Raw genomic sequence first — 57,671 nt, forward strand, 5'->3', positions numbered from 1 at the left:
GCGCGATGGTCGGCAGCATGCGTATGGACATGAGGGAGAGCACAAGCGTCTTCTTGCCCTTGACCGGTAGACGCGCCAAGGCATACGCGGCAAGGGTGCCCGTCACGAGGCATATCGCTGTCACGGAACTCGCGACGATCATGCTGTTCCGTATGGCATAAACGAACCTCTCGCCGACCTCGCTCGACAGATCGAACATGACTTTGAAGTTCGCGAAGGTCGGACGGCGAGGGAACCAATGCGTCGCGCGGTCGGAAATGAGCTCGTTGTATGGGGTGATGCTTGAGATGGCAAGCCACGCGACCGGGGCAAGGGTCCATACGACTATGGCGATGACCGCGACGTAAAGCGTGATTCGCCGCGCCCACAGCAGCGTCTTCCTTCTTCGCCCAGGAACGTTCACGTCGATCCCTCCGGGTTACGCCTATCTCTTCCAACTTCCAGACCGGCAATGTCAATATTCGGCACGGCCCTCTTCGACTGCGTCAGTATCCCTCCTCGGTGTAAAACAGCCTGATGTACACAAGCGCGAGCCCCAGGATGAACAGGGCCACGAGGAACGAGAGCGCCGCACCGCTCCCGAAGTGCAGGAACTTCATGCCGACCTCGTACGTGAGCACGCCCAGCACCCTGATGGAATACTGCATGATAATGTAGATGATGTCGAACACGCGGAAAAGCTCCATGGTGCGCAGGACCAGCACGACGAGGAGCACCGGCTTGAGCAGCGGCAGCGTTATTCGAGTCAGCTTGCGCCAGAAACCCGCGCCGTCCACTGTGGCTGCCTCGTAGAGGCTTTCCGGGATAGTCTGCAGCCCAGCCAGCACGAGCAGGACCACGAGTGGCGTCACCTTCCACGTGTCCGCGATGATGATTATGTTGAGCGCCCGGGTGACCCCCATCCATTTCAGGAAAGGACCTAGCACCGGGACGCTTTCAAATGGCACGTCGAACCCCAACCAGACCTGGTCATATGTTGGTGGAAACACGTGGAGGACCTTCATGAGCCCGTTCAGTGCCCCAAACTTCGAGCCCGCGAATATCCACTCCCACATCCGGGCGTTCACCACCGTGGGCAGGGCCCACGGGAGGAGAATGATGGCTCGCACAAAGGATCTGCCCACAAACTTCGCGTTGAGCACCAGCGCCATGGCGATGCCGAGCACGAGTTCAACAAGGAGTGACACGACGGTGAAGTACACCGTCACTCGCACCGCCGGCCAGAAAAGGTCGGACTGGGCGAAGTAGTATACATAGTTGGCAAGCCCTACGAACCTCGTGTTTATGCCGCCAACCATCGGCTCTGCCTCGTGGAAGCTGAGGTAGAACGCGAAGAGCAGGGGGCCTATCACTACCGCAAGTATGAGGACGACGCTAGGGCTAAGAAGCCACCACGCGAGCCTTCGCCCTTCTGGATCGCGCTTTCGTGGTTTTCGTGAGATCATTCCTTCTACCCCCGTTACCCCGCGGAGCCCCCACAGGTCTGGCCTGATGACAAGCCGAAAGCCTGCAGGCTCCACCGGCCTTCCTCCCCCGGCTCGAGCACGGTGAGGCGTGCCGCCCGCATTGGGGGCGGCATCCGGGTACGTGCTGCCCCCAATGCCTCAATCTCCACGTGTGAACCGGGACGGGGTGAGGCGTCCCGACGCCCCCACCCCGTCCGCGTCGCGTTCCTCCGCCCACACGTTACTTCCTGGCCAGCACCGCCTTGATCTCCTCCGCCGCCTTGTCCAGCGCGGCCTTGGGCTCCATCTTCATCTGGAGTGCCTCGTGAATGTACCTCTGCAGGATGGACGACACCTCGGGGTACGGGGGCACCTTGGGCCTGTGGTGAACCGCAGAGATCTCCTCGCTCTTGATGGCCATCGTTTTGTCCATCATGTTTGCGTAGGCGCTCTTCTGCACCGACGTCCACACTGGCATCTCCTGCAGATACGACCTCTGCACAAGCGGGCTCGTTATGAACCTCACGTACTTCCAGGCGAGGTCCTTCTTGCGGGAGTTCGCCATTATCGCAGCACCTTGGAAGCCGCTTACAGATGCGGTCTTGGTCTTGTCCGCCACCGCCTTGGCCACGGGGATGAGCCCCATCTGACCGGCGCCGACGACCTTGGAGACCGCCGGGTCGTTCATCAGGGCATACTGGAACGTCCAGTTCGTGGTGAAGGCGGCGTTGCCGGAGATGAAGTCATCCTTCGCAGCGGTCTCGTCGTTGGTCAGGCACTTCGGGTTGGCGAGGCCTTCCTTCAAGAGGCTCACCATGAACTCGAGCGCCTTGACGCCCGGGCCCTCGTTGAAGATGGGATTGCCGTTCGCGTCGAACGTATCACCGCCGAACGCGCCGGTGAGCCAGACGTACTCGCAGACCAGCCCCTCTTTCTGGTTCCACGAGTCGGTCCACGGGTACTTGACGATGTTCTTGGCCTTCATGACCCTCATCTGTTCGACCATTTCCTCGAGGGTCTTTGGCGGGCCGCTGAACCCCGCCTTCTTAATCATGTCAGCGTTATAGAAAAACAGTTGGAAATTCGCAAGGAAGGGCATCGCCCACGTCTTCCCGTCGAACACGAAGGCGTCCATGATAGCCGGAGCTATGTCCTTCCGCATCTCCGGAGTGATCTTGTCATCGAGGGGTATCACCATCTTCTTTGAAGCGAACTCAGCGGTCCAGATAAGGTCGAGGAGTATGACGTCGTATGTCGCAACGGGTGCCACGGCGGAGGCCACGATCTTCTCGTGCTGTTCGTCGTACTTGACGAAGGTGATGTTCACCTTGGTGTCCGTGAGGAACTCGAAGAGGTCTGCCATATCGCGGATATCATCGGGTTGGTAACCGGCTTGGGCCATGTAGATGACGTTGAGCGTCTCGGCCGCCGACGCTCCGAGGCCGCAGCTAGCAACGAGCGCGAGCACGCATAACGCTAGCAGGATGACCTTTCGCACCTTGGAAACCTCCTTCCGAATTCGCATGGCACTCTCGCCTATAAGGACTCGTCCATCACACCTCGCCACATCCGCTCCTGCCTCCGAGGCCCTTCGGACCCCGGACCGGGCTGAGAGCTCCCCTGCTCACCGCCTCGCGGGGCCCTGCGCCCGCCAAGCGCCAGGCCAGCACTCCCTCACCCCCCATGCCTTTCCGTTTCATGGCCCAAGCCCGCCGTCAGCCGGGTGCGCGTTTCACTGGGTCTGCTTCGCCCCTCGCAGCCCCCGCCGCCCGCCGGCCCGGCGTCCGCTGGTTGGTTCGCCCACACGTCGAGAGAATGTCCTGCGATGGACCTTACTTCGTTGTGTGCCTGAACAAACATCCCACGTCCGGCCCCTTCGCTCACCACGACCCGTCCCGTCTCCGCCCAAGAGCATGCTGAGGCCGCGACGCTGGGAAACACACCGTTTAGGCAAGCGCGCCTCGGCCGTGTCGCCAGACGCCCCTTATCGCCGCCCCGCCCGCCACGCGGCGGTCGTGCGAGTGTCGACACGAGCTCGGCATGTCCACGGAAGGAAAAGAAGACCTGCCGTGCCGCACTTGGCCATCGGCCTGAGCTATCTTTAGAGTCTGGTTAAACTAACCTCGGGATCCATTCGACGCCTCCCCGAAATCTCCTTCCACGAGCGAAAAAAACAGCCCCGCGTTTTCGCGGAGCCGTCCGGGAGAAGGCTATCGCAGTGTCTTTCGGTAACCGGGGTCACGCACCCTGACCGCTCCCGCTGCCCGTCGCAGCGGGGACGACGGGGGCGGGAGGCTCAAGCGCATAGCCGATGAGCATATCCACGAGGTCAGGGAACTCGATGCCCGCAGCCCTGGCAGCATCGGGCAAGAGGCTCGTCTCGGTCATACCGGGGATCGTGTTCACCTCAAGGATGTAAGGCACGCCGCCCGGCCCGACGATGAAGTCAGCCCGAGACATGCCGCGGCACCTCAGGGCCTTGTGGGCAGTGACAGCAGCCTGCTGCGCAGCTTTGTACGTGGCCTCGGGCACGCGGGCCGGGATGATGTGCTCGCTCATTCCTTTGGTATACTTGGCCTTGTAGTCGTAGAGGCCTGTGGAGGACACTATCTCGATCACGGGAAGTGCGCGCGGCTCAAGGTTCCCGATGACGCCCACTGTGATCTCCGTTCCGGCAACATACTCCTCCACGAGCGCCTCTTCATCGTAACAGAAGGCGTGCTTCAGCGCGTCTGTAAGCCCGTCGGGTTCTTTGACGAGCGTTAACCCAATGGTAGACCCCCCACCGTTCGGTTTGACGATGGCCGGAAACCCCAGCATTTCCTGGACGCGCCGGGTGACCTCGTCGCGGTCGGTCGAGTCGAGATCTCGCCTCGTCACAGTAATGGCCCGGGGGCATGTGAGCCCTTCCAGGCGGAAGAGCTTCTTTGACATCGCCTTGTCCATGGCAAGCGCGCTCGCGAGGACACCTGATCCCACGTAGGGAATGCCTAGAATCTCGAGAAGCCCCTGCAGGCAACCGTCCTCGCCGTACCTGCCGTGCAGCGCGATGAAGACCACGTCCGGCCTCTCCCTGAGGAGGGCGGGCACAAGCGAATCATCCAGGTCAAGGGTGATGACATCGTGGCCTTTCGCCTTCAGCGCGATCCCCACCTGCTGCCCGGTGCGCAGCGATATCTCTCTCTCTGCCGATCTTCCACCGAGTATCAGAGCGACTCTCTTCTTCATGGCCGTGCCGTGGGCCGCGACAGGGCGCGCCCCTCTCCTTTCCACAAGCTGTCCCGCGCCGCCGTGGGCCTCGCTCGCGCGTGCGCTTCGCGCGGCCAGAAGGCGGCACGTATGCTACAATCCGTATATGAGCGGCGCCATCACTCGCACCGCTATGAACGACAACAATGACACATACAGGACCGCGGTCGCCGCCACCACGCCTACCGCGATCGAGATGACCTCGCGTGGCAGTGCCTGGGACCTCTTGGCGTAAATCACCCACGCCATTTCAAGGATGATCACGAGGGACAGGAGGGCGGCGCATCTCAACATCCAGGCAAGACCCACGGTCATACCCCCGGTCGGGAAGCGAGTCTTCTATATACTATGCCGCCCGCCGGGAAAATGCGAAAGGCTCCCTCCGATGCCCCACGTCTTCAGTTCGTCGATGAGATCGTGCTTCGTAAGGTCCAGATGGATCGGGGTGATGGAGACAAGGTTGTTTCTCACCGCGACGGCGTCAGTGTCCTCGTCTTCGTCGCAATCTATGACATCCCCCGCCATCCAATAATACGTGCGTCCTCTCGGGTCCACCCGTCGATCGAACACATCCCTCCACTTCCGCGTCCCGAGCCTCGTGATGGCGACGCCGGCGATGTCATCCTGGTCGACCGAGGGGACATTGATGTTCAGGAGCGTGCCGGGTGGAAGGCCCTTTTCGAGCACTTTCGAAACCATCCTCGCCCCGAACCTAGCGGCGTATTCGTACTGGCAGTTCTCGAAGGCCGCCACAGAAAGCGCCATTGAGGGAAGCCCGCATATGGCTCCCTCCACCGCGGCGGAGACCGTGCCGGAATACAGCACGTCAGTGCCCAGATTAGGGCCGCGATTGATCCCCGACACGACCACGTCCGGCCGCCTCTCAAGCAATGCCTGGACCGCCAGCTTGACACAATCCGATGGCGTTCCGTCCACCGCCCAGGCCTCGGCAGCCACACCTGGAATGGCGACTTTCTCGACGCGGAGCGGGCGGAGCACGGTGATGGCGTGACCGGTGGCGCTTCTCTCCCTGTCCGGAGCGACGATCACAACCTCCCCGACCGTGGAGAGTTCGGAGGCAAGGATGCGGATACCGTCCGCGAGGATCCCGTCGTCGTTGGTCACAAGAATTCTCACCGCCGCACCATCACTCCTCATATCCGACCCGGTACACCCCCTCCACCCCTGCTATCTCATCGAGGAGCCTGTCCTTATGCACCGAGAAAGGCACCTCGAGCGCCAGGTGAAGGGATGCCTCGTGCCCAGCTTCCAGCGTCTCCATCTCCACGTCCTTGATGCTCACCCCGTACTTGCCGAGCACGGTAGCGATGGCTCCGAGCTGCCCCGGCCTGTCCTGCATCTGCACGAAGAGAGTATCCCGCTTCGTGTAGATGAACCTGCGTTCGAAGCGATCCAAAGCGATGAGCACCACCACGACTATGCCCGTGGTCAACGCGCCCGCGAGATAGAAGCCGGTTCCAACCGCAAGCCCGATTCCCGCCACCACCCATAGGCTGGCCGCCGTGGTCAGCCCTTTAATGTTCGCGCCCTCTCTGAGGATGGTTCCAGCACCGAGAAACCCTATACCGCTCACGACCTGAGCCGCGATGCGGCCTGGATCGTACTGAATCACCCGTATGAAACCGGCGAACGCGTACTGGGAGATCATCATTATAAGTGCGGATCCCACGCACACGAGGATGTGCGTTCTGAATCCCGCGGGGCGCTTGTGGCTCTCGCGCTCTAAGCCAATGAGGCCGCCAAAGAGCACCGCAAGCAAAAGGCGTAGCACCATTTCGGCCTGGGTAATCACACACTGCCACCTCCTCGCGCAGCCCGTCCCCGACTTCGAGGTACGCCTCCGGCAACGCAGGACGCGCCTAACTCATGTCGCGCGACGCGGCTTCCTGTATGCCGGTTGCATTGAATTATAGCACACGCTCCCATCGCCGGAAAGAGAGGAGAACAACAAGAAGCGGCGGTGCGCCCCGGCCCTAAAGACCGCCGGACGAACTCACCCGCCGCAGCGATCGCCCGTCAACTCGTCATCGCGTCCCCGTTCGACGCCGAACCTCAACCACTCGCCCTTTGGGAACTCTGCTGGCGCTCGTTCAGCACGCGCATCGCCACCGTGTGCACCACGCCCCTCAAGTGCTCGAGCGCCTCCAGCACGGGACCTACCGCATCCTCCCCGCAGAGCTCCTTTAGCGCCTGAAGCGCGTAGAACCGGAGATCCTCGTTCTCCAAGCACACTCGCACCAAGGGCTCAACCGCCCTCCTGTCGCCCAGGGACCGCAAAGCCTGAATGGCGCCGTAGCGGACATCCGTGGACTCATCAGCGAGAGCGGCGATGAGATGCTCGAGAGCTCTGAGGTCCCCTGCCTTGCGCAACGCCTCGACCGCCTCATACCTGACCTGGGGATCAGCATCGCTGAGCAAACCCGCGAGGCGAGGCACCGCTCTCTTGTATTTGAGTTCCCCGAGGAGCTTTGCCGCCCGTCGACGCACGTTTCGGTCAGGATTCTCAAGAGCGCCCATCACCGCTCGCGCCACGTCGTTCTTGGGAAACTTCATTATGGCGTGGGTGATGCTGTACGCGACATACGGGTTCTCTTCTCGAAGGGCCTTCACGAGCGGCAAAAGCGCCCTCGATTCCGCGATGGACCCCAAGGCTTCGGCGGCCCAGCTCCGCACGGAATCGTCGGGATCCTCCAAGGCGTATATGAGGACATCGACCGCGCGAGGCTCGGGCAGCTTGCTCAGGCCGTAGGCGGCGCGCCTGCGGGCGAACACATCACCCTCTCGAAGCGCTGCTATGAGGACATCAACGATCTGGCGCCGGACAGCCGCAACCTCGGCCCTGGTCTGTTCGCGTCCCTCGCCGTCGAGCTTGTCTAGGTCTTCTTCGAGGCGAGTCAGCTGGTGGATGAGGACGTCGATCCTATCGGTTTTCTCAGACATTCGGATCACCCCCGCACCCCACCGGAGGACCCGACCAGGCCCCTTCGTCACACCCGCTGGGCTGGCCTTCCAGCTTGGGCACCTGGCGCCCTGCCTCGAAAAGCGACGAGGGCTCACAGGGCCGTGCCCGGTGCCGAGCCACCAAAAGCGTCACTCAGCGAGACTAGAACGCCTCACCGTCGCATCGCAACGGAAATGGGCGCATCGGGAGGCGCGTTACTCTTTCGACGCTCCTTCGGTGATTCCTCCCGAGCTGACGAAACTTAGGTCACGGTGCCTTCATGCCGCAATGTGGGCACGTCTCAGCGTCGAGGGGCATTGTGTCATGGCACCTCAGACATTCTTTCTTCACGGGTTTCCCGCAATGAGGGCAGAAAGCCAGGTTGTGAATGTACCTACGCTTGCAATGCGGGCATACCAGGAGGGTCCCGCGCGGCCTCAAGAGCAGATACGCGCAGAATACGATCAAAACGCCGACATACCCCACCATCAGCGCGCTTACCACGATCCCTGCGGCCCAAAGCAACGGATTGGCATCTCGTCCGCGCGCGTCCCGGAAAGTCCACCACGCCATCACTCCACCCACTGCAAGGGTGGCGAGGATGACGGTCCAGTTCACACCAGGTTTCATGTGTCCTCGCGCCGACCCGCCGCGACCCCTTCAGCGCTGCGAGGGCCGGCCTCCCCTCCCCCCGGTATGTAGGTAAACCGCCACAAGCTCGCGCTACTTCGCAGCGCCGAGGTCCGGTCTCAGGCTATCGGCGTTGCGCTCCAGGGACGGCACGCTCGCGGCGCGCCTCGTTCGAATTCGGCGCGCGAGATAGCCACATTCCGGGCGCCCCGTCGCGCAAGCACCGGCAGCCGTCGCGCCGTGAAATAAGGAGACGAAAGCTTATGGCGCCAAACTTAGATGCGCGGATCCCTTGAGAAAAACGACAGAGTCTCAGCCTGTGGGTCGCGGGTCATAAGGTCGGTCACCGCCTGCATGGGATCCAATTCCGAGAACAAGATCTCGTGCAGTTTCTCCGCCACCGGCATGTCCACTCCCATGCGGTGGGCGAGCATCACCGCGGCCCTCGTCGTTGGAACGCCTTCCACCACCATCTTCGTGGAGGCGAGCACCTCGTCGGCCTTGCGGCCTCGACCGATCTCGATCCCCGCTCGCCGGTTGCGCGAGTGCATGCTCATGCACGTAACCACGAGATCGCCCATTCCGGAGAGCCCGGCAAACGTGAGCGGGTTCGCCCCGAGCACTATGCCCAGCCGCGCGATCTCCGCGAGGCCTCGTGTCATCAAAGCGGCCCTCGTGTTGTCTCCGAACCCGAGCCCTTCCGCGATCCCAGTGGCGAGCGCAACCACGTTTTTCAACGCGCCCCCCAATTCCACGCCGATGACATCGTGGCTCGTATACACCCGCATGGTCGGGCACATGAGAGCCTCCTGCGCCAGCTTCGCCACCCTGCCGTCAAATGATGCGGCGACGATGGCGGTCGGCACCTCCCGCGCCACCTCTTCAGCGTGGCTCGGGCCGGAGATCACCCCGATGTTGTCGTGGAGTTCCGGCGGAAGCTCCTCAGCTATCACCTGGGACAGCCGGAGCAACGAGCCCTCTTCTATCCCCTTCCCCGCGTGTATCACGGCGTGCTCTCGCCCGAGATAGGGCCTGGCAGCCCGTATGACCCCTCGCATGTACTGGGAAGGCACGGGCACGAAGAGCAGCGTGTTGCAGCCGACCACTTCACCCAGGTCGGTCGTGGCGCGGACGCCCCGGGGAATCTTGACCCCGGGCAAGAACGTCTCGTTCGTACGAGAATTCGAGATCTCCTGCGCCACTTCCTCTTCATGTGCCCAAAGGTCGACTTCGAATCCGTTGCGCGCGAGGAGCATCGAGAGGGCTGTGCCCCAGCCCCCCGCGCCGATCACGCCTGCGTGCCTCGCCAAAGTCACGCTCACCTTCCTCCATTACAGCCGCTTCCCGCGGCCTCCCGCACCCGCACGCTATGGGCTGACACGAGCGCGCTCAATCCGCAGGCTCTCCAAGCTTCCGCTCTTCGCCCGCAATGAGCCGCTTGATGTTGGAGCTGTGCTTTATCAGCGCGATCCCACCCACGGCAGCCACGAGCAAAACGTATTCTCCGGGCATCCCCAGGATGTACGCTGCAAGCGGCGCGAGAGCCGAGATCACCACGGACCCAAGCGAGACGTAGCGCGTGAGCGCGACCAAGATCCCCCAGATGGGCGCGAGAACCAGCGCGACCCCAGGCATGCTGGCGATGACTATGCCGCTGCCGACTCCCATGCCCTTGCCTCCACCGAAGCGAAGGAAGACTGACCATGCACCGCCCACAGCCGCCGCGATGCCGCACGCCGCCGCGCCTACCGTTCCCGCGGCCCCCTGGCCCAGGTACACGCTGAGCGCCCCTTTCCCCACGTCCCCAGCAAGCACGATGAGCGCTGGCCCCGGACCGAGGACCCGCAGCACGTTCGTGGCGCCAATGTTCCCGCTACCGCGCCGTCTCACGTCCACGCCCTTCCAGTACCTCCCGACGAGGTACCCGAAGGGAATAGACCCAAGGAAGTAACTTAGGATAACCAACAGAACAAGTCTTTCCCAAGCCACGGCTTCTCCCCCGATCTCTTGTCTCCTGCTATCCTCTCCGGCGGAACTTGAGCCTCAGCGGGGTCCCTTCGAAATCGAACGCCTCGCGCAGCCTGTTCTCAAGGTAACGCTTGTACGAGAAATGAACCAGGCCTGGATCGTTCACGAAGAAGGAAAACGCAGGAGGCCGTACCCCGATCTGCGTGCAGTAGAAGATCTTGAGTTGACGCCCCCTGTCGTGCGGCGGTTCAACCCTCATCTGGGCTTCCTCAATCACCTCATTCAGCACCGACGTCGCCACGCGGCGCGCGTGGTTATCCGCGACCCTCGTGACGGTTTCCATGAGCTTCGGGAGCCCGGCGCCATTCAAGGCGGACACGAACACCCGCGGCGCGTACGAAAGGAACATCAGATCGGCTTGGATGGCGTTCTCCAGCCTTGTCCGGGTCTCCTCCTTCTCACCGACCAGGTCCCACTTATTCAGCACAACTACACAGGCGCGCCCGGCCTCGTCGGCGTACCCCGCTATCCTCACATCCTGCGCAGCGATGCCTTCAACCGAATCCAGCACGACGAGCGCCACATCGCACCTCTCCACAGCCTTTGCCGCCCGCAGCGCACCGTAGTACTCCACTGCGCTTCTGACCTTTGCCCTCCTACGCATGCCGGCTGTATCAATGATGACGAACCTTCGGCCCCGCCACGTGAAAGGCGTGTCGATCGCGTCTCTTGTCGTTCCAGGCTCCGGACTCACAATGGATCTTTCCTGTCCGAGGACGGCGTTGACAAGAGAGGATTTCCCAACGTTTGGCCGCCCCACCACCGCAATCTTAACAGCCTCGCCGGCCTCCAGTTCATCGTCCGCAGTCAAAGGCGAACGCTCCGGCAGGCGCGCGACGATGGCGTCGAGGAGATCGCCTATCCCAGTGCCATGCACCGAAGACACAGGGAGCGGGTCCCCAAGCCCCAAGGCGTAGAACTCCACGTAGTCGCTGCGCCTCGCGCCCTCGGCCTTGCTGGCCACGAGCATCACCGGACGGCCGGACCGCCTCAGCATGTCGGCTACGTCGCGATCCTGCGGCAGGAGGCCGGACTTTGTGTCCACGACGAACACGACGAGATCGGCCTCTTCCACCGCCAGCTTCGCCTGGGCGGTGGTCATCTCCTGGATGGGATCGCCGCGCCGCGCGATCTCTATGCCCCCGGTGTCCACAAGGACAAACTTGCGGCCGCCCCACTCCACGTCCGCGTAGATGCGATCCCTCGTCACTCCGGGGGTCTCCTCCACGATGGCGTGCTGTGTCCCGACCATCCTGTTGAAGAGCGCGGATTTGCCCACATTCGGCCTGCCCACGATGGCGACTACCGGAGCTGCCACGCGCAGCCACCTCTCTTCAGCGCACGTGCCGCGAAGGAAGCCGGGGTCGGGTCGACCACGTCCACCGGGACTCCGCAAACGCGCTCGAGCTCGCTTACGGTCATGTCATCGAGGAACCTGGGCGCGTCAGCCTTCAGAGAGACGCTGGGTATGACAATGGCGTCGCACCCTCCCCGGCCGATCGCGGCGGCGAACGTCCTCGCAATATCTTGCCCGGTAAGGAGGCCCGCAACGCTTATGCGCGGCCCGAAGAACCTGTTCTTCACCAGGAGCGCGCGACACGAAAGACCTTTCACGCTCTCGAGAAACCTGCACGCCTCGTCTATCACCGGGTACGCAGCTTCCCCCGTGATGGCGACGAGCCTCACGGGGATCTTGGTGCAGCGCGGCAGGTTTGCCGCTCGTCGCATCTCGTCGAGCTCGTCGACGAAATCCCGCAGGAGTCCGACCCCGTTTTCGATCTGTGGAAACCCTTCGTATGCCTCGCGGCTCGGGACCGTCTTTCCCGCCAGCACGTAGAACTCGTCCGAGGCGAAAACAAACCTGGATGAGAACCGCTCGAGGAAGTCCTCCTGCCACTTCTCAACAGAGGCCACCACCCGCGCCGCTGCCTCTTGGCTGACAGGGGCGAGTGGGAAAAGCCCCCGCCTGTGCCTGGTAAGGCCGACCGGGACCACCGCGCAGGATTTGACCCCTGGGTAGAGCGACGAAATGTCACGGACGGTTCTCTCAAGTTCATCGCCGTCATTAATCCCCGGGCAGAGCACGACCTGGGTATGAACGACGATACCCGCAGCCACGAGCCTTGCGAGACCGTCCATCACATCACATGGACCCCTCCTGCCGAGGAGCCGCCCGCGAGTGACAGGGTCTGTCGAGTGCACCGACACGTACAGCGGAGAGAGCCTCATCGTCGCCACACGGTCGTAGTCATCCTCCGTGAGATTCGTGAGAGTGATGTAGCTCCCGGTCAGAAAGGAGAGCCTGAAATCGTCGTCTTTAACCCGGAGTGTCCTGCGGACTCTGCGTGGAAGCTGGTCCACAAAGCAGAACACACACCGGTTGCGACATCTCCTCACCCCGTCGAAGATCGCCTCGCCGAACTCCAGGCCACATGGCTCGTCATAGTCTTTGGTGACTTCCACCACGAGCGTGTCCCCGTCGGGTTTCTCGACCACGAGGGAAAGCTCCTCCTCGGCGCACAGGAATCGATACTCGAGAATGTCCCGCACCGGTCTGCCATTGATGGCTACTAGCCTGTCCCCCGGCGCGATGCCGGCCTCCTCGGCTATGCTCCCTGCATCCACCCGACGCACGATAGCGCCGCGGATCGAACGCCCTGAAGTGCTGCTCGTGTGCCCTTCACCTGCCCTCCCGTCCGACCTGAGATGCCCTCTCTTCATAAGAAGTCAGGCGCTCGGCGTGTCCCGCAAGAACGAGCTACAAGAAGAGGAGGGACGTATGCCCTCCTCGCACAGCGCGTTCAACGAGTCACAGCGAGCGCAAGACAGCCTCGCTCCTGCGAATCAGTAGATGATGTCGTAGAGAGCATCCTGTAGAGCTTTGTCGTTGATCTTGATCTGCGCCGCGTCTCTGAGCTCGCTCATTACAGTGGACGTGGGCTTGGCCTTGTCACGCTTGAGCTGCTTTACGATCTTGTCGCGCACCTCTTCAAGAGGGGGAATACGCTCGGGCTTTCGGTCCTCGACCCTTATGATGTGATACCCGAACGAAGACTTCACAGGGCCACTGGTCTCGCCGACCTTCAGAGCAAAGGCAGCCTTCTCGAAAGCAGGATCCATAGCCCCCTTCTGGAAGTAGCCGAGATCTCCGCCTTTGTCTTTCGTCGCCGTATCCTCGGACTTCGTCTTGGCGAGTTCGGCGAAATCCGCGCCGTTGGCGAGCTCCTTCTGTATCTCCTTCGCCGTGTTCTCGTCCTTGACCAAAATGTGGCGCGCCCTTATTTGATCGGACTCCTTGAAGTCGTCCTTGTGCTCGTCATAGTACTTCTTGATCTCGTCGTCGGTCACAGTCACGTCTTTCGAGGCGATCGCCTCGAGCAACAGGCTCGTCCGGATTTGGCTCCGGAGATCGTCAAGCGTCATTCCATACTGTGAAAGAGCCTGCTCCAGGTTCGCGTCGGAGCCGAACTGCGTCTTGAGATTGTCGATCTCGGCGGCCACGTCTTCGTCGGTCACCTGGATGCCGTACTTGGCGGCTCCCTGCTTGATCAGCTCCTCACGAATCATGTTGGCCAAGAGCTGCCTGCCGGATTGCTTTTCAAGTGCGGAATAGAATTGCTTCCATGTGATCGAAGTGGAGTTGACCTTGGCGACAGCCCTTAAATCAGAGTACGTCCACGCGGCACCGATACCTATGAGGGCAAGGATCACTACGGCTATGACTATGGTTAGCGACCTTTTGCTCTTCACGCCGGGTTCCTCTCCTTTCGAATCGCGCCCGCAGCGGGCATCAGAAGGACGAAACCAGTGTACCACACCCCATTTGGGGTGTCAACTCCGACAGGCTCCCGCCGGAGCGCCGCCGCTCTCGAGACGCTGCTTGACCCCTTTCACTAGGTTCACGAACCTGGGGTACGAACGCCTCATCCCCCACACCGTGAGCGGGCGCCCGAGGCCGATGAGCCCCACAGCCCTTGAGAGGAACCCCCCGATCTTCGTAACAAGCCCGACCTCCGGCAAGGTGTCGACCAGCATGTAGTCGTTGGACGAGAGCCCGCAGATCCGAAAGATGCTCTCGACCGCGCGCTTGACCACCCCCTTCGCGGCGCCCATCCCGATGATGTAGACCTCTCTTCCCGCTTCGTCGGTACCCATGAAGAAGCAAGTTCCGATCTGAGCGGGGCTCGTCTTGTCATAGTGAGGAAGCCTTAGGATCTCTTGCGGCTCGGGTATTCTATCAGAAGGCAGCCATCCCAGGTGAATGGCTGCCGCTACAACCGACGAATGTGAACTTCCGTAGCAGTGGTAAATCACCTTCATTCGGGGGCATCCTCCGTCCATACCACAAGCCCGGCTACGCCGCCCCGCCACGGCCCATGCTCCTAATGCTTGACCACGATGAGTGTCCCACCGCCCAGATCGTGCACCACGCCGTCGAGGATCTTGGCAAGGTACACCGCCATCCTGTGCAGGTCATCCTCGCTGTCCGCAAAGAATATGGGAGCTCCGCCCCCTACCCTGTCACGCTTTGTCGTGACGATCGCGGCGATCGTTTGTTCCAATGTTACGTCCACGGGTCCTTCCCCACCCCCGCATCCCGTGTCCCCTCACACCCCACGATACTCGCGCTCACTCTCGTGACGCCGTCGGGCGCGTGTGATGTCCCCGCCCGCATGGCCGGCCCGGGACGCGCGAGCCCCGTTTGTTGCTCGCGCCGGACGCAGGGACAGGGACGCCTGCGCACCGCTAACGCCATCCCGCCCGCCTCACCCGTCAGCCGTGGCCCGAGGTCGCAGCAACCTAGCATATGCATGCCTCCGCCACCAGCCGGGGTTTCGCCCTGCCTTGGCCAAGCCCCGGTTAGTCCGCGGCCATGCGGCCCGCGCGGGTCGCGAGGGGTTTTCGCACCGACGTCTCGATGACGGGCACTCTCCTCACGACCTCCAGAAGCGCCTCTACATCCCTCTCAATGGGCACGATAACCATGCCCGCCCTCCCGGTCTTCACGTCTAGGCGCATGAGCGGGGTGAAGTCTCGTTCGCTCACGTCAAGCCTGGCGCCCATTATGCTCGCCACATCGTGCACGATAGCCTGCCTCTGGCCGACGTTCGCCAGCGTTGCCCTGGCATTGTCGTCTTTCGGTTCCACGACCACCCCGATTCCCTCGGTCTTGATGACCGAACGCGACTCCGCCAGGCCGATGTTCGCGAGCACTATTCCATCCACCGAGAGCAGCGGCCCGTCAAACTGGATGCGGCCCTCCCTCACGATGGCAATGTCGCCGACGACCCGCCGTCCGAAGACGCCAGCGATGACAGCGGCCGTGAGGAGCCCGCATGCGGCGCCCACAGTGACGGCCATCGCCTGCGAGACGGGGACCACGTACGATACCAGGCTGGCCACGAGAGCCGCGGCCATGGCAAGGTAGTTCCTGGCCTCGAACACGCGCGCTATACCTTCGATGTACGCCGATCCCCTCGGCACGAGCTCCGTATCCTCGAGTTTCTCGAGGCTTCGCCTCTCCATGTCCCGCACTTCACGGAATTGCTGACCCGCCAGGGCGAGGATGCTCGCTGCCATGAAGTTGCGCGTCACGATCGCGGGAACCGCGAGAGCTCCCAGGCTCGCCGCTATCACTCCCAGACCCAGATGAACAACGTATGCGTGGGGGTAACTCGGGTACTGCCTGTAGTCAGAGCGGAGCATAATGAGGCGGCTGAACGTGCCGACCGCCACTGCGGCGGCGATGCGCAGGAAATGCCCCTCAGCCACGAACGATCACTGCTTCCTCCTGCGCCGCAGGCCCAGGAGATTCAGAAGCCCGCGAGCTCCGATCCCGGCGAGCCTCGACCGGATCTTGCGCCAGTTATCCGAGTTCCCGATGAGGTACGCTCCCCCTGCGACCGCCACGATACCCACCAGCCACGCCACAGCACGCCCGACCCCGCCCCTAGCCACGCCCACCCCGGGAGCCGCAGCGCTGAGCACCGGAGCTACTGAGGACGCGAAGAGATCCACAGCCCGCTCGGCCTCGTCGAGGCGGTTGGTGTGCGCGCCGACCTCCAGGAGCACGGACCGCCCGAGCATGTCCTGATTGTAGTCACCCTGCGCCCACAGGATCCCCTTGATTAGGCCCGGTGCCTGGCGGTCAGTAGCAGCCTTCAGTTGCTTCGCGAATTGAATGTTCTGTCCCCTCGTCTGGTTCTGCTGTCCCACTACCACTGTGATCTTGGTTACGTCCTCGCCGGCCACCGTCGCCCTGTACGCCTGTGGCGGCACGGCGTCCCTGTGAATGTCGAAGGCCGCTATCGGGTTCTGCCGTATGAGCTGAGCCATGGTCCGCCGCGACCTCGCGTACGCGGCCCCGTCGTGCGGGTTGTGGTTGGCCGTGGACCTCACTACGCGAAAGCCCTGTTTCTTGAGGGCGCTCTCAAACGCGGCCGCCACGCTGTACACGTCCCCCCAGTCCTTGGTGGGTGTGCCGCTGGTAGGCTCGTATGACTCGTCGCTGTGCGTGTTATAGAGCACGACCGTCCTGCCCCTGCCCGTCGCGCCCTGTCCCAGGAACACGCCGCGCAGCGCGGACACTGCCGCTGAGAACACTCTGTCCAGAGTACCTCCCAACGACCGTCCCGCTGCGTCCCGAGGCTCCTCCTCAGGTCCCATAACGCCTATGAACACCGCATGGGCTCCATCGCCTTCCACGTAGCTGACCTCGTAAGCGCGATTATCCTCGGCGATGAAGATGTCGCCAGGGGACACCATGATCGCGGTCATGAAGATCTCGCGCTTGTCCTCGTCGAAGACTGTGTAGTATCCTTCGCCCCGCTCCTCTTGGGCGGACACGGGACGCGAAGCGCCCCCAACCGCGACCGCCAGCGCCACCGCCAGCGCCACCACGACCCTCGCCAGGCCTCGCGTGGGAACCCGTCGCACAACGTGCGCCGGAGCGCTCGACGCCTCCCGAGCCGTCGGCTCCGGCGCGACGCGAACCCGCCGGCGGCGACGCCCGGCGTCAGATCGGCTCGCATCAGGCCCCGTCATTGCCATCCCTCCTTGCGCCCTCACCTTGCGCGGGCCTGCCTTCGCCCTCTGGGCCGCTCGCGCCGGAGCCCTTGTCCCTGACAGGCGAGTCCACTCTCACGTCACGCTGGATATTCGGGACTGGGCCACCCTGTGCGCGTTCCATGACCTCGCCAAATACCTCCGCGAGGCCCACCGCGATGACCGCCGCTATCACCACTGCGTCAAAGATCCCGGCTCCTCCCACGTGGACCGTGGCCGGTATGTGCCTGACCGTCACCTCCACGAGATGCGCCACATCAAGAAGGACTACGCCCAAGACCGCCCCAGCGAACGCCGCACGCCTGGACCTTCCGGCAAGATAGGCGATAACCCCAGCCACGAGCCCGAAAGCGTACAAGGGATCGAGGATGACACGGCCTTCTTCAAAGGTAAACAACTTGGTGAGCGCGAAGAGCGCGATCCCGGTTATGATGGCCCCGAGAACCCCTCGCCCCCTCTCCAGGGGCGTGTCTGCGCGAGCGAGGACGTATATCCCGAGAACGACAGGCACAACGGCCCCTCCGAGGTTGATGCTCACCGACTGGACCCCGCGATACACGGGGATGTCGACGAAGCTTCCCACGAGCATCAGGCCGAGCGCCACAAGCGCCTGTCTGTCGGTGAGATGCATCCTGTCCAGCACTCGGTGCGTCAGCCCGAGGAAAACCAGGATGCTCACGCCGAGCAAGAGAACAAGCCCAACGGTCATGCTCCCTCTTTGCCTCCCTTCCCAGTGCGGAAAGCTCAGCCGTGCGCGTATAGCACGATGCTGCCACACTCTGGAAGGTAGGGTACCCTGAAACGACAGGGCTTATGCGCACGTGAAAAGGCCGGCAGCCCTGGCCTCAAGCCAGCCGCCGGCCTCACAGGCTCTCGTGAGGAGCCCTAAGTGGGGGTGCAAAAGTGCTGCCGACTTTTGGGGGGTTGCCGGTGCTTGCACGACGGGGCGTGGAGAATTCGGCTGTCTTAAGTGCTGAATTCGAACGAGGCGCGCCGCAAGCGCGCCGTCCCCGAGTGCAACACCGGCAACCCGGCAACTACTGGAAGTGGGGCAAGGATTAACGCATCCTCACTCGGCGAATCTTTCGCACCGGGTCGAGCCGGGCTATTCCTCCCTTGAGTTCTTCAGCAGATCCCCGAAGACGTCCCCAAGGGTGGGCCCAGCCTCGTCCTCTTTGTCGGCGTATTTCTTGAACGCCTGCTTGTCCCCTTCAGCCTGAGCCTCTTTCAAGCTCAACCCTATGCGATGGTCCCGTGGCCGCACGCTTATGACCTTCACCGACACCTCGTCTCCAGGCTTGACGACCTCATCAGGTCGAGACACGCGCCTGTCCGCGAGCTGCGATATATGGATGAGCCCTTCTATCCCTGGCTCGAGCCCCACAAACGCGCCGAAGTCTGCAAGCTTCGTGACCTTGCCCGTGACTATGCTTCCAACCGGGTAGCGGGACGTCACGTCCTCCCAGGGGTCGGGTAGGGTCTGCTTGAGCCCGAGGGAGATCCTCTCCCGCTCCCGGTCCACCGAGAGCACCTTCACTTTGATGTGGTCGCCCTCTTTCACGACGTCGTGGGGATCGGTGGTCCGCGTCCACGCCATGTCGGAGACGTGCAACAGCCCCTCCACGCCTTCCCCGATGTCCACGAAGGCACCGAAGTTTACGACCCGCTTCACGACGCCGTCAACTACCTCGCCCTCCTGGAGTGATTCGAGCACCCTCGCCTTTGCCTCGGCCGCCTCTTGTTCCTGAACTAGGCGCGCCGAGAGGACGACGTTCCTCTTGGTCCGGTCTGCTTCAAGGACCTTCATGCGGAGGGTTTGCCCTACAAGAGGTGACAGGTCAGCCATGGGACGACGGCTCGCGTGAGAAGCAGGCACAAATCCTCGCAGACCCACGTCCACGACCACTCCGCCCTTGACGACATCGGTGACCTCGCCCTCGATGGTCTCACCGGTTTCGAGCGCCCTTTGAACCCTTTCCCAGGCGCGCTCCGTGTCGGCCTTTCTCTTGGAAAGCCGCGGCCTGCCCTCTTTGTCCTCGAGCCTTTCCACGAGGACCTCGATCTCCTGTCCCTCCCGCACGACGTCGAGGCACGATTGCACCGGCCTTCTGGAGATCTCGGACCTCGGCACGACGCCCTCGGACTTGAGGCCGATATTCACAAGGACCTCGTCCGGGTGCACGGCGACAACCGTTCCCTTGACGATGTCTCCCTCGGATATCTCCTCACCAGCGGGCAGCTCTTCAGATTCCGCCTGGGCCGCCCCACCGGTCCCCTCGGACCTTGCCTCGGCAGGCGCTCCGGCTTCGGCCTCACCCTCTGCCCCGGCTGGAGCACCGGCATCGGGCTCCGGCCCGCGGCCTGGCTCATCTCCGCTCGCCCCCGCCGAATCCTGGGGCTCGTTTGGTTTCTCAGTGGCCCCGGCTTCCTCCAGGTGGGCCTCCACCCCCACGCAGGGAGCTGCCGCAGCGTCGCCGCCGCCAGCAACCGAGCCTTCCTCGTCCCCTTGTGCGACCGTTGGTTCCTGCTTTTCGTCCATCCTGTCTTCGCCCAGCACGCTCATCCTCTCCATGACCTCCTCGATAACCCAATTCGGCGTCGATGCCCCCGCCGCAATCCCCACCGACTTCACGCCGGAAAGATCCAGAGAGTCGAGATCGGATGCGGTTTCGACCCTGTACACTCTCGCTCCCTCGGCCTCACAGATCTCGGCGAGTCTCCGCGTGTTTGCGCTGGCCCGCCCGCCCACCACGATCATGGCATCCACTGACCGTGCAAGCTCGCGCGCTGCCTGTTGCCTCTCCTCCGTTGCATTGCAGATTGTATTGTAGGCCACAAGTTCCTTCGCCCGCAGAGCTAGGGCGGCAAGCACCTGGCAAAACGCTTCAACAGTCTGGGTGGTCTGGCAAACGACACCGACCCTGGGCCTCACGAGGCCGGAAAGGACATCCTCGGCCGACCTCACGACGCGGGCCTCGCCATCGGCACATCCGACGAGCCCGACAACCTCGGAATGTCCCGGGTCTCCAACGATGAATACCTGATAACCCTCACGTTTAAGATCCGCAACCAGCCTCTGAGTCCTGCTGACGTTGGGGCACGTCGCGTGAACCACGTCGAGCCCCCGCTTTTCGGCCTCTTTCAACAGATCCGGCGGCAGCCCGTGAGAGGGCACGATGAGCGTGCCGTGTCCTATCTCCCCGAGCCCCGCGACAGGAGTAACGCCCTTTTCCTTCAACCTTTCGACGACTTGCGGGTTGTGGACGAGAGGCCCGAGTGTGAAGGCCGGCCCCCGCGAGCCCGCCTCCTCGGCGATCTCTATGGCGCGGCGGACCCCGTAACAGAAGCCAGTCCGCTCGCTCAGGATGACGTCAAACCCTCTTTTTCCTTGCACTTATTATCTCCCGATGCCCAACGAAGATTATCTCGTTGCCCGAGCGCCGCCTGCGATGAGCTCCGCTATGTGCTGCATCATGACGCTCTTCAGGTCGACCGCGCCTCGTTCCCCCTCCCGCGCCTGGCCTTGTGACGGGGAGGAAGGGTATATCGGCCTCCCTATCCTGACGGAGATCCTCCCTGGCTTCGGGACCACCGCGCCTTTGCGGAGGATCCTGTCGGTACCCACTATCCCCACAGGCACGATCGGTGCGCCCGTCTTCTCGGCGAGAACCACCGCGCCCGAATACGGTGCCTGCAGCTGACCCGTCAGGCTTCGCGTGCCCTCCGGAAAGACCCCTAGAACCTGACCCCTGGATAGCACCTCTAGCGCCTTGTGGAACGCTTCCCTGTCAGCCTGCCCCCGTCTCACCGGAAACGCACCTAAGCTCTCAAGGACCCGGGCGAACAGCCGGTTCGAGAAGAGCTCATGTTTCGCCATGAATCTCACGGGCCTTGACACGGCACACCCGAGCACTATTGGGTCGAGCATGCTCAAGTGGTTTGCCACCAGTATCACAGGGCCCTCTGACGGGATGTTGCCCTCGCCCTCTATCTGCGTCTTAAAAGCGATCTTAAGCACCACCCTCAAGATCGCTCGCGCTATCACGTATAACAAGCTCGCTCCCCCTTGACGCGCGACGACACAGGAGAAAGCGATCGGTCGCCCGTCGCCCACGCCACAAGTCGAGCCACCTCGGCTATGGTCTCCTCTGGAGCCTTGCCAGTCGTGTCGATGACGACCGCGTCCGGAGCAGGCCGTAGCGGCGCGACCTCCCTTTCACTGTCGATCCGGTCGCGGTGGGCCACCCCGTCGGCCACCGCGCCGTCACATACCTCGTGTCCTCGCTCCCTCGCCTGGGCGAGACGCCTTCGTACCCTTTCCTCGTGCGTAGCAACAAGGAATATCTTCAGATCGGCATCGGGCGCAACTACCGTCCCGATGTCGCGTCCATCCATCACAACCCCGCCCTCCCTCAGGAGCGAACGTTGCTGCTCGAGAAGGGCGAGCCTGACCCCGGGCACCTTGGCCACCTCTGACACACAGGCCTCGACCTCGGGTGACACAAGGCTGTCCGTGACATCTTCGCCGTCAAGGAGGGTGCGCAGATCGCCACGCTCGTTCTGGGATACGCTGATTCCCGTAGACTCTGCAAGCGCCGTTAATGATTCCGCAGACGTCAAGTCCACACCAAGGCGCAAGGCCTTGAGTGCGACCGCCCTGTAAAAATGGCCCGTACTAACGTAACGGAGCCCGAACATTGCGGCGATCGCTTTCGCAACGGTGCTCTTTCCGGCGCCTGCCGGGCCGTCAATGGCAATCACGGGACCCTTAGTTCTAGCTTTTGCCTTATTCGACATAGACGCCACGATTCCTCTTCTTCCACACGGAATTGCCGGCTAAATCATTGAAGAGTCTCAACTATCCCGAGCGCTGTCCCTTCAAGACGGTCCACCCTGCTCAACCGCTGCCTTCCGTGCTCGTGCAGAAGAGCAGCTTGGCCCAGGACAGCCGCAGCAAGGAACACCACGAATCCAAGCCAGAAACCCCTCTCCAAGCGAACGAGAAAGCGGCTCTCATCGGAGGCGCCGCGCCTAACGCACATTCCCTTCCGCCCCCTCTCCGGCAGCCGCTGAACGACCGGCCACGTAACCCGTGGAGAACGCGGCTTGAAGATTGAACCCGCCAGTAGCGCCGTCCACATCGATGACCTCCCCGGCGAAGTATACCCCCGGCACGAGCCTGGACGCCATGGTGGACGGGTCGATCTCGTTTACAGCCACCCCACCCGCGGTGACCATTCCTTCTTCAACCGGTCTCGTCGCCCTGACGGTCAGAGAGAGACCCTTAATGGTCGTCCCCAACGCGCGCCTCTCCTCGCGCGTCACCTGAGAAGCTAGCCTCGTCTCAGGTATGCCCGCCTCGCGAACGAGGACGGATATGAGCCTCGCCGGCAGCACCTCGAGGAGCGCGTTGGCCAGCCGCCGCTGAGGGTGCCGACCGAACGCCTCCTGAAGCTCCCGGTCGACCTCTTCGTGGGAAAGCTCAGGCTTGAGATCGATCACCAGCCTCACGGGACCGTCCCCGTGACCAAGAGCAATGGCGATATCGCGTGAGAGGTCGAGGATCACTGGCCCCGATACGCCGAAATGGGTGAAGAGCACCTCTCCGAACCCCGTCCGAGTTTTCCGGCCTTCTACAAAGGACGCCACAGCCGCGCCGTGGAGGGTGAGCCCCGCGAGGTTTGTGACCCACGGCTCCTGGGTTTCGAGCGGCACAAGGGACGGTCTCGGCTCCACTATCGTGTGGCCCAGCTCCGCCGCCATCCGTAAGCCGTCACCCGTGGACCCCGTCATCGGGTACGTTATGCCCCCGGTCGCGATAATCGCCGCGTCGCACGACACGAGCCCAGGGCTCATCGGCACTCTGCCGGCAATCACGCCGCGCACCCTGCCGTCTCTCACGAGGATCCGCTCGGCCCTCCAAAGGCACCTCATCTCAACGCCCTTCTTGCGAGCGCAGTTTACGAGTGCCCCAAGGACGTCCCTGCCGACCCCGGAGAATGGGAAGACCCGCCCATCGTCCTCGACCCTGCTCCCCACGCCCAGCTCCGCCAGAAACCGTCTCAACCTCATGGAGTCAAAGGCTGCAAACGCGGAGTACAAGAACCTGCCGTTCCCCGGCATGCCAGCGACGAGCCCCTCCACATCAGTATCATGCGTGAAATTGCAACGGCCTCCTCCGGTCAAGAGCAGCTTTCGCCCGAGCTCGGGGTTGCGCTCGAGCAGGATGACCCGGGCCCCGCAGGTGGCCGCCATGATAGCGGCCATGAGGCCCGCGGGCCCGCCCCCTATCACGATCACGCATCGTCCCCGGCCAGATCGATCGCTCAACCCTCAGAAGACCTCGCATTTCGTACCGAATACGCAGCCCCACACGTGCCCTCATGGGGCACACGCCACACTATTCTGCACACGCCCTCAGTATCCTGCATGCCGCGGACGGCGTCCTTACGCATCCGCCGGTCCCGTCGCCTGCGGCCCCCCGCCCTCGCCGCCGCTCGGCTCCGGCTTCGTCCCCGGGCGACCTGCGCTCGTAGTCGCGACCCCTCGCACCCACCGGACTTCCTCGGGCGTCAGATGCCTCCATGCTCCCCGCCGTAGATTACCCAGAGAGAGCATGCCGAGGCGTGTCCTTATCAGGTGCACCACCGGATGGCCCACGGCAGCCAGCATGTTCCGTACCTCGCGCTTCTTGCCCTCGTGGATCTCCACCTCCAGCACGGCTGACCCGGACTTGCGCCGGAGAACCCTCACGCGCGCCGGTGCCGTGACAACGTCGCCCAGCCTCACGCCGCGCCTGAGCGCGGCAAGCGCGCCCTCATCGGGCACTCCTTGCACCGTCGCCACGTATGTCTTCGGTACCTCGAACCTGGGGTGTGTAAGCGCGAAAGCGGCCTCGCCGTCGTTTGTGAGGAGAAGGAGGCCTTCGGTATCAAGATCAAGCCTCCCCACGGGAAAAAGCCTGTGGCCGTGGTGTGGGACAAGATCTAGCACGGTCGGGCGCCCCTGTGGGTCCCGAGCCGTGCAAAGATAACCTGCGGGTTTGTTCAGGAGCAAGTACACCTTCGTCTCATCCGTGACGATGCGTTTTCCGTCGACTCTGATCTCCGCGCGCGCCGGATCCACCCTTGCGCCCGGCCCTCGGACGACCACCCCGTCGACCTCGACCCTGCCCTGTCTGATGATGTCTGCGCTACGCCTTCTGGAAGCAACCCCCGCATCCGCGAGGATCTTCTGAAGCCTCTCCATGGCAGGACCACCGGCCGAGGCTATCTCATCCGTTTCAGCCTCTCCAGGCTTTCGACCGAACCGAGGATCACGAGGACGTCACCCTCACGAACTACATCGTCAGCGCCTGGTGAGACTTTCACCGCGTCGTCCCTGCGGATAGCGACGACATTGGCTCCGTACCGGGCGCGTAAGTTCAGTTCGCGCAACGTCTTGCCGCTGAACTCCTCAGTCGCTACGATCTCCGCCACTCCATAGTCAGGGGACAACTCGATGTACTCAAGGATGTTGGAGCACCCGAGGCTGTTGGCCAACCTGATGCCCATGTCTCGCTCAGGGTATACGACCCTGTCCACGCCCAGCTTCTCAAGGAGTTTGCCATGAAGCTCATCCGTGGCCTTGGCGACCACGTATCCAACTCCGAGTTCTTTCAGGATCATGCACGCCAAAATGCTCGACCTGATGTCTTGACCGACAGTGACGACCGCCACGTCGACGTTGCGGATCCCGAGCGCCCGGAGCGCCTCCTCGTCGGTGGCGTCGGCTTGCACCGCGTGAGTCACGTCCGCGGCAAGATGTTGCACCTTGTCGGGGTCTGTGTCGATGGCGAGGACCTCATGACCCATCTTGCTGAGAGCTCGAGCCACGCTGATACCGAAATTCCCGAGGCCTATCACGGCAAACTGGCGCATATTCATCATCTCCAAGCCGGCTGTACACCAACCATGACGCCCCAGCTCTTCGCGCCCCCTACTCGACGGCGCTAGGGTCGCCGGTGCCTGCACTGCAGCGCGTGGAGAATTCAGCCAGTGTTCGCGCCGAATCCGAACGAGGCGCGTTCCGGGCGCGCCGACCCGCAGGGCAAGGCCGATAGCCCTAGGCATGGCCCCTACGCCGAAGAGCAGAGCAAACTCATGGCGATCTGCCTGGTCAGCGGGTGGGCGGACGGGGCACACACAAGAGGGCCCGCCACCCCGTCCCCAAGCTGCATACGGCGTCTTGCGTCAGACAGATTTTACAGCACAACTGGGGAGAACGCAAGCCGGGCCTGGAGAGGAACGCGGCTCACTGAGCGGCGCCTTGAACGTTTGGTCTCTCTGTTTGTGCGTCTGGCACGGTGGGATTCTGGCGCTTTCTGCCGGACATCTGTCCGAGAAGGGAAGGCACCACATCTATGAGCCTGTCGATGATGGCCCCTCCGTCAACGGGCAGCGCGCGGATCTGCCCCTGCCCCACTACAAGGAAGGCCACAGGCTGTACAGTTATTCCAGCTCCGGCGCCTCCACCGAAAGGCAAACCCGCGGCGGCGCCGTTTGCCGGGTTCTGCTGGGGCCCTCCGGCCCCCTCGCCTGCGCCTGGCTGGAACTCACTGCCGCCAGCAGCGAACCCGAACGTCACGCGCGACACCGGGAGAATAACGGTCCCGTCGGGGGTTTCCACGGGGTCTCCCAGAATCGTGTTGACGTCCACCATCTCTTTGATGCTGTCCATGGTGGTCTTCATGAGCGCTTCTATCGGGTGGTCGGGCATGACCGCCGTCGCCTCCTGCGTGTAGTCTGGATGCCTCGCAGGATAATATAACCTGGGGTGAGAGCCAGTATGCAGCGTATGGAGGCATCGAAGGCCGCCCGGTCGTATCGGGGAACGACGCTAATAGCTGGCCTGCCGCGCGGGAACCTAAGCGGCACTGGAAAAGCAGCTAGGGCCGTGTTGATCAAGGCGTACGCGAGACCCACGCCGATGGCGCTTGTCGCTGCTTCTCCCGACCCGAGCTCGAGACGTATACGGAGCTCTTGAACGTCAAGGCCCTCCGCCCTTATGGCCCTGTAGAAAAAGCGTGCCACACGTCTCCGCACCTCGTGCCAGCGCCGTGCCCCTCGCGACTCGTCGTTGCCCGGGCTCGCTCGCGCCCGCCTCAACCAGGCAGCCGGTCCGGCCCTCCGCCTCTCTCTTGGAGTGCCTTCCCCCTCGCCCGATTCCCCGATCGAGCGCAACAGCGTCTTGACGCGGGATACCCATTCCGCGAGACGCGACACACCATCTCGGGCCGTCACCGCGTCGCTGTCGCCGTTCTCATGCTCTGGTCGCGAGGACCTGGTGTAAACCGGAATCCACACGAGGCCCCAGAGAAGGCCCACGCGCACGCGGATGACGTTACGCCCGCGCGTCCTCACAAAGTGCGCTGACACTCTGAGCGGCAGCATTACAAGAAGGAGAGAGAGCGCCGCGACGCCCAGGACGCAAGCTACGCCTATGAGGAGCCAACGCAACTAGCCCGCCTCCGTTCTCGCCCCCGAGTAGCCGGCCTCTTGGAGGGGCTCAAGCGCGACGCGCAAGGCCAAGGAGCTGGCACGGCCGCACGCTCGCCATCGGCAGCCCCTCCCCGCATCGTCCGGCGGCGCCGGCGCCATGAGACGACAGTCGCCGCCGACTGCGCGCGACGCACACGCCTTCGCAAAAAGCCAGCCGCTTTCGTTAGGTAGTATCTCCAAGTTCATCCACGGGCTGAGCCGCGGGTTGCCGGGGACACACCGTTGCCTGCGCGCGGAGATCGCCGCCGCGACTCAGAGCGAAGGCTGAATCCAGGCAGAGTCGCCGCGTCTCCTTCTATAGGCGGGAGATCATCGAGGGATGCCAAGCCGAACCAGCGGAGGAACTCGGGGGTGGTCCCGTAAAGCACTGGCCGCCCGGGTGCCTTCTTGCGGCCCACCGGCCGCACCAGCCCGCGCTCGATTAAGGTTGTGAGCACGCCGTCCACGCGGACCCCGCGGATCGTCTCCAGCTCGGCTTTGGTGATGGGCTGTTTGTAAGCTATCATGGCCACGGTCTCCAGCGCAGGCCTGGAGAGCGCCTGTCTGGTGCCCACGTTCAACTTGGCTATGTATGCGGCGTGTGCAGGCCTGGTGGCCATCTGGTAGCCGCCGGCAACGAACACTATTTGCATGCCCCGCCTGTTCCGGTCATACTCCTGCCGGAGGTCGTCCACTATGGCGTTCACCGTGCGCGGATCTATGCCGAGGATCGCGCCCATCTCCTGCGAGGTAACCGGACGCGGCGATGCAAAAACCATGGCCTCGATGACGGCCTTGGCCTCTTCATACTCCATGGTCGGCGCCCCCGACCGCAGGCAGTATCAGTATCTCACCAAAGTGCGCGTCCTGGCGGACCACGGCCTTCGCGAGCCTGATGAGCTCCAGAAGCGCGAGAAACACGGCGATTACCTCGGAACGGGTCACAGTCGGGCCGTCGAACAGCTCGCCGAACACCAGCTTTCCCTTCTGGCGCAATCGGGTGAGGATGACGTCCATCTTCTCCTCGATGGAGAGGTCGTCGGCCGGGACAGCGGTGAACTCGTCCTCCGGGATGCCTTCGAGCACGCGACGAAGGGCCTGAATGAGGTCGGATAGCCCCACACCCTCGGGAGGCAACGCGGCGCCCGTCCCTGGTGGAAGGGTATCTCGCAGGTACACCAGGCGCCACGCCTCATCGCGCCTCGCAAGCTCCTCTACAGCCTCCTTGAAGATGCGGTACTTCATGAGATGGGCTATCAAGGCGCTGTTTCCATCACTCTCGCGGCTGTCATCTGCGGAGTTGCCGTCGTCTTCCGCCGAGCCCCCGCAGTCATCAGATCCACCGGCGGCCCCGTCGGCCTCCTCGGGCTCCGACGGCAGGAGAGCCCTCGACTTCGCTGCCACGAGAGTGCTTGCGGCCACAAGAAACCCACCGACCGCGTCGAGCCCGGTCCCCTCGGAGCGCTCCAGTTCCTCAAAACAAGCCCGAATGACCTCGTGAACGGACACTGTGCGAGCGTCGATCTCTCCCCTCTCGATCGCCCGCGCCAGCTCCTCGAGCGTGCCAGAAAACCCCTCGACCCTTACGGGGATCATGTTCAAATCCGCATCGCCTTCCTGACTTCCTCGAGGGTCGCCTCCGCGAGCACGCGCGCCCGCTTCGCCCCGTCGGCCAGTATGTCCTCGACGAGGCCCGGCTCCCTTTCTACTGCCTTCCTCCGCTCCCGGATCGGCTCCAGGAATTCGTTCACCGCAAGAGCGAGCCGCCGCTTACACTCCACGCACCCGATACCGGCGTTTACGCACTCCCTCGTTATGTCGTCCAGCATGGTGCGGGAGAAGACCTTGTGAAACGCGTGCACGGAGCAAACCTCAGGATGGCCTGGATCTGTCCGACGTACCCTCGCGGGGTCGGTGACCATGTTCTCTATGGCCCTCCGCACCTCGTCAGCGCTCGCGGACATCTCGATGACGTTGTTGTAACTCTTGCTCATCTTGCGCCCGTCGGTGCCCGGGAGCAGGACGACTTCATTCAGTTTGGCTTGAGGCTCCGGGAAGACCGGACCGTACAGGAAGTTGAACCGCCTCGCTATCTCCCTGGTAAGTTCGAGATGGGGCAGCTGGTCTTCACCCACCGGCACGGCATCGGCCTTGTACACAAGGATATCGGCGGCCATGAGAACGGGATACCCAAGGAACCCGTGGGTCATGATCTCCCGGCCCTCGAGCTCGCGGAGCTGTTCCTTGTACGTCGGACAACGCTCGAGCCAGGAGAGAGGTGTGATCATCGAGAAAAGGAGGGAAAGCTCGGCGTGTTGCTTCACGTCGGACTGCTTCATCACAATGCTCTTCTTGGGGTCTATCCCGGCCGCGAGGTAGTCCAAGACAAGCTCTCTTGTATTTGACTTGATCTCGCTCGTGTCCTCGTACGCCGTGGTAAGCGCGTGCCAGTCCACGACCCCGTACACGCAGTCGTAATCGTCCTGAAGCCTGACCCAGTTTATGAGCGCACCGAAGAGGTTGCCCAGGTGTAGCTTTCCGGTTGGTCTCATACCGCTGAATATCCTTGGCTTTGGCATGTCCCCGTCCTCCTCAACGATCCGTCGCGCGCCACTCCGTTCCGTGCTGCCCGGCAGGGCGCTACCTGCCCGGCCCGCTGTGAACCCTGTCAACGGGCGACCCATCGCCTCATCCAACCGATCGCAACCAAGGGCCCCGTGCCGTCATAGAAGCCTCTGGCCCAGCACCAGGAGCGCCAGGAGGTTTATGATCGGCCCCATTATGATCCTAGTCGCCCCGCTGAACACGAGGAGCAAAAGGATGAACGACCCGTATGACTCCAACTGATGGTAGATGTAAAGATTCTTACCCCGCAGCACCCCCAGCAACAACCTTGACCCGTCCAGTGGCGGGATCGGTATCAGATTGAAGGCGGCAAGCCCCAGGTTGATCACGATGCCCGATATCACGAGACGCATCAGCCACAGCGGCATGTGGATCCCCAGCCTCAGCGGCAGTGCCATTAGGAAAGCCAAAGCCACGTTCGCAAGGGGACCGGCCACCCCCACGACCATCATCCCGCGTCGCCAATCCTTGAAATACGCGGGATTCACCGGCACGGGCTTCGCCCACCCGAACCTTTGCGTGAGGATCAACGCAAGAGTTCCGAACACGTCGAGATGGGCCAGGGGATTCAAGGTGAGCCTCCCCTGCCATTTCGCCGTGGGGTCGCCGAGAGCGTTCGCCGCCGCGGCATGAGCGTACTCATGCACGGTCAGGGACAGGAGTATGACGGGCAGCGTCACGAGGATGGAAGCAAGGTCGACCATCTATTCCCCTCCGTACCATTCATGATCAGGCTATACTCCGCGTGGACGCCTGTTTCCTGCAGCCTGACACCCGCCGCCCGCTACCTTTAACCCGATCGACAGTGTGCTGCGATGAGTCTTGACCCTCAGTGTCCTCCCCCGAGGACGCTGGGGTTGCGCGTACTTGCACGACGGATTGACTGGTCACGCGCTGTCCGCGGCGCTCGCGCACGACGATGACGAGGCCTCGTAAGGAAGCTCCAGCCTTGCCGGGATACGGTCACGGGCCGCAACGTCTTGATAGCTCTCCCTCGCGACGACCACGTCCGCCATCCCGCCTTTCACGAAAACCACCGCGGGCCTGGGATACCTATTGTAATTGCTAGACATCGAGTAGTTGTACGCGCCGGTGGTCAACACAGCCAGGACATCGCCAGGTTGAAGGCGAGGAAGAGGGATGTCCCATATGAGCATGTCTCCGGACTCGCAGTGTCGGCCGGCGATCGACACTCTTTCCTCGGGAGGAGCGAGGACCCGCGTCACCACGACCGCCTCGTATGACGCCTGATAGAGCGCCACCCTGGGGTTGTCAGCGAGGCCGCCGTCCACGGCGACGTACTTCCGCCCTCCAGGGACCTGCTTGATGGCGCCGACCGTGTACAACGTCGTGCCAGCCTCGCCCACTATGTATCGTCCCGGCTCCACCATGAGCCGCGGCATCTCAAGGCCGTGCGCAAGGCATTTCTCCCGGATGACTCTGGAGATCGCAGACGCGTACTTCCCGAGGGGGATCCTTTCCTCCCCTGACCTGTATCTGACCCCGAGCCCGCCTCCGAGATTCACCTCGCGCACGATGCATCCGGTGTTTCTCTTGAGGTCGGATGCGAAGTCCATGATCGCCGCGGCCGCCATTCCAAAAGGCTCCACTGCGAGTATCTGGGAGCCGATGTGACAGTGCAGGCCCTCAAGGACGAGAAGCTCGCTGGCAAGCACCCTTCTTGCCGCGGCCATGGCCTCCCCGTTTACGATCGACAGCCCGAACTTGGAATCAAGCTGACCTGTGCGGATATACCCGTGGGTGTGCGCGTCCACGCCGGGAGTCAAGCGGAGTTGCACGTGGACCCTCTTGCGGAACCTGCGGGCTACTCCCTCAAGCAGGTCCAGCTCATACATGTTGTCCACGACAAACCTCAGCACCCCCGCGCGAACGCCCATCTCGACCTCATCAAGGGACTTGTTATTCCCGTGAAAAAGGATGCGTTCCGGAGGAAACCCCGCCTGGAGCGCGGTATACAACTCTCCGCCGGACGCCACGTCCAAGCCCAGGCCCTCTTGGTGGACGAGCCTGCACATGGCAAGCGTCGAAAATGCCTTGCTTGCGTAAGCGACAAACACATCAGGATACGCCCGGGAGAGCGTTCCTGCGATCTCGCGGCACCTCGCCCGGATGTCGTCCTCGTCCATGACGTAAAGCGGTGTGCCGAACTCCCGCGCCAGGCGGTCGCACGTCAAGCCGCCGATCTCAAGCCTTCCGTCATCCGTTATCCTCATCGTTCCGCGAAGGTCCACTCGTTCTCCGCTCCAATCCCCGCTCAAGCCGGCTCAGCATGTCACAGTTTCCTCCATGATAGCACGCAGGCTGGGACGGGTCAAGGAAACGGTGACGCCGTGACGCCGCGGCGCGTGCCGCGCCCTGTGCCTCGCAAGCTCCGGTCACGATGCAAGTTTATTCTGCGCCGGGCTCGCTGGTGCTCGCAGCCACATGTGGGCCTCGCGGGCACGGGTCAGAACGAATCCCAACGACCGCACCGGGAACCCCATCTCGCGATGACCTCGTGCCCCATCCTTATGTTCACCACCTCGCACAGGTTCGGGCAACCCTTGCACTCAAAAGTAGATGCGGCGTAGTCCATATCGAGCGCGTGGAACCCGCGGAAGTTTGAAGGGCCGCCGCGGCGTTCCACCTCCTCGGCAGCCAGAAGGGCCGCGCCGATGGCGCCCATGACGTTGTAATGCTCCGGGACGGTCACTGGGGTCCCGAGGGCCTTTTCGAAAGCCGCCTTCATCCCCACATTTGCCGCGACCCCGCCCTGGAAGACGATCGGCGGCTGGATGTCCTTGCCCTTGCCGACATTGTTGAGGTAGTTCCTGACGAGCGCCTCGCACAGGCCCGCAACGATGTCTTCGATGCGGTGGCCCATCTGTTGCTTGTGAATCATGTCCGACTCTGCGAACACGGCACACCTTCCCGCGATCCTCACAGGCGTCTTGGACATGAGCGCGAGCTCGCCGAACCTCTCGATGGGCACTCCAAGCCTCGCAGCTTGCTGGTCAAGGAAGGAACCCGTTCCCGCAGCACACACCGTGTTCATGGCGAAGTCGATGACCGCGCCCTCCCTCAGGATGATTATCTTGGAGTCTTGCCCGCCGATCTCGATGACCGTCCGCACCTCGGGAACCACGTGCGCGGAGGCGACCGCGTGAGCCGTGATCTCGTTTTTCACGCAGTCGGCACCGACGATCACACCGGCAAGCCTCCTTCCACTGCCGGTGGTGCCCACCCCCGCGATCTCCGTTTCAGAGGCGGTGGGAGCAAGCATTCTCATGCCCTCCTGAATGGCGGCGATGGGCTCACCCTTGGTCCGGAGATACACTTTCTCCAGGACCTCCCCCTGTTCGTCCATGAGCACAAGGTTCGTGCTGACTGATCCGACATCCACACCGAGATACGCTCTACGAGCCATACATGCCCTCACCCCATCGTTCCGTCCCTCGCCCGCCGCCGGCGCCGAGACCGCTCAACGAGGTCCACGAACGCTTCGAGCCGCGTGAGCACTCCGGTGTCCGAGGAATGTTCGTCGAATACAAGGGTCATCACAGGAATGCCCAGGTCTCGCGAAACCGCCGGAAGCACGTCTTGCGCCACAATCTCCGGCATGCACGTGAATGGAGCAAGCTGGATCACCCCGTCGAACCCTCTCCTCGCGTACTCCACTGTGTGGCCCACTGTCTCAACGCCGTGCCCGCCCACGAAATGGCACAGGTACGGCTTGGCGAGGTCGTACGGTCTCCTACTCTTGCGCAAGCGCATGAAGTCCTTGAAAACGTGTTCCTTGACCCAGTCACCTATGTATATGGACCTCTCCACGAGCACCCCCATCTCTCCGAGACGGCGCTCGACCTCGAAATTGACAAAGGGCTCAAGGACCACGTAAACCTCTCCGACGATGCCTATCCTCGGGGGGCTCTCCGGGTTGCGCCTCGAGGCGCCCGGCGTTGGATCCTGCACGCTACGAAGCATCTCCTGGCCCTCTTCGAGCGCCCGTCTCACCTGCGAGATGCCGGATGCCTCATCGACCAGCTTCAGGGCAGACCCGAGCGCGGACGTCGCTGCTCCGCGCCGTCTCTCGAACGGCCGCGCTCGCTGCGCCGCCTTCTCTAGCTCGTCCACGGCCGTCATCTTGGCCCAGGCGAGTCTCACGGCGCCAACGTACTTTCGCATGGGGTTCCGCCCCACAAGTCGCCCTACCTGTTCCAACACGTGCCGGATCCTTCCCTGAGGAGGCTCGATGATGACCATGTCGAACTCATACCCGAGGGCTTTCAGGATCTCGCGCTGTACCTCGCCATACATGCCGAACCGGCACGGTCCCACGCCCCCGGCCATGGCGATCGTGTCGGCCCCGAGCTCTAAGGCCTCCACGTAATTGCCGATGTTTACTTTGAGCGGCAGGCACGCGAACTCGGGCGAGTAGCGCGAGCCGATGGAGAGCGTGCGCTTGCTTGGCATGGGAGGCACGACCACCTCCGCCCCGAGGTCCTCGAGAAGCGCCTTAACGGTTATATAGAGATTGCCCATGTGAGCAAAGGTGATCTTCATGGTATCACTGCTTTCTCCTTCGCGTCACGACGTCTACGAACGCCTCGAGCCTCGTGAGGACGCCTGCCTCGCCCGTATGCTCGTCCACCGTTATGGTGGCGAACGGCACATCTCTGTGACGCACTGCTTCGCGCTCGAGGATGTCGCCAATGAGCGACTCTGGCCCGCACGCGAAGGCGCTCATGTGCAGGCAACCATGGACCGTGCCCGACCTCAGGAAATGGAACCCCGCCCCGAGGAGCCTCCTCCCGATGGTCCAGAAGACCCTCTTCGGGAATCGCGCAGCTTCGCGCTCGGTCACAGCCCAGGGGAGCATGTCCGCCGTTATGACGGTCGCCCCCATCTCTCGTAGCCGGCGTATGACGTTCATGCTCACGAACGAGTCGTAGATGATGTACGGATGTCCCACGAGCCCGATGACGACGTTCGCGGCCCCGCCACCGCCGCGTGCGACGCCGGACGTCGACGACGCAGCGGCCACGGCCCTCTGGGCGAGTTCATCAGAAAGAGGCGCAACGCCCATGAAGGCCATAGCCTCGTCGGGAGTCATCCCGCTCTCCAGGCACCGTCCGTACCGCGTGAGGGCAGCCCGCCCTTTCCTGTGCGCGGCGAAGATCCTAAGCGTGCTACGCGTGAACATCCTTCCCGTGGCAAGGACGGCGCGGACATACTCTCTGGTGGTTCTGCTCAGGTTGATGCACGAGTCGATGATCCTCGGTGCGTCGCGGCAGTTGCACCGGATCATGTCAGGTAGGCCCATGAACTTCGGACAGATGAAGGCCCGTCTCTCAACGGACACGAGCCTCGGCACGAACACGTAGTCGCACTTCCCCGCAAGCGCGAGCACGTGTCCGTGGAAGACCTTGACTGGAAGGCACGCCTCGTCCACCGTGACCTTTATGCCGGCGTCCAGAATCGCCCTTGTCGTCTCACCAGAGGTCACGACGGTCCCGCCCAGGGACTCGAAGAACGCCTTCCACATGGGGTAATAGTGGTAGTAAAGAAGGGCACGAGGAATCCCCACGACCTCTCCCACGACGATATGCCACCTCCCTTGCTTGAAACGCTTCGTCGATAGGTTCCCGAGTTCTCCTCCCCGGCCCACGGCGCCTGCCGGGCGCCGCTACATCTGCTGTTCATCGAGGATCTCACGGATCGCCCTCGTCGTGATAAGCGCACCCTTCTCGACGGCATCCTGGCTATCCATCTTGCCGAGATCCCCCACCCCCACGATCTTCGGGATCTCGAGGCGAGAGAGGATCCCAACGGTATCGCCCTCAAGCCGCTTGTGCCCGGGCGGCTCGGGAGACCCCGACTTCCCGACGGGCCCGCCCGTTACCTCGCCCTCCTTCGTGACGGACTCGTCCACCGTCACGGGACGATCGCTCTTGGTGTTCGATGCCACCGCGACCGCGCCGACTATCTCGATCTCCGGGTCGGCCGCAAACTCCTCGAGCGCGCGTTCTCCGAGGCCCTTGCCTTTCTTTCCGTGGTCATCAAACATCACTATGACGGGCTCCACGGGCGCCTGTTTCGCCATGGCGGCGAGCGCGGCCCCGCTTGTGAGGGTTGGAGTCCCTGCGGACCTCTCGATATAGTGCAGGCCAAGGTTCCGGGCCGCCTGTCTTGCGGCGGCCTTGGCCCTCCCATCGCCGTCGGTTACCACGATGACCCTCTTTTTCGCCAAGTGGCCCTCACATCCTCACGACTTAGGATTGGCGATGAGCGCGACCAGCGTCCCGAAAAACACGGCGACAGCTATGCCCATCCCTGTGTACTCGAAGACGCCCGTGAAAAGCCCAAGGATCCCCATGCGCTTCGCCTCCGCCAGCGCACCCCGGGCGATCGATGCCCCAAAGCCCGAGACGGGAACCAAGGCCCCGGCACCAGCGAACTTGAGCAGCGGCTCGTACAGGTCGAGGCCGCCCGCGATCGCTCCTGCCACGGTGAGTATGACCAGCATGTGACCAGGAGTGAGGTTCGTAAAGTCCAGGATGAGCTGGCCTATGGCGCATATGGCGCCGCCTACAAGAAACGCGTACAGGTACGTCACAGATTCTCCTCCGTTCTTGAGTCGCACGTCTCATGCCTAATACAGAGCTCACGTCCTCGCAACGTTGAACCGGCCAGGCCGCCCGCCTCGCGTCCATTCATGTATTCATGTCACGCTTCGATCACCACGGCATGCGCCACGCAGGGTATGGATTCGCCCTGTTGGCAGCTGAGAGGGCTCATGAGAGCCCCGGTAGCAACGAGGAGCACATTCTTGTACGTGCCCTTCTCCATCTCCTTCAGGACGTGCCCAAACGTCACCACCGCAGAGCACGCGCATCCACTGCCTCCTGCCCCGACATGCTGCGACTTGGTGTCAAACAGCATGAGGCCGCAGTCCCTGTAATTGGCGCCGAGCTCAACGCCGTTGTCTCTCACCAGCTCCTTCAGCATTTCACTTCCGAAGGACGCAAGATCGCCCGTGAGTATGAGGTCGTAATCCTTGGGGCCACGGCCGGTGTCGGCAAAGTGCGTGAGAAGCGTGTCAGCGGCAGCTGGCGCCATCGCGCCTCCCATGTCGTGCACGTCCTTGAGGCCGAGGTCTACCACCTTTCCAACAGTCGCGTGCGTCAGCTTCGGACCCGTTCCCGACGAAGCGAGCACCGCCGCTCCCGCGCCGGTGACCGTATACTGTGATGTGGTCTTGCGCTGGATGTTCAATTCTATCGGATACCTGTACTGCCGCTCAGCGGTCTGGTAATGGCTCGAGCAAGCGACCAGGACGTAGTCGGCGAAGCCGCCATCGATCACCATCCCCGCGAGCGCGAGGCTCATCGCGCACGTGGAGCACGCGCCGTATAGGCCGAAGTATGGGATGGAAAGCTGCCTCGCCGAATAGCCTGCGGAGATTATCTGGTTGAGAAGATCGCCAGCCATGTAATAGTCCACCATGCTCTTCTCGATCTTAGCACGTTCGATGGCGATCTTCGCGGCTTGCTCCAGGATCTTCGTCTCACTTTTCTCGGGCGTTCTCTCGCCGTACGCGTGGTCCGGCAGGACGACGTCGAAGTCGGAAGCCAGTGGCCCCTTGCCCTCTACCGGCCCCACGACCGTCCCTGTCCCCACGATGATCGGCGGGCTAGCGAACTTGACGGTGCTTCTGCCGAGCTTCTTGGCGGGCACGGTCCTCTGGCCTCCTTCATCACGGCGAGGCTATGAACTTGATGGCCGCCACCGCGACGCCTGCGAGAGTCGCGTAAACTATGACGGGCCCGGCGATGATGAACATCTTCGCGCCCATGCCGAGAACCCATCCCTCGCGTTTGAAATCCATGGCAGCAGCGACTATGGTATTGGCGAACCCGGTTATGGGCACGGCCGCCCCGGCGCCCGCGAATTCGCCGAGCTCATCATAGATCCCAAGGCCCGTCGCCACCACGCCCACGAGGATCATGACAGCAAGGGTTGGAGCGGACGCAGCGTTGAGATCGAGGCCGCGGGATTTGAAGAACTCGAGCACGACCTGTCCGAGGATAGCTATGGCGCCGCCGACCACGAAGGCCACGAGCACGTTGCGCAGGTAACGCGGCCTCGGCTTCCTTTTCTGGACGAGCTCCTTGTAAGCCAGCTGCCGTCTCTTTTCTTCTTGCGAGGCTTGGGTCATGTGCGGCAGGTTCGACACCTGCTTCTTCGCTTTCTCCGACGCCACCGTAGATCTCTCCTCGCCGAGCTCGACATCACGTCCCGTCCACCGCAAACGCGATGTGAACGTCGGCTTTGTACTTTGTGACCTTGCCGTCGTCCACGGACGCGGTCATGTTCGTTACCTCGACCCCAGTGATGTTCCTGATGGTCTGGGATGCGGCCCTGACAGCCTGGTTCACCGCGTCCTCCCAGCTCGTTGGGGACTCTCCCATGAGCTCAACTATCTTCACTACTGGCACTCTCAAGCGACCCCCTTTCTCCCAAGTAATTATGCTCACAGCGTCAGGCTTTAATTCCCGGGGTGCTTCGCCACCGCGGGTGCCCCGGCGAATGCCGCAGAGAAGCGCGAAGCCCCGCACCGTATGAGAAGGGCCAGTGCAGGGCGTTCCGTCGTCTGCGTGCCGCCACGTCTTCGCTTTTGCGGTCCAGGGTCGCTTGTACATATGCGCGCGGCTGCAGCGCCGCGCGTCTCAGCCGCCGTCCTCTTCGGGTTCAGGTCAGCTCTTGTCTCAAGCGGCGAAGAGCCCTCTGCTCGATCTTCGAGACCTGGGGCTGCGATATGCCCAAGGCCCGGGCGACCTCCACCTGTTTCATCTCGTCAAAGAACCTCAGCTTAAGCACGGCGCGTTCCGACGGGTTCAGCCTTGTCATGGCCTGCTCTAGAGCGATGGACTCGACCTTCTCGTCTGCGAAGGATTCACCGGTCGCAATCTGCTCCTCGAGCGGGCCGGGGCTTTCTTCGGAGACAGCCTCTGAAAGGGACAGAACGGGTTGAAACGCCTCGCGGGTCTCCGCAACCTCTTCACGGGACAAGCCGGTTTCGGTGGCGACTTCCTCCACGGTGGGCTCGCGGCCGAAAGACGCCCGGAGCCTTTCCCTGGCAGCCTCCACCCGGGCAGCTCGCTCCCGAAGGCTCCTTCCGACTCTCACAGCCCCGGTATCGCGCAGGTGACGCCTTATTTCCCCCATTATGACCGGAACCGCGTACGTCGAAAAGCGAACGCCGAGCGATGGGTCGAACCTGTCAGCCGCATGCAGCAGCCCCAGGCAGCCCACCTGAAACAGGTCCTCTGGGTCGCTCGACCTCTGCGAGAACCGGCTGACTATGCTCATCACGAGCCGCAGGTTCCTCGAGACAAGCTCCTCGCGGGCCCCCGCGTCCCCGCCGCGGATACGCGCGGCAAGCTCGCGAACCTCCTCGTCGGACAGAAGAGGAGTATCGGGGAACCGCACACCTTCAAGACCGCGGTCCATGCTCCTCGCTCCCTGCCATGCGCGGAGCCTTGGTCATGGTGACCCGAACTCCGGCCCCTGGCCTGGACCACACATCAAGGGTGTCGGACAGGGCCTCCATGATAGTGAACCCCATGCCCATTCGGTCGGGGGACGTCGTGAACGCAGGCCGGCGGGCCTGCTCGACGTCGGCGATTCCGCGGCCGCTATCCTCAACGGTGACCGTGAGCACCTCGCCGTCGATGGATGCGCGGATGCGCACGGGGCCGCCGGGGTTGTCATATCCATGGAGCACGACGTTGGAGACGGCCTCGGAGACTATGAGCTTGATGTCGTCTATCTCTTCCACTGTGAACGAGTCGATCTGCGATGCGAAGCACGCTACCGCTACCCTGGCAAACTCGACGTTCTGCGCGATGGCGGGAAACTCGAACGTCACATGGTTCGTCGCGCCCATCCCGTCACACCCCCGATGCCCGCGCCCATGCCTCGTCCTCGGTCTCGCACACGGGGATGATGGTCGCCAGGCCCGAGAGCTCGAAGACCTTGCGAACCTGCGGAGACGGCGACACCGCGACAAGGCTGCCGCCGCGGGCGCGAAGCCGCTTGTACCTGCCGAGGATGACGCCCAGGCCCGAGCTGTCGATGAACGTCACGTCGCGCAGCACCAGGAACATACAGGTGACGTCGGGCCTTGCGTCGAGCTCCTCCTCAACCCTTCCACGGAAATCGGGTGCAGTCCCAAGATCGAGCTCTCCCGAGAGGCGAACCACAAGAACGTTTCCGATGGCCCTGGTCTCGGTCCTCATGCGTAGCCCTCCCGCTACATCCTTCCATATACTGCCATTTGGACGCTCCCGACCGGTTTTATTCTACAGCTCTACCGCGAGTCCTCCCCGAGCAAGCAAAAACGCGCGGCGTCGCCTGTCGCCCGCCACGCGTTGTTTCCAACAGCTGAACCCGGCCAGCGGTTGGATCGTTTGCAGCCTAAGCACATCGCCGGGAGTTCGCGGCCACCCTTCGCGTGAGGTAGGTGCTGTCGGGGTTGCCAGGAAATCAGGCGAAAGCTCACAGCGCCATACCTAGATGAGCCTAGGTTCAGTCCTTCCCCACCCGGAAGAGCGCTCTCAGCATGTTGCGGGTGGCACGAAACAGCACCCTGAACACGCTCCCGCGCTTCACCTCCTCCGCAGCTACAAGGTCGACCCGCGCGACCTCGGTCCCGTCCTCCAGACGCGCAATGAGATCCCCGACCTTCTGTCCCTTCTGCACCGGGGCGTTGATCCTCTCCGGAAGGATCATCTCGCTCGTTACCTTGCCCTCCTCGCCGCGACGCACCACGGCAACAAGGGGATCCTTCGCGACGATGTCGACTTTCTCGACCACGCCGCGCGCCACGTCCAGTTGTGCCATGACCTGGCCCTGCGACGCGATCTCGACGCCGGCGTAATGTCTGAACCCGAAATCCAGGAGAGCCGACGCCTCCTTGAACCGGAGCTGAGAATCGGCCACGTTCAATACGACCGCTATGAGCCTTAGGCCTCCTCTCTTCGCCGTGGCTGACAGGCAGTACCCCGCTTCCTCCGTAAAACCGGTCTTGAGGCCATCAGCCCCCTCGTAGGACTTGATAAGCCTGTTGGTGTTCACGAGAATGTTCTTGCCGCCCCGCACGTAGTCGATCCAAGTAGTGAACCACTCGTGTACTTTCGGGTAGCGGAGCAGGGCGCGGGACATGATGGCGATGTCGCGCGCGGTCGTGTAATGGTCTCGCTGAGGAAGCCCGTGGCAATTGGCGAAATGGGTGCCAGTCATCCCCAGTTCGCGGGCGCGCTGGTTCATCATGTCCACGAAAGCCTCTTCGCTCCCGGCGATGTGCTCTGCCACAGCCACGCTCGCGTCATTCGCAGACACGATGGCGATGGCCTTCAAGAGGTCAGCGAGGCTCATCTCCTCCCCGACCTCGAGCCAGATCTGGGACCCTCCCATCTCCATAGCGTGCTCGCTTGTGACCACCATGTCATCCAGGCTGACTTTCCCCTGCTCTATCGCTTCCATCGCGAGGAGCATGGTCATGATCTTTGTAATGCTCGCGGGCGCCATCCTCTTGTCGGGCTCCTTTTCAAAGAGAACCCTCCCTGACACGGCGTCCATGAGCACCGCCGAGCCAGCAGTGATCGACACGCTTGGGGCCGGGCCTTGCTGTTTCTCCTGGGCTGCCACTTGAACGGGTAGCGCGGCGCTCCACACGTAGACCACGGCAACCGCGAGCGTCGCAAGAGCGATACCCGTCGGCACTCTCCGCGCATGCATCTTGCATCCCCTCCCGCACCCTCGAGGACCATCGAAAGCTCTCGATCAGGTACATATTCGGGCGGATGCAGGTATATACCCGAATCCGCCCAGAGGGGAAGACCCATGGCAGCATCGCAGCTCAGCGAGATACCCGGGGTGATGAACGTCGAAGGTTGCGCGTCTCACGCCACTTAGGCGGCCGCACACGATGTAGGATGTAGACAGATCTCGTAAGCCCGCGCCGCTTCTCAACGCCGCGGTGCCGTCAAAAGTGTCCGCCTCGGCCCCGCGCAGGGCATGCGTGCGCCGCAAAGCGGACCGCACCAAGCCACTAGCGGAACCGCTCGTCACGCCGGGAACGGGCTACCTGTGACTGCACGACGGGGCGTCAGAATCCGGCAACTTGCCTGATGGCCCTGAAGACCTGCGAAGCCCCGCGCTGCGTCAGCGCTGGGCGCCGATAACCCGTTTCACCAAGAGCGGCGGAGACGGAGGCGACTGGGAGATCGTATACGCCGATGACACAAGGCGCGACGCTTCCTCGATGCTGGCAGCGTTATTCGTATGCAGAAGAGCAAGCGGCTCCCCTGCGGCCACCTCCTGGCCGATCTTCTTCTCCACGACAAGCCCGGCCGCGGGGTCGATTGCCTCGTCCTTGACTCGCCGCCCCGCACCGAGTATCATCGCGGCGACGCCGACCCGCTCTGCGTCGATCGCGCTGACGTAGCCCGACGCATGACTCGGAACGGGCACGGTGTGCGCTGCGCGCGGAAGGATCTCAGGACGTTCGCATACGGTCGCGTCTCCGCCTTGCGCCGCCACAAACTCGGCAAATTTGGCGAGAGCTGACCCGTTTTCAAGGAGCCTGCCAAGGAGCTCCCGGGCTCGGTCGGTGTCGGAAGCCGCCCCGCCCAGCACGAGCATGAGCGACCCAAGGGTCAAACAAAGCTCGATTAGATCGGACGGCCCCTGCCCCCGAAGCGCATCGATGGCCTCCCTGACCTCCAGCGCATTCCCCACAGCAAGCCCTAGAGGCTGGCTCATGTCGCTCACGACAGCCGCGGCCCTCCGGCCTGCCCCCTCCACGATCTCCACCATCAAATGCGCCAGAGCCACTGCGTCCTCGTCCGACTTCATGAACGCCCCGCTGCCAGCCTTCACGTCGAACACGATGGCGTCGGAGCCGCACGCCAGTTTCTTGCTGCACACGCTGCTCGCTATGAGCGGCATGCTGTCTACCGTGGCCGTGACATCGCGCAGCGCATACAGCTTCTTGTCGGCCGGCGCCACCGCCGCGGTCTGGCCGACCACGGCGACACCAATGGAGTTCACGTTGCGGACGAACGCGTCCTTGGAAAGGTCCACACGGAACCCGGGGATCGACTCAAGCTTGTCGAGGGTGCCGCCGGTATGCCCAAGCCCGCGACCGGACATCTTCGCCACCGGCACCCCCGCCGCAGCCACGAGGGGCGCCAGAACGAGCGTTGTCTTGTCGCCGACCCCGCCGGTGCTGTGTTTGTCCACCTTGACTCCGCGGATCGCCGAAAGGTCCACGGTCTCCCCTGACCTCGCCATGGCTATCGTGAGGTCGCGCGTTTCGCGCGCGCTCATCCCCTGGAAGAACACAGCCATGCACCACGCCGACATCTGGTAATCCGGGATATCCCCCCGCGTGAATCCGTCCACGAGGAACGTTATCTCCTCACGGGAGAGTTCCTCGCCCCGCCTCTTCTTGAGGATGATGTCATACGGCCTCATCGCGCGTTTTCCCTCCTCGTGATCGCGCCAACGCGGGAGCCGGCGCCTTCCTCTGCGCCCCCGCGGCAGCGTTCACGCTCGTGGATCCGAACGGACGCGGCTCTCCGACGGCGGAATCGTCGCCGGCCACGTCTCCGGGACGATCCGTCGACGCTGCTGGCGCGCCCTCTACTCTTGCCCTCGGGTGCGCAGAGTCGTATATCTCCTTAAGCTTGCCCTTGGCAAGGTGCGTATAGACCTGCGTCGTCGCGATGTCGACATGTCCCAGCATCTCCTGGACGGACCGCAGGTCTGCGCCATTCTCGAGAAGGTGCGTCGCGAAACAGTGACGCAGGGTATGGGGCGTCACCCGCTTCTGTATGCCCGCCTTCGCGGCGTACGCCTTGATTATCTTCCAAAAGCCCTGCCTGGTCATTCTTCTGCCGCGGGCGTTCACGAAGAGCGCGTTCTCAGCGTGGTTCCGCACCAAGAGCGGCCTTGCAGAACGGAGATAAGCGCGCACCCAGCCCGACGCCACGCGGCCAACAGGAACGATCCTCTCCTTGGCTCCCTTCCCCAAGCACCTCACGTAGCCCATCTCGACGTTCAGGTCGCCGATATCGAGCGATACAAGCTCCGACACGCGCATGCCGGTCGCATAAAGCACCTCCAGCATCGCCTTGTCCCTCACCCCTGCCGGGGCCTCAGTGCTAGGCATTTCGAGAAGCCGGCCGACCTCCTCGAGGCTGAGGACGCCTGGAAGACGCCGTTCCTGCTTGGGAGAGCCGAGGTTCACCGTGGGATCCCGCTGGATCTTGCCCTCGCGATCGAGGAACCGATAAAACCCTCTGATCGCCGCGAGCTGCCTACACACGCTGGACGCGGCCTTTCCCTGCCGCTTGAGATGCTCGATGTACGCCATGATGGTGTCCTGCGTGACCTCGTCCAGCGTTCTGCCCTGGCACTCCTCCACGAAACTGGTGAATTGGTTCAGGTCCCTAGCGTACGATTCCAGGCTGTTCTGCGCAAGGCCCCGTTCCACCGCTAGGTATGCGAGGAATTCGTCCAACAGGATCACGCCGCCCTCGCCTCCGTCGCGGGACAAATCCAGACCTGCCACGCTTGCCCGCTGTTTCCAGTATAACACCATGCAAGGGTGGCCGCAATTTCCTGCGCGGGGCCGGAGGACAAGCTCGGGCGTGCCGCCTGGGCATGAGGTCACGCGTTTTCCCTCGCCTCGTGACTTCGTGAGTTGTCGGCCGTCCCAGTGGTCCCACGAGAGCATTCAAGGTCAGGCCAGAGGCCGGACCCAGCCTGTCCCTGCTCTGGCGAACTACGCCTAAGTGAGGGTGCGGTGGCCCTTGCCTCATTCCTAGCAGTTGCCGGTCGCCGGCGTTGAACATCGGCAACCCCGGGCGTGGCCCCTCCGCCGGGAAGTAGCGCGAGCCTTCGGCGACATGCCTAAAGCAGGTACTTGGATACCAGCCTGATGAACGCCGGTGCTACGTACGTGTCCGCGACGCTCCCGATGACTAGGAGGATCACGGCTCCGAGACACACGGCCGCCGTGAAGACGAATTGCGGGTAGATTTGGGTTCTCCTCTGGCTCAGCCTGTCCACGGCGAGAGTCACCGCAAACGCGAGCGAAACCTCGCACGCCGCCAGTATCGCAGGGATTATGAAGACATGCTGGGGGAGCACAGACGCGGCCGCCAGGATGACCCCCTTGGCACCCATCTCGTCGACGAGGAAACCCACGGTGAATCCGATGACGAAGCCTCTCAGGAACAGCAGAACCAGGATGCCGGGAGCCCCAATGACGGTGAGCCCTAACACCAGGGCCAACGCGACGGTCTTAAGGTTATTGTACAGCGCCTGCCTGGACGCAGCCGCCCCGCCAGCCTGGCCCTGTCCCTGGCCTCCGAAGCCCCTGAAAAAAACCATGAGGTCCTCAGCCAACTCCGCTCTTTGGCTCTCGGGCAATGCCTTCACCGAAAGGGAGCCGAAGATGACCCCCATCACAAACATGAACATGACCAGGACGAGGACGGGCAGGTGCCGCCTCAGGGAATCGCCGGAAGGCGCGAGAAGGGAACGCGAATCGTCCAGCATCACACCACCCTCCTCCGGACTACCTCCCTAGATGTGTATGTCCGCACCCACGGCGATATTCCCGGCTAAACGAGCCCTCTCGCTATCGCCATGAAGAGGCCGAGGAGGGTCTTGCCGTCTCTGATCTCACCCCTCGCTATCATGTCATCTAGCTCCGCGCGGGACACTCGCCTGGTCTCGATGACCTCGTCCTCATCGGGCCTCTCATCTCCCGGCTCAAGGCTCCTCGCAAAGAAAAGGTGCAGCACCTCATCACAGAACCCCGGGGACGTGTAGAACGGCACGACTTCCTCGAGGACGCCCGCCCGGTAACCAGTCTCTTCCTCGAGCTCGCGCGCGGCGCACCGAAGAGGGTCCTCGCCTGGCTCGAGCTTCCCCGCGGGGATCTCCCATAGAGCTGACCGAACCGGGTACCTGAATTGACGCACAAGGATCACCGAGCTGTCGTGGTCTACAGCGACCACCGCAACCCCGCCCGGATGTTCCACGACTTCGCGCCGCGACCGCCTGCCCGACGGAAGCTCCACATCGTCCACGCGCAGCCGCAGGACGCTCCCGCTGTACACCGTCGTAGAGCGCAGCTGCCTTTCCACAAGGTTTGGTTCGTCCAATCTCGATCCCTCCAAGATCGTGGGCCGGTGGCATCACACGGCCCAAAGATGCGTATCCTAACTACGTGCGGGGCACAGGTCGTCGCCGCACTTGTGCGGGTTGCTAAGTATGTCGCCACAGGTTCGCGCTGCTCTCCGGCGGGGCGGTCCTGCCCAGGGTTGCCGGTGCTTGCACGACGGGGCGTAGGGAATTCGGCTGTCTTAAGCGCCAAACTCGAACGAAGAAGCGTAAGGTACGGGAGGCTGATTTGCGCATGACCGTTATCATGCACGGGCACGCCATCTGGATAGCCGGAAAACCCAGGGAGGTCCTGCGGGCCCTTGCCGCCCTTTCCAAGAGTCACGCCACCCTCGGCGACCTTCTGTCGCCTGCCACGAAGCGCTGAGACTATGTCAAAGGTTCAGCGCACCGCTTGTGCGATCTTCCCCGCGAGCATGCCCGCAGCGCCCGCTGCCAGGAAGAACACCGGGTCCTCGTCTGGCCCCCTCCCCATGGACGTGACGCGGATGCCTTCCCGGTTGAGCCTGTCGACAGCCGGCCGTCCGTCCTCGGTGAGAATGACGTGCCGCCGGTCTATCCCGTGCTCGGCAAGTTGAGCCATGAGGCGGCGCCACTCGCTGCGATGCAGCTCTGGCAAGGCTACAAGGCAAGGTACCAGGGCGATCTCAGAAAGCACCGTGAGGGTGTGGTGGCTCACCCCGAAATGCCTCGCACGCTCGTCCGAGAAACTCACCCTGGGGACAATGACCGGCGTCCCTCCGAGAGAATACGCCGCGTTTACCACTTGTCCCTGCTCGATTCCGGAGAACCCGTACTTCGTCCCCGTGCCTGCTTGCCCAGGGCCCATGCCTACGATGACGGCGTCAGCACGGGCGCACGCTCGCGCCGCAGCGAGGGCAGAGTAGACCGTCACGGCCTCGAGGTCGCCGCCGAACGCGTGGCCGCAGGTGATGACCGAGTCGACGAGGCCTCTCTTCTTTAGGGCCGGCACGAGCGTGCTGTACGCAACTGGTAAGGCTCCTCCGTCCGTCATCACGTATACGACCCGCGCCGCTCCGCCCGCAGCCTCCTTTATCCCGGCCGCAGCAGGCGCGATCATGCTGTGAAGCTCACAAGCGACCACCGGTATCCCACCCAGTGAGCGAAACGCCTCTATCTCCCGCCGGTGCGGGCTCGCCTCCTCCTCGACGGCCAAGCACCGGACCTGCACCGGCGTGTAGCGGACCTTCATTATGTGGCCTGGACCCGCTCGCATGTCCAAACGCGTCCTGCCGATCACCCACATCACGAAGTGGTGGCCCCCAGTGCCGAGGCCAAGCTCCACCGCGGTGGTGTTCAGGACGACCTCGTCGCCCGGCGCACACGGACCGGTCAACGCCTCGTAACACAACGCCTCCGCAGGCTGGCCGTCGCAAACCACGTCAGCCTTGGCCACCCCTGGACCGAATGGCGTAACCGACTTCACCACGCCGGTCCTCGCCCTCACCAACGCGCCGGTCGCCGCAGCGCTGAAGGACCCTCGTGCAGGGGTACGGCGCCCCGTGTCGTATGTTGTACAGTGAGAACTGGTGTCGTGCGCCAAATGTGGTGCCACAGGTTTTCGTCTCCCTTCTTGACGGCGCTAAGTGGAGGTGCGAAAATGCTTCCGATCATGATCATTGGGATGGGTTGCCCAACACCGGCAACGCGGCGACCGGTGAAAACGGGGCAAAGACTAACGCGCCCTCACTTAGGGTTTCCTTCCGGCGCTTGCGCGACGGGCATCTGGAATCTCGCTAGGCTGCGCGCGGAATTCCAATGAGACGCACTGCAAGCTCGCCTCCCTGTCCGGCAAGACCGGCAACTCTGGGCCGGGGTTGCACGCTGAAGAGCGGCGCAGCCTTGTGGCGGTCCGCTTAGAATATCTTCCCCGAGCCGGGGGCAGCATACTCGATAGTGATTGAGTGGGAGTTCAGGCACGCACCCGCCTCTCTAGTGAGTATGGTGCCATAAGTTCTCGTCTCTTTTCTTGAGGGCACTAGGGACGCCGGTGCCTGCACGACGGGGCGTCGACGATTCGGCAGGCCTGCGCGGCAAATCCGAACGAGGCACGCCGCGGGCGCGCCGTCCCCGGAGGGCAAGGCCGATAGCCTTAGGCAGGGCTTGCGCGCTGAAAAGCAGCGCGAACTTGTGGCGAACTACTAGCTAGTAACGTCCCCGATCAGGAGGAATCAGCGTGAGCAGGTGGCAGTTTTGGATCGCGATCTTCATCGCCCTCGCGCTTGCGGGCTGGTCCGTGGGCTCTTCCATGAGGCTCGCCCGTGACCTTGCGCGTGTGGAGAAGGACCTCGACCGGGTCTTCACCGACCTCGCAGCGCTCTCGAAGCGCGTCTCGGAGATCAAGACGGCCGCCGTGGCTCCCCAGCCCGCTGCTCAGGTGACCGTGTACTATGCCCGCACCACGCTCACTGACTCGTACCTCGTGCCAGTCAAGGCTGCGGTGCCCGCAGGGACCGATGCTATGCGCGGTGCGGTGGAACTGCTCGCAAGGGGGCCCGCGCCCGAGACTGGCCTGGAGAGGCTCATCCCGGAAGGGACGAGGGTGTTAGGTGTCACCGCCAGCGGGGATCTCGCGACCGCCGACTTCTCAAGCGAGATCCGGACCCGTTTCCCCGGCGGCAGCCGCACTGAAGAGCTGCTTGTCTGGTCGATCGTGAATACCCTCACGGAATTCCCCGGGATTACAAGGGTGCAGATCCTTGTCGAAGGCAAAAAAGAGGAGAGCATCGGCGGCCATGTTGGCATCGACACTCCCCTGGAAAGGAACCCCGACCTCATCAGGCCTCAATAGGCCACGATAGGTGGGCGTACGACAGGCCGGGCCCGTTCGGTCTGCGATCAGAGTCTCGCGCGTCACCCTGCCTTGAGGGCCGCGGCCGCGAGGTCCATTCCCTTTGCGAGGGCTTTCTCGTTGAGCGGGATGAGCCCGTGGCGGCGCTCCGGAAGCACCTTGTTCATCGCCTCAAGCACCGTGTCGACGCTCACCACGCCCGTCACACCAAGGTACGCACCGAGAGCCACCATGTTCGCCACTCTCGTGTCGCCGATGTCATTGGCTATCTCGTTCGCGGGGACCGCAAGCACCCTGACATCGTTCCTCGCAGGCTTGACGTCCACGAGAGAGCTGTTATATATGATGAGGCCGCCAGGAGTCACCATGCCCTGGAATTTCTCCAGAGACGGCCTGTTCATCGCGACCACGCTCGTGGGCTCACTCACAAGGGGCGAAGCGATCTCTCTCTCCGACACCACCACGCCACAATTGGCCGTGCCGCCGCGCATTTCCGGTCCGTACGACGGCATCCAGGTCACGTTCCGGCCTTCCATCATTCCGGCGTATGTCACGAGCTGTCCCATGAGGAGCACGCCCTGCCCGCCGAATCCCGCGAAGATGACCTCCTCGTGCATGCCTAGCCCACCTCCGGTACCTTGGTGTATTCCCCAAGCGGGTAATACACGGCCATCTTGTCATCCACCCACTTCAGGGCCTCAGCAGGGGTCATCCCCCAGTTCGTGGGGCACGTGGACAGGAATTCCACGAGGCTGAACCCCTTCCCCTCGAGCTGCGTCTCGAACGCCTTCTTCAGTGCGCGCTTGGCCTTCGCGACGTTGGCAGGGCTCGTCACAGAAACGCGGGCGATGTACGCGACCCCAGAAAGCGACGACAGGAGCTCGCACACTCTTATCGGGTGACCGGCCACCTCGGGATCGCGTCCCTTTGGAGACGTGGTGGTCTTCTGGCCAGGAAGGGTCGTGGGGGCCATCTGCCCGCCGGTCATGCCGTATATGGCGTTGTTGACAAAGATGACGGTGATCTTCTCGCCCCTCGAAGCCGCGTGCACTATCTCGCCCGCTCCGATCGAAGCGAGGTCCCCGTCGCCCTGATAGCTAAAGACGACCGCGTTCGGCAGGGCACGCTTGATCCCGGTCGCCACCGCGGGCGCCCTGCCGTGGGACGCCTCAACGAAGTCACAGTTGAAATACTCATACGCCAGCACAGCGCATCCGACCGGCGAGATCCCTATGGCCCGCTCACGCACGCCGAGCTCGTCGATGACCTCGGCGATGAGTCGATGGATGATGCCGTGGGTGCACCCCGGACAGTAATGGGTTGGCACGTCCGCCAGCGCCTCAGGTCGCCCGAACAGCTTCTGCATTCTTCACGCCCCCTTCTCCACGATCTTGACGATCTCGTCCATTATCTCCCTGGGCGAGGGGCTCATGCCTCCGGTTCTCCCATAGAAGTGCACGGGCTTGGTTTCACCGCAAGCAAGCCGAACGTCCTCGATCATCTGACCGAGGCTCATCTCCACTACCAGCACATGTGCTGCCCCGGCGGTTGCGGCGGCGAGCGCCTCGTATGGGAACGGCCACAAGCTTATCGGCCGGAAGAGACCGACCCGCAGCCCGCGCTCCCTGGCCCTCTCGAGTGCAGCGCGCGCGATACGGGCCGTAGTCCCGTAAGCCACCAGGACCACGTCCGCGTCCTCCGTCATGTACGTGGCGTAACGCACCTGCTCCGCGGCCATGCGCCTGTACTTCTCCGCAAGCCGAAGGTTGTGCTTCTCAAGCTTCGCCGGGTCGAGAAAGAGCGACGTTATCACGTTCTTCGGCCTGCCGCAAGCGCCGGTGGTGGCCCATGTCTTCGCAGGGAGGTCCGCCGTGGGCCGCGGCTCGGGCATCTCCACGGGCTCCATCATCTGACCTAGGATGGCATCGCCGAGGATCATCACGGGGTTACGGTACATGTCCGCGAGGTCGAAGGCCTCCATGGTGAGGTTCACGAGTTCCTGAACCGTGCACGGGGCGAGCACCAGAAGGTGATAATCCCCGTGACCGCCCCCCTTGGTCGCCTGGAAGTAATCTGACTGCGCCCCCTGTATGCCGCCGAGCCCGGGCCCTCCGCGCACGATGTTCACGATAACGCACGGGAGCTCCGCGCCGGCCATGTACGAGATAGCCTCCTGCATGAGGCTTATCCCCGGGCTCGATGAGGTGGTCATGACCCGCGCCCCCGCGCACGCGGCACCGTAGACCATGTTGCTTCCCGCGACCTCGCTTTCGGCCTGCAGGAACACCCCTCCAACCTCCGGCATGCGCCTAGCCATGTACTCGGGGATCTCGTTCTGCGGTGTTATCGGGTACCCGAAAAAGCACCTACAACCTGCCATAATGGCGGCCTCAGCCACCGCCTCGTTCCCTTTCATCAGAACCTTCTCAGCCATGCGCCCTCCCCCCTATCTGTAGACTTCGATGGCCACTTCAGGGCACATCCGGGCGCACGCGGTGCACGAGTTGCATCGTTCCTCATCTGTTATAGTGGCCGGATGAAATCCCTTGCTGTTGAAGTGCTCGGCCATGGTCAGGGCTTTCCGCGGACAGAAGGTTACGCACAGCTCGCACCCTTTGCACCGCTCCTCATTGAACACGACTTTGGGCATCTTGCCAACCTCCTACCTGTACGCCTTGGCCTGCTCCTCGCCCCTGAGGACGCGTAGAGAGGCCTCGGCGAGCGCCTGCATCTCGTTTTCGCCCGGGTACACCATGACTGGAGCTATAAAGCTCACTCTATCGCGTATCCAGTCCACCAGGCGGCGCGAGTGCGCGAGACCCCCCGTGAGGATTATAGCATCAACCTCCCCTGAAAGCACGGCCGCGTACGCCCCTATTTCCTTGGCGACCTGGTACGCCATGGCCTCGTACACAAACGCGGCACGCTCGTCGCCTGCATCGATGCGCCGTTCGACCTCCGCAGCGTTGCTGGTTCCGAGGTACGCCACAAGCCCTCCTCCGCCCACGAGCTTTCTTCTCATCTCATCCTCGGTGTACTTGCCGGAAAAGCAGAGGTCCACCACGCCGAGGGTGGGAAGAGCGCCCGCTCTTTCGGGAGTGAACGGGCCCTCACCGTCCAGGCCGTTGCTTACGTCGACCACCCGTCCTTTGAGGTGGGCGCCGACGCTGATGCCGCCGCCCAGATGCGCCACGACGAGGTTCAGGTCTTCGTACCGCGAGCCCATGTCCCTCGCCGCCTTCCTGGCGACGGCCTTGTGATTGAGCGCGTGGAAGATGGTGCGTCGCGGAATCTCAGGCAGCCCCGAAAGCCTCGCAACATCCCATAGCTCGTCGACGACCACGGGGTCTGCGATGAATGCTCGCACCCCCGCCCGGGCCGCGATCTCCCGCGCCAGAAGCGCGCCAAGGTTCGAGGCGTGGGACACCGACCCTCCACTGGTGAGGTCGCGCACCATCTCGTCGTTCACCTCGTACACTCCGCTCTCCACAGGCTTGAGAATGCCTCCGCGACCCGCCACTGCGTCGAACCCGCTCACGGGCTCTTTGTGTCTTTCAAGGGCTTCGAAGATAGCGTCAAGCCTCATGCGATACTGCGCCCAGACGTCGCCGAGCTTCGCCAGCTCCGCGCTGTCATGGGAGATAGTCTCCTGGAAAACCACATGGTCATCAAGGTAGACGGCGATCTTGGTCGAAGTTGAGCCGGGGTTGATCACGAGAATACGGAAACCACCGTGTTCGCTGGGCTTAGCCTCAGGCGCAACGCCTTCTGTGCGCGCCATACACTGCGCCCCCTCTTCATCCCGAGTTTGCCGGACGGCGCCTCAGCGTGCCGGGGAGAGCCATCGGCTTCGGCGGAGCTCGAGCTCGCACCCTGCAAGGTCTTTCATCCTTAGCCCGGATGAGCCGTCAAGCTCCGCCGGTCCTGCTGAAAGCGAAAGCCGCACACATGCTCCCGGCCCGGGTCACCTTGACCGCCTTACGCGGGCACGTACACTTTACGAATCTTGCCCAGTTTCTCGATTCTTTCTTCCGCGAGCCGGGCCGCCGCCTTGTACGTCGGAATCCCGTCCCGCTCCGCTATCGCTATCACCTTCAGGACGTTGTCATAAATGCCCGCCGCTTTGCGCAAGGCCCTTTCCCTGTTGTAACCGTAGAATTCGTCAGCGACGTTTATCACTCCTCCCGCGTTGATGATATAATCGGGCGCATAGAGTATCCCTGCATCCTCCAGGGCGTCGCCGTGCCGATCCTCTTTGAGCTGGTTGTTCGCGGCCCCGGCCACGATCTTGCACTTAAGCCTCGGGAGCGTCTCGTCGTTTATCACCGCGCCAAGGGCACACGGGCAAAACACGTCACACTCGACATCGAACACCTTGTCATAGGGAACGGGCTTCGCCCCGAAATCGTCAGCCGCCTTCTTGACCCGGTCCTCGTAGATGTCGGCGATGTATACCTTCGCCCCTTCCTCGACAAGATACCTCACCACATGGTAGCCCACGTGGCCCACTCCCTGGACCACGACGGTCTTGTCTTTGAGCGAGTCGCTTCCGAAGACCTCCAGCGCACAAGCCTTCATGCCGCGCACGACCCCGAACGCCGTGACGGGCGACGGGTCGCCACTTGAGCCGGTCGTCGCAGATAGACCCAGCACGTGGTCGGTCTCCATGTGCACGGTCTCCATGTCTTCCACACTCACGCCCACATCCTCGGCCGTGATGTACCGTCCGCCGAGCGTATCCACGAACCTCCCGAACGCGCGGAAGAGCGCCTCTGACTTGTCTTTGCGCGGATCTCCGATGATAACCGCTTTGCCCCCGCCGAAATCGAGGCCGGCAGCGGCATTCTTGTACGTCATACCCCGGGCGAGTCGCAAGGCGTCGGTGAGCGCCTCCTCTTCGGACGAGTAGGGCCACATCCTACACCCGCCGAGGGCAGGGCCGAGGGTTGTATCATGAATCGCTATGATGGCCCGCAGCCCCGAGACCTCGTCGGTCGCAAAGACCACTTGTTCAAACCCGTAGCGTCCCATCTCTTCAAAGAGCTTCAATTCCGGATCTCCTCCTTTGGGCGCGTCCGTATTCCTCCAGGTGTCAACCTGGGTAACGCCGCATCCCGACAAGCTGGCAATCCCGACAAGCCGACCCCTTCCGATCCCCCACCTCACCTCGACAGAAGCACTCCGAGGGCGAGCGAGTACACCTTCGCCATGTGAGAGTCGGACCTCGACGTGACCACCACGGGCGCCCTCGCGCCCACCACGACGCTCGCAGCGCACCCGCCTGCAAGATAGACGAGCGCCTTGTAGAACACATTGCCCGTCTCGATGTCCGGCACGATGAGTATGTCCGCTCGGCCGGCGACCGGGCTCGAGATGCCCTTATGGTTCGCAGCTGCAGCCGATATGGCGTTGTCCAGCGCAAGCGGACCGTCCACGATCGCTCCTTTGATCTGCCCGCGTTCAGACATCTTGGCGAGACACGCGGCATCGATGGTCGCGGGCATGTCGGGATTCACGTTCTCCACAGCCGCCAATGCCGCAACGCGCGGTTCCGCGATTCCGAGCGCATGCGCCACGTCAATGGCGTTCTGCGTGATCTGCGCTTTCTCAGCAAGCCCGGGCGCGATGTTCATCGCTCCGTCGCTGAAGATGAGGAGACGCTCGAACCTGGGCACTTCGAACACAGACACGTGCGAAAGCAGTCGCCCTGTACGAAGACCGACCTCCTTGTCAAGAACCGCCCTGAGAACATCCGCCGTGCTCACAAGCCCCTTCATCAGAAGGTCCGCCTTCCCCGCGCTGACCATGGCAACGCCTGCGCGAACCGCCGCAAGTGTGTCCCTCTCCTCCACGAGCTCGTGGGACGACAGGTCGATGTCGCTTTCGGCGGCGGCTTTGCCTATGGCCACGGGATCCCCAATGAGGATACACCTCGCTATCCCCCGCCGCGACGCCTCGTCTGCTGCCAGGAGCACTTCCGGGTCTGCTGCAGCCACCACGGCGCACGTCCTCGGGCCCACCTCCCTCGCCGCCTTCGCGAGGTCATCAAGGCTCCTTATGACTCCGGCCCCCAAATCCGTCCCCCCTTCATTCGTAAGTCCCAAGCTCCTCCTCACCGCGAAGGACTCTGAAAGCCCCCATTGCGAGGGCTTCCATCTCTCTCTCGCCCGGATAGACCCTTACCTCGGCGATGAATTCGATCCGACTCCGGATCATGTCCACGAGACGGGTCGCATTCGCGAGGCCTCCCGTTATGAGAACGGCGTCCACGTCGCCAGCGAGCACGCAAGCCATCGCACCGATCTCTTTGGCCACCTGATAAGCCATTCCCTCATACACGAGCCGCGCGAACTCATCACCGCGGGCGATTCTCGCTTCGACCTCGACCGCGTCTGACGTCCCAAGATAAGCCGCGATGCCCCCTCGTCCAACGAGTCTCCTCACGAGCTCCTCTCTTGTGTACTTGCCGGAATAGGCGAGCCGGACAAGCGGGACCACAGGCACCCCACCCGCCCGCTCCGGACTGTAGGGACCCTGCTCATTGGCGTTGTTCACGTCGATGATGCGCCCGCCACGGCACGCCGCCACAGATATGCCCCCGCCCAGGTGCGCGACGATGTAGTTTGCGACATCGAGGTCCGCCTGCATCTCCCGCGCCGCCTGCCTCAGCGTGGCCTTGATATTCAGCGCGTGGCTCAGACTGCGCCTGGGAAGCTCCGGCAGGCCCGACACCCTGGCCAGAGGCTCGAACTCGTCGCACGACACCGGGTCCACTACATAGGCCGGCACGCCCCAGGCGTCCGCTATCGCGCGGGCGATGATGCCCCCGAGGTTCGAGGCGTGGGGCCCTTGCACCTGGTTCCGAAGGTCCTCCAGCATCCTGTCGCTCACGACGTAAGTGCCGCCGGCGCAAGGCCGCAAAAGACCACCACGAGCCACGACCGCCGCGACCGAATCCGGTTCCACGGCCGCCTCCTTCAGGGCGGCAATGACCTCGGACAGTCGATACTCGAATTGGTCCATGATGCTGGAAAACGAGGCGAGCGTTTTGTGATCGTGGACAAGCTTCCTCTCGAAAAGCGGACCGGACGGGGTGTACAGGGCAATCCTGGTGGCAGTGGAGCCGGGATTAATCACGAGGACCTGCAACGTTTCCACCTTCAGATCGTCTCCCGCCGCAGACCCGGGCAGGCCTGCCAGGTTGTCGGCTTGTCGCCAGCCTGTTCATGTGGGCCGAGAGGCCTTGCGCGCGGTGGCCGTAAGTTGATCCCATGCAAGTGTCATGCCATTCCCCTCGACGACCCTGATGCCCGCGATCGCCCGCAGACCAGGCAGCGCCGGCCGGATGACGGCAGGCTGCGTGCAAATCCGTGCAGTCCTCGCGGGCCGCGGCGTGCAAAAGATTGCACGCCGTCGGTCCCTCGCTTCCCTTCATACATACGAGGCGCACGAGCGGCCCTTGAGTCGGCCAACGAACCACGGGGTTCGTCCAAGCCCGCATCAACCTCGCACGTAAAGCCGGGCCGCACGCTCATCCTTCGCCCGCTTTTTGAAGGGATCGAGTCCTAGACGCAGAAAGATTCAAGGGATGCAAGGGATGCGCCAGCGCTTTCCCAAAGCGCAAATCAGATCCGTAACGGAAGGGGGCATGCTGATGGACGTCACGAGGCTCGCGGTGATCGGTGCCGGACAAATGGGGTCCGGTATAGCACAAGTGGCTGCGGCGGCCGGGGTCCAAGTAGTCATGTTGGACGTCTCGGAAGACCTCGCGCGAAGGGGTCTCGTCGCCGTCGAACGGGGGCTCTCCCGGGCGGTTGAGAAGGGCAAGATGGGACCCGAGGAACGGGACGCAGCGCTCGCACGGATCCGCGTCGGGGCAGACCTTTCCCTCGCGTCCGACGCCGACGTGGCGATCGAGGCTGTCACGGAGAACGTCGATATCAAGAAGGATGTCCTCCGGAGGGTGGACGACCTCCTGCCGCCCAGGAGCATCATAGCCTCCAACACGTCTTCCATATCTATCACGCGGCTTGCGGCCGCCACGAAACGGCCGGAGAAGGTCATCGGCATGCATTTCATGAATCCTGTTCCTGCCATGAAACTGGTGGAGATCATATCAGGCCAGGCCACTTCGGACGAGACGAGAAGGGACGCCTGGGCCCTCGCGGAAAGGATGGGGAAGACCCCCGTGTCGGTCTCCGACTACCCTGGGTTCGTCTCCAACAGGCTCCTCATCCCCATGATCAATGAAGCAGCGTATTGCCTCATGGAAGGCGTTGCATCCCGTGAGGATATCGACACCGTGATGCGGCTCGGCATGAACCATCCTATGGGCCCACTCGCCCTCGCCGACCTCATCGGGCTCGACACGTGCCTGTACATCATGGAGATCCTCTACGAGGGTTTTGGGGACCCGAAGTACCGGCCGTGTCCCCTCCTCCGCCGAATGGTGGACGCCGGGTGCCTGGGCAAAAAGACAGGGAAAGGGTTCTACACATATTGAGGCAGCGATGAGGAAGGGATTCGATGGCGCAGGCTAAGAAGTTTCGGCTCTCCAACAGGGAACTCGAGGTCATATTGAACTCCACCCACGACGGGATGATCGCTGTGGACCGCCACGGTCTCATCACCATCTTCAACGCGGCCGCCGCCCGCATCACTGGGCTCGATCCGGATGAGATGATAGGACGGCGCGCGCAGGATGTGATCCCGAACACCAGGCTCCACGTGGTGCTGGAGACGGGCCAGGCCGAGTTGAACCAGCAACAGGTGTTAGGTGGGGTCAAGATCATCACCAACCGCGTGCCTGTAAGAGACGCCGAGGGCAGAGTGATCGGTGCGGTTGCGGTTTTCCGGGACATCAGCGAGGTCATCTCGCTCGCTGAGGAGATCACGAACCTGCGCCAGATCCAAGGCCTCCTGGAGGCCATAATCAATTCAACTCAGGACGCGATCTCGGTCGTGGACGAGAACGGCATGGGGCTCCTGATCAACCCCGCGTACACCCGTCTGACCGGACTCACCGAGGAGGACGTCATCGGCAAGCCGGCCACCACCGATATCGCGGAGGGTGA

61 protein-coding genes (2 of these 61 cut by a window edge) are annotated in these 57,671 nt (G+C 62.9%); 3 read left to right on the forward strand and 58 right to left on the reverse strand.

All coding sequences use genetic code 11. The features are described 5' to 3' along the window. From GX515_11315 to GX515_11560, 50 genes are all read right to left on the reverse strand, one after another. Positions 1 to 403, reverse strand: partial view of a carbohydrate ABC transporter permease gene (locus GX515_11315; GenBank protein HHY33581.1) — the 5' end (the start) only. It extends 503 nt beyond the left edge of the window; only the first 403 of its 906 coding nucleotides appear in the window; its start codon is at positions 401 to 403; its stop codon lies off the left edge, out of view. An 82-nt stretch (positions 404 to 485) separates the two neighbouring features. Beyond that, entirely contained in the window at positions 486 to 1,520 is a 1,035-nt protein-coding gene (locus tag GX515_11320; protein HHY33582.1) for a sugar ABC transporter permease, read from the reverse strand. Between the two features lie 166 nt (positions 1,521 to 1,686). Further along, positions 1,687 to 2,943: an extracellular solute-binding protein gene (locus GX515_11325; protein ID HHY33583.1), complete on the reverse strand. Its 1,257-nt coding sequence runs from the start codon at positions 2,941 to 2,943 to the stop codon at positions 1,687 to 1,689. A 740-nt stretch (positions 2,944 to 3,683) separates the two neighbouring features. Beyond that, positions 3,684 to 4,673 (reverse strand): D-alanine--D-alanine ligase, encoded by a 990-nt coding sequence (locus GX515_11330; protein HHY33584.1) that lies wholly within the window; start codon positions 4,671 to 4,673, stop codon positions 3,684 to 3,686. Between the two features lie 114 nt (positions 4,674 to 4,787). Further along, positions 4,788 to 5,003: a hypothetical protein gene (locus tag GX515_11335; GenBank protein HHY33585.1), complete on the reverse strand. Its 216-nt coding sequence runs from the start codon at positions 5,001 to 5,003 to the stop codon at positions 4,788 to 4,790. A 30-nt stretch (positions 5,004 to 5,033) separates the two neighbouring features. Beyond that, positions 5,034 to 5,831, reverse strand: a complete 798-nt coding sequence (gene surE / locus GX515_11340) for a 5'/3'-nucleotidase SurE (GenBank protein ID HHY33586.1) — start codon at positions 5,829 to 5,831, stop codon at positions 5,034 to 5,036. Positions 5,832 to 5,841: 10 nt separating this feature from the next. Then, positions 5,842 to 6,489 (reverse strand): ACT domain-containing protein, encoded by a 648-nt coding sequence (locus GX515_11345; GenBank protein ID HHY33587.1) that lies wholly within the window; start codon positions 6,487 to 6,489, stop codon positions 5,842 to 5,844. A gap of 278 nt (positions 6,490 to 6,767) precedes the next feature. Continuing rightward, positions 6,768 to 7,655 (reverse strand): HEAT repeat domain-containing protein, encoded by an 888-nt coding sequence (locus GX515_11350; GenBank protein HHY33588.1) that lies wholly within the window; start codon positions 7,653 to 7,655, stop codon positions 6,768 to 6,770. A 268-nt stretch (positions 7,656 to 7,923) separates the two neighbouring features. Next, positions 7,924 to 8,286 carry a hypothetical protein gene (locus GX515_11355; protein HHY33589.1) on the reverse strand — a complete coding sequence of 121 codons (363 nt, stop codon included), beginning with the start codon at positions 8,284 to 8,286 and terminating at the stop codon, positions 7,924 to 7,926. Positions 8,287 to 8,561: 275 nt separating this feature from the next. After that, the gene (locus GX515_11360; GenBank protein HHY33590.1) at positions 8,562 to 9,542 is read right to left on the reverse strand and encodes an NAD(P)-dependent glycerol-3-phosphate dehydrogenase; all 981 of its coding nucleotides are present in this window, start codon (positions 9,540 to 9,542) and stop codon (positions 8,562 to 8,564) included. 133 nt (positions 9,543 to 9,675) lie between these two features. Continuing rightward, positions 9,676 to 10,254 (reverse strand): glycerol-3-phosphate 1-O-acyltransferase PlsY, encoded by a 579-nt coding sequence (plsY, locus tag GX515_11365; GenBank protein ID HHY33591.1) that lies wholly within the window; start codon positions 10,252 to 10,254, stop codon positions 9,676 to 9,678. Positions 10,255 to 10,303: 49 nt separating this feature from the next. Continuing rightward, a complete protein-coding gene (locus GX515_11370; protein ID HHY33592.1) occupies positions 10,304 to 11,632 on the reverse strand; it encodes a ribosome biogenesis GTPase Der in 1,329 nt (442 codons plus the stop codon). After that, complete coding sequence (locus tag GX515_11375) at positions 11,617 to 13,035, reverse strand: DUF512 domain-containing protein (protein ID HHY33593.1); 1,419 nt, start codon at positions 13,033 to 13,035, stop codon at positions 11,617 to 11,619. Before GX515_11375 ends, GX515_11370 begins: the two co-directional genes overlap by 16 nt. Positions 13,036 to 13,158: 123 nt before the next feature. Beyond that, entirely contained in the window at positions 13,159 to 14,064 is a 906-nt protein-coding gene (locus GX515_11380; protein HHY33594.1) for a foldase, read from the reverse strand. An 81-nt stretch (positions 14,065 to 14,145) separates the two neighbouring features. Then, positions 14,146 to 14,634, reverse strand: coding sequence for a DUF3189 family protein (locus GX515_11385; protein ID HHY33595.1), 489 nt, complete (start codon positions 14,632 to 14,634; stop codon positions 14,146 to 14,148). A gap of 62 nt (positions 14,635 to 14,696) precedes the next feature. Beyond that, positions 14,697 to 14,876 (reverse strand): hypothetical protein, encoded by a 180-nt coding sequence (locus tag GX515_11390; GenBank protein ID HHY33596.1) that lies wholly within the window; start codon positions 14,874 to 14,876, stop codon positions 14,697 to 14,699. Positions 14,877 to 15,174: 298 nt separating this feature from the next. Beyond that, positions 15,175 to 16,020 (reverse strand): hypothetical protein, encoded by an 846-nt coding sequence (locus tag GX515_11395; GenBank protein ID HHY33597.1) that lies wholly within the window; start codon positions 16,018 to 16,020, stop codon positions 15,175 to 15,177. Between the two features lie 72 nt (positions 16,021 to 16,092). Next, positions 16,093 to 17,358, reverse strand: coding sequence for a hypothetical protein (locus GX515_11400; GenBank protein ID HHY33598.1), 1,266 nt, complete (start codon positions 17,356 to 17,358; stop codon positions 16,093 to 16,095). Further along, the gene (locus GX515_11405; protein ID HHY33599.1) at positions 17,345 to 18,088 is read right to left on the reverse strand and encodes a DUF1614 domain-containing protein; all 744 of its coding nucleotides are present in this window, start codon (positions 18,086 to 18,088) and stop codon (positions 17,345 to 17,347) included. The genes GX515_11400 and GX515_11405 overlap by 14 nt, the downstream gene beginning before the upstream one ends. Positions 18,089 to 18,484: 396 nt before the next feature. Then, positions 18,485 to 20,773, reverse strand: coding sequence for a bifunctional 4-hydroxy-3-methylbut-2-enyl diphosphate reductase/30S ribosomal protein S1 (locus GX515_11410; GenBank protein ID HHY33600.1), 2,289 nt, complete (start codon positions 20,771 to 20,773; stop codon positions 18,485 to 18,487). A gap of 27 nt (positions 20,774 to 20,800) precedes the next feature. Beyond that, the gene (locus GX515_11415; GenBank protein ID HHY33601.1) at positions 20,801 to 21,433 is read right to left on the reverse strand and encodes a 1-acyl-sn-glycerol-3-phosphate acyltransferase; all 633 of its coding nucleotides are present in this window, start codon (positions 21,431 to 21,433) and stop codon (positions 20,801 to 20,803) included. Continuing rightward, entirely contained in the window at positions 21,421 to 22,176 is a 756-nt protein-coding gene (locus tag GX515_11420; GenBank protein HHY33602.1) for a (d)CMP kinase, read from the reverse strand. Before GX515_11420 ends, GX515_11415 begins: the two co-directional genes overlap by 13 nt. A gap of 44 nt (positions 22,177 to 22,220) precedes the next feature. Further along, positions 22,221 to 22,421 carry a hypothetical protein gene (locus GX515_11425; GenBank protein HHY33603.1) on the reverse strand — a complete coding sequence of 67 codons (201 nt, stop codon included), beginning with the start codon at positions 22,419 to 22,421 and terminating at the stop codon, positions 22,221 to 22,223. Continuing rightward, a complete protein-coding gene (locus GX515_11430) occupies positions 22,411 to 23,646 on the reverse strand; it encodes an NAD(P)/FAD-dependent oxidoreductase (GenBank protein ID HHY33604.1) in 1,236 nt (411 codons plus the stop codon). Before GX515_11430 ends, GX515_11425 begins: the two co-directional genes overlap by 11 nt. Before the next feature lie 180 nt (positions 23,647 to 23,826). Beyond that, complete coding sequence (locus GX515_11435; protein ID HHY33605.1) at positions 23,827 to 24,627, reverse strand: rRNA pseudouridine synthase; 801 nt, start codon at positions 24,625 to 24,627, stop codon at positions 23,827 to 23,829. Between the two features lie 20 nt (positions 24,628 to 24,647). After that, a complete protein-coding gene (locus tag GX515_11440) occupies positions 24,648 to 25,304 on the reverse strand; it encodes a TrkA family potassium uptake protein (protein HHY33606.1) in 657 nt (218 codons plus the stop codon). Between the two features lie 367 nt (positions 25,305 to 25,671). Beyond that, positions 25,672 to 26,136, reverse strand: a complete 465-nt coding sequence (gene ytfJ, locus GX515_11445) for a sporulation protein YtfJ (protein HHY33607.1) — start codon at positions 26,134 to 26,136, stop codon at positions 25,672 to 25,674. Next, on the reverse strand, positions 26,118 to 26,876 hold the full coding sequence (locus GX515_11450; protein ID HHY33608.1) for a DUF2953 domain-containing protein: 759 nt from the start codon (positions 26,874 to 26,876) through the stop codon (positions 26,118 to 26,120). Before GX515_11450 ends, ytfJ begins: the two co-directional genes overlap by 19 nt. A 224-nt stretch (positions 26,877 to 27,100) precedes the next feature. Next, positions 27,101 to 27,712, reverse strand: coding sequence for an SMC-Scp complex subunit ScpB (scpB, locus tag GX515_11455; GenBank protein HHY33609.1), 612 nt, complete (start codon positions 27,710 to 27,712; stop codon positions 27,101 to 27,103). Further along, the gene (locus tag GX515_11460) at positions 27,702 to 28,499 is read right to left on the reverse strand and encodes a segregation/condensation protein A (GenBank protein HHY33610.1); all 798 of its coding nucleotides are present in this window, start codon (positions 28,497 to 28,499) and stop codon (positions 27,702 to 27,704) included. The genes scpB and GX515_11460 overlap by 11 nt, the downstream gene beginning before the upstream one ends. Beyond that, positions 28,496 to 29,476 (reverse strand): tryptophan--tRNA ligase, encoded by a 981-nt coding sequence (gene trpS, locus GX515_11465; GenBank protein HHY33611.1) that lies wholly within the window; start codon positions 29,474 to 29,476, stop codon positions 28,496 to 28,498. The genes GX515_11460 and trpS overlap by 4 nt, the downstream gene beginning before the upstream one ends. 144 nt (positions 29,477 to 29,620) lie before the next feature. Then, entirely contained in the window at positions 29,621 to 30,226 is a 606-nt protein-coding gene (locus GX515_11470; protein HHY33612.1) for a site-2 protease family protein, read from the reverse strand. Between the two features lie 183 nt (positions 30,227 to 30,409). Beyond that, positions 30,410 to 31,756 carry a diaminopimelate decarboxylase gene (gene lysA / locus GX515_11475; GenBank protein HHY33613.1) on the reverse strand — a complete coding sequence of 449 codons (1,347 nt, stop codon included), beginning with the start codon at positions 31,754 to 31,756 and terminating at the stop codon, positions 30,410 to 30,412. A 233-nt stretch (positions 31,757 to 31,989) separates the two neighbouring features. Then, positions 31,990 to 32,949 carry a 2-hydroxyglutaryl-CoA dehydratase gene (locus GX515_11480; GenBank protein HHY33614.1) on the reverse strand — a complete coding sequence of 320 codons (960 nt, stop codon included), beginning with the start codon at positions 32,947 to 32,949 and terminating at the stop codon, positions 31,990 to 31,992. Positions 32,950 to 32,957: 8 nt separating this feature from the next. Continuing rightward, positions 32,958 to 34,085, reverse strand: coding sequence for a CoA protein activase (locus GX515_11485; GenBank protein ID HHY33615.1), 1,128 nt, complete (start codon positions 34,083 to 34,085; stop codon positions 32,958 to 32,960). A gap of 4 nt (positions 34,086 to 34,089) precedes the next feature. Next, the gene (locus GX515_11490; protein HHY33616.1) at positions 34,090 to 35,121 is read right to left on the reverse strand and encodes a hypothetical protein; all 1,032 of its coding nucleotides are present in this window, start codon (positions 35,119 to 35,121) and stop codon (positions 34,090 to 34,092) included. Positions 35,122 to 35,208: 87 nt separating this feature from the next. Beyond that, positions 35,209 to 35,772, reverse strand: coding sequence for a stage V sporulation protein AE (locus tag GX515_11495; protein HHY33617.1), 564 nt, complete (start codon positions 35,770 to 35,772; stop codon positions 35,209 to 35,211). A gap of 15 nt (positions 35,773 to 35,787) precedes the next feature. Next, a complete protein-coding gene (spoVAE, locus tag GX515_11500) occupies positions 35,788 to 36,138 on the reverse strand; it encodes a stage V sporulation protein AE (GenBank protein ID HHY33618.1) in 351 nt (116 codons plus the stop codon). 110 nt (positions 36,139 to 36,248) lie between these two features. Then, on the reverse strand, positions 36,249 to 37,259 hold the full coding sequence (gene spoVAD / locus GX515_11505; GenBank protein ID HHY33619.1) for a stage V sporulation protein AD: 1,011 nt from the start codon (positions 37,257 to 37,259) through the stop codon (positions 36,249 to 36,251). Positions 37,260 to 37,278: 19 nt separating this feature from the next. Continuing rightward, positions 37,279 to 37,740 carry a SpoVA/SpoVAEb family sporulation membrane protein gene (locus GX515_11510; protein HHY33620.1) on the reverse strand — a complete coding sequence of 154 codons (462 nt, stop codon included), beginning with the start codon at positions 37,738 to 37,740 and terminating at the stop codon, positions 37,279 to 37,281. A gap of 73 nt (positions 37,741 to 37,813) precedes the next feature. Continuing rightward, entirely contained in the window at positions 37,814 to 38,020 is a 207-nt protein-coding gene (locus GX515_11515) for a dodecin domain-containing protein (protein HHY33621.1), read from the reverse strand. A 253-nt stretch (positions 38,021 to 38,273) separates the two neighbouring features. Beyond that, positions 38,274 to 39,035: a SigB/SigF/SigG family RNA polymerase sigma factor gene (locus GX515_11520; protein ID HHY33622.1), complete on the reverse strand. Its 762-nt coding sequence runs from the start codon at positions 39,033 to 39,035 to the stop codon at positions 38,274 to 38,276. Beyond that, a complete protein-coding gene (locus GX515_11525) occupies positions 39,019 to 39,471 on the reverse strand; it encodes an anti-sigma F factor (protein HHY33623.1) in 453 nt (150 codons plus the stop codon). The genes GX515_11520 and GX515_11525 overlap by 17 nt, the downstream gene beginning before the upstream one ends. 4 nt (positions 39,472 to 39,475) lie before the next feature. Beyond that, positions 39,476 to 39,823, reverse strand: coding sequence for an anti-sigma factor antagonist (locus GX515_11530; GenBank protein ID HHY33624.1), 348 nt, complete (start codon positions 39,821 to 39,823; stop codon positions 39,476 to 39,478). A 289-nt stretch (positions 39,824 to 40,112) separates the two neighbouring features. After that, a complete protein-coding gene (locus GX515_11535; GenBank protein ID HHY33625.1) occupies positions 40,113 to 41,324 on the reverse strand; it encodes a D-alanyl-D-alanine carboxypeptidase in 1,212 nt (403 codons plus the stop codon). Between the two features lie 426 nt (positions 41,325 to 41,750). Continuing rightward, complete coding sequence (locus GX515_11540) at positions 41,751 to 43,064, reverse strand: pyrimidine-nucleoside phosphorylase (GenBank protein HHY33626.1); 1,314 nt, start codon at positions 43,062 to 43,064, stop codon at positions 41,751 to 41,753. Further along, complete coding sequence (gene xerD, locus GX515_11545; GenBank protein ID HHY33627.1) at positions 43,051 to 44,193, reverse strand: site-specific tyrosine recombinase XerD; 1,143 nt, start codon at positions 44,191 to 44,193, stop codon at positions 43,051 to 43,053. Before xerD ends, GX515_11540 begins: the two co-directional genes overlap by 14 nt. A 311-nt stretch (positions 44,194 to 44,504) precedes the next feature. Beyond that, a complete protein-coding gene (gene spoIIM, locus GX515_11550; protein ID HHY33628.1) occupies positions 44,505 to 45,155 on the reverse strand; it encodes a stage II sporulation protein M in 651 nt (216 codons plus the stop codon). Positions 45,156 to 45,220: 65 nt separating this feature from the next. After that, positions 45,221 to 45,766: an NUDIX hydrolase gene (locus GX515_11555; protein ID HHY33629.1), complete on the reverse strand. Its 546-nt coding sequence runs from the start codon at positions 45,764 to 45,766 to the stop codon at positions 45,221 to 45,223. A 401-nt stretch (positions 45,767 to 46,167) separates the two neighbouring features. After that, positions 46,168 to 47,256 carry a DUF3866 family protein gene (locus GX515_11560; protein ID HHY33630.1) on the reverse strand — a complete coding sequence of 363 codons (1,089 nt, stop codon included), beginning with the start codon at positions 47,254 to 47,256 and terminating at the stop codon, positions 46,168 to 46,170. 726 nt (positions 47,257 to 47,982) lie between these two features. Between GX515_11560 and GX515_11565 the strand changes: the two genes are divergently transcribed. Then, on the forward strand, positions 47,983 to 48,597 hold the full coding sequence (locus tag GX515_11565) for a GerMN domain-containing protein (protein HHY33631.1): 615 nt from the start codon (positions 47,983 to 47,985) through the stop codon (positions 48,595 to 48,597). 62 nt (positions 48,598 to 48,659) lie between these two features. Here GX515_11565 and GX515_11570 read toward each other — a convergent pair whose 3' ends face one another. The 8 genes from GX515_11570 to buk (GX515_11605) all read right to left on the reverse strand — a co-directional run bounded on the left by GX515_11570 (position 48,660) and on the right by buk (GX515_11605) (position 55,761). Further along, entirely contained in the window at positions 48,660 to 49,214 is a 555-nt protein-coding gene (locus GX515_11570; GenBank protein HHY33632.1) for a 2-oxoacid:ferredoxin oxidoreductase subunit gamma, read from the reverse strand. Between the two features lie 2 nt (positions 49,215 to 49,216). Then, a complete protein-coding gene (locus GX515_11575; GenBank protein HHY33633.1) occupies positions 49,217 to 49,963 on the reverse strand; it encodes a 2-oxoglutarate oxidoreductase in 747 nt (248 codons plus the stop codon). A gap of 3 nt (positions 49,964 to 49,966) precedes the next feature. Further along, the gene (locus tag GX515_11580; GenBank protein HHY33634.1) at positions 49,967 to 51,031 is read right to left on the reverse strand and encodes a 3-methyl-2-oxobutanoate dehydrogenase subunit VorB; all 1,065 of its coding nucleotides are present in this window, start codon (positions 51,029 to 51,031) and stop codon (positions 49,967 to 49,969) included. Positions 51,032 to 51,043: 12 nt separating this feature from the next. Next, positions 51,044 to 51,247: a 4Fe-4S binding protein gene (locus tag GX515_11585; GenBank protein HHY33635.1), complete on the reverse strand. Its 204-nt coding sequence runs from the start codon at positions 51,245 to 51,247 to the stop codon at positions 51,044 to 51,046. A 12-nt stretch (positions 51,248 to 51,259) separates the two neighbouring features. Further along, a complete protein-coding gene (gene buk, locus GX515_11590) occupies positions 51,260 to 52,378 on the reverse strand; it encodes a butyrate kinase (GenBank protein HHY33636.1) in 1,119 nt (372 codons plus the stop codon). Positions 52,379 to 52,575: 197 nt separating this feature from the next. Continuing rightward, positions 52,576 to 53,646, reverse strand: a complete 1,071-nt coding sequence (locus tag GX515_11595) for a Glu/Leu/Phe/Val dehydrogenase (GenBank protein HHY33637.1) — start codon at positions 53,644 to 53,646, stop codon at positions 52,576 to 52,578. A 113-nt stretch (positions 53,647 to 53,759) separates the two neighbouring features. After that, on the reverse strand, positions 53,760 to 54,656 hold the full coding sequence (locus tag GX515_11600) for a phosphate butyryltransferase (protein HHY33638.1): 897 nt from the start codon (positions 54,654 to 54,656) through the stop codon (positions 53,760 to 53,762). A gap of 28 nt (positions 54,657 to 54,684) precedes the next feature. Then, positions 54,685 to 55,761: a butyrate kinase gene (gene buk / locus GX515_11605; GenBank protein ID HHY33639.1), complete on the reverse strand. Its 1,077-nt coding sequence runs from the start codon at positions 55,759 to 55,761 to the stop codon at positions 54,685 to 54,687. 490 nt (positions 55,762 to 56,251) lie between these two features. On the opposite strand from buk (GX515_11605), the gene GX515_11610 reads away from it, so the two are divergent. Together GX515_11610 and GX515_11615 are read left to right on the forward strand one after the other, a co-directional pair. Next, positions 56,252 to 57,100, forward strand: coding sequence for a 3-hydroxybutyryl-CoA dehydrogenase (locus GX515_11610; protein ID HHY33640.1), 849 nt, complete (start codon positions 56,252 to 56,254; stop codon positions 57,098 to 57,100). Positions 57,101 to 57,123: 23 nt separating this feature from the next. Continuing rightward, positions 57,124 to 57,671: the 5' end (the start) of a sigma-54-dependent transcriptional regulator gene (locus GX515_11615; protein ID HHY33641.1), read on the forward strand. The gene runs 1,252 nt beyond the window's last position; 548 of the gene's 1,800 nt are visible here — the first part of the coding sequence; its start codon is at positions 57,124 to 57,126; its stop codon lies off the right edge, out of view.

Source organism: Bacillota bacterium, assembly GCA_012842395.1.
Taxonomy (GTDB): Bacteria; Bacillota; SHA-98; order UBA4971; family UBA4971; genus UBA6256.

Bases quoted from the DNA above. Each gene is read 5' to 3' on its own strand.
- GX515_11535 (HHY33625.1), bottom strand. From the start codon at position 41,324: ATGCATGCGCGGAGAGTGCCGACGGGTATCGCTCTTGCGACGCTCGCG.
- GX515_11575 (HHY33633.1), bottom strand. From the start codon at position 49,963: ATGCAGAAGCTGTTCGGGCGACCTGAGGCGCTGGCGGACGTGCCAACC.
- scpB (HHY33609.1), bottom strand. From the start codon at position 27,712: ATGGAGTATGAAGAGGCCAAGGCCGTCATCGAGGCCATGGTTTTTGCA.
- xerD (HHY33627.1), bottom strand. From the start codon at position 44,193: ATGGTGTTATACTGGAAACAGCGGGCAAGCGTGGCAGGTCTGGATTTG.
- GX515_11480 (HHY33614.1), bottom strand. From the start codon at position 32,949: ATGGCTCGTAGAGCGTATCTCGGTGTGGATGTCGGATCAGTCAGCACG.
- GX515_11420 (HHY33602.1), bottom strand. From the start codon at position 22,176: ATGTCGAATAAGGCAAAAGCTAGAACTAAGGGTCCCGTGATTGCCATT.
- GX515_11610 (HHY33640.1), top strand. From the start codon at position 56,252: ATGGACGTCACGAGGCTCGCGGTGATCGGTGCCGGACAAATGGGGTCC.
- GX515_11570 (HHY33632.1), bottom strand. From the start codon at position 49,214: ATGCACGAGGAGGTCATCTTCGCGGGATTCGGCGGGCAGGGCGTGCTC.
- GX515_11430 (HHY33604.1), bottom strand. From the start codon at position 23,646: ATGGCCGCTATCATGGCGGCCACCTGCGGGGCCCGGGTCATCCTGCTC.
- GX515_11405 (HHY33599.1), bottom strand. From the start codon at position 18,088: ATGACCGTTGGGCTTGTTCTCTTGCTCGGCGTGAGCATCCTGGTTTTC.
- spoIIM (HHY33628.1), bottom strand. From the start codon at position 45,155: ATGCTGGACGATTCGCGTTCCCTTCTCGCGCCTTCCGGCGATTCCCTG.
- GX515_11355 (HHY33589.1), bottom strand. From the start codon at position 8,286: ATGAAACCTGGTGTGAACTGGACCGTCATCCTCGCCACCCTTGCAGTG.
- GX515_11485 (HHY33615.1), bottom strand. From the start codon at position 34,085: ATGAAGATCACCTTTGCTCACATGGGCAATCTCTATATAACCGTTAAG.
- GX515_11510 (HHY33620.1), bottom strand. From the start codon at position 37,740: ATGACCCAAGCCTCGCAAGAAGAAAAGAGACGGCAGCTGGCTTACAAG.
- GX515_11520 (HHY33622.1), bottom strand. From the start codon at position 39,035: ATGGACCGCGGTCTTGAAGGTGTGCGGTTCCCCGATACTCCTCTTCTG.
- GX515_11350 (HHY33588.1), bottom strand. From the start codon at position 7,655: ATGTCTGAGAAAACCGATAGGATCGACGTCCTCATCCACCAGCTGACT.
- GX515_11425 (HHY33603.1), bottom strand. From the start codon at position 22,421: ATGTGCGTTAGGCGCGGCGCCTCCGATGAGAGCCGCTTTCTCGTTCGC.
- GX515_11360 (HHY33590.1), bottom strand. From the start codon at position 9,542: ATGCTCCTCGCGCGCAACGGATTCGAAGTCGACCTTTGGGCACATGAA.
- GX515_11540 (HHY33626.1), bottom strand. From the start codon at position 43,064: ATGAGGCCGTATGACATCATCCTCAAGAAGAGGCGGGGCGAGGAACTC.
- GX515_11375 (HHY33593.1), bottom strand. From the start codon at position 13,035: ATGAAGAGAGGGCATCTCAGGTCGGACGGGAGGGCAGGTGAAGGGCAC.
- GX515_11435 (HHY33605.1), bottom strand. From the start codon at position 24,627: ATGGAGAGGCTTCAGAAGATCCTCGCGGATGCGGGGGTTGCTTCCAGA.
- GX515_11400 (HHY33598.1), bottom strand. From the start codon at position 17,358: ATGACGGGGCCTGATGCGAGCCGATCTGACGCCGGGCGTCGCCGCCGG.
- GX515_11525 (HHY33623.1), bottom strand. From the start codon at position 39,471: ATGGGCGCGACGAACCATGTGACGTTCGAGTTTCCCGCCATCGCGCAG.
- GX515_11345 (HHY33587.1), bottom strand. From the start codon at position 6,489: ATGGTGCTACGCCTTTTGCTTGCGGTGCTCTTTGGCGGCCTCATTGGC.
- ytfJ (HHY33607.1), bottom strand. From the start codon at position 26,136: ATGCCCGACCACCCGATAGAAGCGCTCATGAAGACCACCATGGACAGC.
- GX515_11330 (HHY33584.1), bottom strand. From the start codon at position 4,673: ATGAAGAAGAGAGTCGCTCTGATACTCGGTGGAAGATCGGCAGAGAGA.
- lysA (HHY33613.1), bottom strand. From the start codon at position 31,756: ATGAGGATAACGGATGACGGAAGGCTTGAGATCGGCGGCTTGACGTGC.
- GX515_11530 (HHY33624.1), bottom strand. From the start codon at position 39,823: ATGAGGACCGAGACCAGGGCCATCGGAAACGTTCTTGTGGTTCGCCTC.
- GX515_11470 (HHY33612.1), bottom strand. From the start codon at position 30,226: ATGGTCGACCTTGCTTCCATCCTCGTGACGCTGCCCGTCATACTCCTG.
- GX515_11395 (HHY33597.1), bottom strand. From the start codon at position 16,020: ATGCTCCGCTCTGACTACAGGCAGTACCCGAGTTACCCCCACGCATAC.
- GX515_11580 (HHY33634.1), bottom strand. From the start codon at position 51,031: ATGGCTGAGAAGGTTCTGATGAAAGGGAACGAGGCGGTGGCTGAGGCC.
- GX515_11440 (HHY33606.1), bottom strand. From the start codon at position 25,304: ATGAATATGCGCCAGTTTGCCGTGATAGGCCTCGGGAATTTCGGTATC.
- buk (HHY33636.1), bottom strand. From the start codon at position 52,378: ATGGCGCGCACAGAAGGCGTTGCGCCTGAGGCTAAGCCCAGCGAACAC.
- trpS (HHY33611.1), bottom strand. From the start codon at position 29,476: ATGCCAAAGCCAAGGATATTCAGCGGTATGAGACCAACCGGAAAGCTA.
- GX515_11585 (HHY33635.1), bottom strand. From the start codon at position 51,247: ATGCCCAAAGTCGTGTTCAATGAGGAGCGGTGCAAAGGGTGCGAGCTG.
- GX515_11385 (HHY33595.1), bottom strand. From the start codon at position 14,634: ATGAAGGTGATTTACCACTGCTACGGAAGTTCACATTCGTCGGTTGTA.